This window comes from Vibrio sp. 10N.239.312.C11, assembly GCF_041466065.1.
Taxonomy (GTDB): domain Bacteria; phylum Pseudomonadota; class Gammaproteobacteria; order Enterobacterales; family Vibrionaceae; genus Vibrio; species Vibrio tasmaniensis_A.
Genome location: NZ_JBFSRZ010000035.1, coordinates 1 through 50,067 on the forward strand (window position 1 = coordinate 1; position 50,067 = coordinate 50,067).

At 43.8% G+C, this 50,067-nt stretch carries 62 protein-coding genes, 1 rRNA gene and 1 pseudogene; 41 read left to right on the forward strand and 23 right to left on the reverse strand.

The window, feature by feature from the left end; translation table 11 throughout:
* The 8 genes from AB6D07_RS14980 to dusA form a co-directional block, all read right to left on the reverse strand.
* Positions 1-278: ribosomal RNA gene (locus tag AB6D07_RS14980) — 16S ribosomal RNA — on the reverse strand; the annotation flags it as partial.
* 700 nt (positions 279-978) lie between these two features.
* A complete protein-coding gene (locus AB6D07_RS14985) occupies positions 979-1,755 on the reverse strand; it encodes a phosphoadenylyl-sulfate reductase (protein ID WP_012603122.1) in 777 nt (258 codons plus the stop codon).
* A complete protein-coding gene (gene cysI / locus AB6D07_RS14990) occupies positions 1,748-3,475 on the reverse strand; it encodes an assimilatory sulfite reductase (NADPH) hemoprotein subunit (RefSeq protein WP_017103338.1) in 1,728 nt (575 codons plus the stop codon). The genes AB6D07_RS14985 and cysI overlap by 8 nt, the downstream gene beginning before the upstream one ends.
* Positions 3,475-5,340, reverse strand: coding sequence for an assimilatory sulfite reductase (NADPH) flavoprotein subunit (locus tag AB6D07_RS14995; protein ID WP_032499707.1), 1,866 nt, complete (start codon positions 5,338-5,340; stop codon positions 3,475-3,477). Before AB6D07_RS14995 ends, cysI begins: the two co-directional genes overlap by 1 nt.
* A 123-nt stretch (positions 5,341-5,463) precedes the next feature.
* The gene (locus AB6D07_RS15000) at positions 5,464-5,694 is read right to left on the reverse strand and encodes a hypothetical protein (protein WP_004735813.1); all 231 of its coding nucleotides are present in this window, start codon (positions 5,692-5,694) and stop codon (positions 5,464-5,466) included.
* Positions 5,695-5,916: 222 nt separating this feature from the next.
* Entirely contained in the window at positions 5,917-6,639 is a 723-nt protein-coding gene (locus tag AB6D07_RS15005) for a TIGR04219 family outer membrane beta-barrel protein (protein WP_080518003.1), read from the reverse strand.
* Between the two features lie 135 nt (positions 6,640-6,774).
* On the reverse strand, positions 6,775-6,996 hold the full coding sequence (gene pspG, locus AB6D07_RS15010; RefSeq protein WP_009847904.1) for an envelope stress response protein PspG: 222 nt from the start codon (positions 6,994-6,996) through the stop codon (positions 6,775-6,777).
* 253 nt (positions 6,997-7,249) lie between these two features.
* Entirely contained in the window at positions 7,250-8,260 is a 1,011-nt protein-coding gene (gene dusA / locus AB6D07_RS15015; RefSeq protein WP_372091763.1) for a tRNA dihydrouridine(20/20a) synthase DusA, read from the reverse strand.
* 122 nt (positions 8,261-8,382) lie between these two features.
* Between dusA and AB6D07_RS15020 the strand changes: the two genes are divergently transcribed.
* Positions 8,383-9,465: a tyrosine-type recombinase/integrase gene (locus tag AB6D07_RS15020; protein ID WP_372091761.1), complete on the forward strand. Its 1,083-nt coding sequence runs from the start codon at positions 8,383-8,385 to the stop codon at positions 9,463-9,465.
* 30 nt (positions 9,466-9,495) lie between these two features.
* Here AB6D07_RS15020 and AB6D07_RS15025 read toward each other — a convergent pair whose 3' ends face one another.
* The 6 genes from AB6D07_RS15025 to AB6D07_RS15050 form a co-directional block, all read right to left on the reverse strand.
* Positions 9,496-9,981 (reverse strand): hypothetical protein, encoded by a 486-nt coding sequence (locus AB6D07_RS15025; RefSeq protein ID WP_372091758.1) that lies wholly within the window; start codon positions 9,979-9,981, stop codon positions 9,496-9,498.
* Position 9,982: 1 nt separating this feature from the next.
* Complete coding sequence (locus AB6D07_RS15030; RefSeq protein WP_372091756.1) at positions 9,983-10,330, reverse strand: STAS-like domain-containing protein; 348 nt, start codon at positions 10,328-10,330, stop codon at positions 9,983-9,985.
* A gap of 1 nt (position 10,331) precedes the next feature.
* Entirely contained in the window at positions 10,332-11,426 is a 1,095-nt protein-coding gene (locus tag AB6D07_RS15035) for a hypothetical protein (protein ID WP_372091753.1), read from the reverse strand.
* A 136-nt stretch (positions 11,427-11,562) separates the two neighbouring features.
* Positions 11,563-11,769: a membrane protein insertion efficiency factor YidD gene (gene yidD / locus AB6D07_RS15040; RefSeq protein ID WP_372065458.1), complete on the reverse strand. Its 207-nt coding sequence runs from the start codon at positions 11,767-11,769 to the stop codon at positions 11,563-11,565.
* Entirely contained in the window at positions 11,769-12,011 is a 243-nt protein-coding gene (locus AB6D07_RS15045; RefSeq protein ID WP_372065461.1) for a DUF4177 domain-containing protein, read from the reverse strand. The genes yidD and AB6D07_RS15045 overlap by 1 nt, the downstream gene beginning before the upstream one ends.
* Before the next feature lie 64 nt (positions 12,012-12,075).
* A complete protein-coding gene (locus tag AB6D07_RS15050) occupies positions 12,076-12,768 on the reverse strand; it encodes a S24 family peptidase (RefSeq protein WP_372065464.1) in 693 nt (230 codons plus the stop codon).
* A gap of 166 nt (positions 12,769-12,934) precedes the next feature.
* Here AB6D07_RS15050 and AB6D07_RS15055 point away from each other — a divergent pair, with 166 nt between their 5' ends.
* From AB6D07_RS15055 to AB6D07_RS15185, 27 genes are all read left to right on the forward strand, one after another.
* A complete protein-coding gene (locus AB6D07_RS15055) occupies positions 12,935-13,195 on the forward strand; it encodes a pyocin activator PrtN family protein (RefSeq protein WP_372065466.1) in 261 nt (86 codons plus the stop codon).
* Positions 13,196-13,238: 43 nt separating this feature from the next.
* Positions 13,239-13,775: a phage regulatory CII family protein gene (locus AB6D07_RS15060; RefSeq protein ID WP_372091751.1), complete on the forward strand. Its 537-nt coding sequence runs from the start codon at positions 13,239-13,241 to the stop codon at positions 13,773-13,775.
* Between the two features lie 11 nt (positions 13,776-13,786).
* Complete coding sequence (locus AB6D07_RS15065) at positions 13,787-14,080, forward strand: hypothetical protein (protein WP_102561690.1); 294 nt, start codon at positions 13,787-13,789, stop codon at positions 14,078-14,080.
* A gap of 110 nt (positions 14,081-14,190) precedes the next feature.
* Entirely contained in the window at positions 14,191-14,802 is a 612-nt protein-coding gene (locus AB6D07_RS15070; protein WP_372091749.1) for a 3'-5' exonuclease, read from the forward strand.
* Positions 14,799-15,209, forward strand: a complete 411-nt coding sequence (locus tag AB6D07_RS15075) for a hypothetical protein (RefSeq protein WP_065679540.1) — start codon at positions 14,799-14,801, stop codon at positions 15,207-15,209. The genes AB6D07_RS15070 and AB6D07_RS15075 overlap by 4 nt, the downstream gene beginning before the upstream one ends.
* A 2-nt stretch (positions 15,210-15,211) precedes the next feature.
* On the forward strand, positions 15,212-15,613 hold the full coding sequence (locus AB6D07_RS15080) for a hypothetical protein (RefSeq protein WP_372091746.1): 402 nt from the start codon (positions 15,212-15,214) through the stop codon (positions 15,611-15,613).
* Positions 15,613-15,843 carry a hypothetical protein gene (locus AB6D07_RS15085; protein ID WP_102538727.1) on the forward strand — a complete coding sequence of 77 codons (231 nt, stop codon included), beginning with the start codon at positions 15,613-15,615 and terminating at the stop codon, positions 15,841-15,843. The genes AB6D07_RS15080 and AB6D07_RS15085 overlap by 1 nt, the downstream gene beginning before the upstream one ends.
* A complete protein-coding gene (locus tag AB6D07_RS15090; RefSeq protein ID WP_372065486.1) occupies positions 15,840-16,229 on the forward strand; it encodes a hypothetical protein in 390 nt (129 codons plus the stop codon). The genes AB6D07_RS15085 and AB6D07_RS15090 overlap by 4 nt, the downstream gene beginning before the upstream one ends.
* The gene (locus AB6D07_RS15095; protein WP_102561696.1) at positions 16,226-16,411 is read left to right on the forward strand and encodes a hypothetical protein; all 186 of its coding nucleotides are present in this window, start codon (positions 16,226-16,228) and stop codon (positions 16,409-16,411) included. The genes AB6D07_RS15090 and AB6D07_RS15095 overlap by 4 nt, the downstream gene beginning before the upstream one ends.
* Entirely contained in the window at positions 16,411-19,140 is a 2,730-nt protein-coding gene (locus tag AB6D07_RS15100; protein ID WP_372140727.1) for a replication endonuclease, read from the forward strand. Before AB6D07_RS15095 ends, AB6D07_RS15100 begins: the two co-directional genes overlap by 1 nt.
* 4 nt (positions 19,141-19,144) lie before the next feature.
* Entirely contained in the window at positions 19,145-19,558 is a 414-nt protein-coding gene (locus AB6D07_RS15105) for a hypothetical protein (RefSeq protein WP_372091741.1), read from the forward strand.
* Positions 19,555-19,683 (forward strand): hypothetical protein, encoded by a 129-nt coding sequence (locus AB6D07_RS15110; RefSeq protein WP_372091739.1) that lies wholly within the window; start codon positions 19,555-19,557, stop codon positions 19,681-19,683. The genes AB6D07_RS15105 and AB6D07_RS15110 overlap by 4 nt, the downstream gene beginning before the upstream one ends.
* Positions 19,684-19,806: 123 nt before the next feature.
* Positions 19,807-20,499 carry a DNA adenine methylase gene (locus AB6D07_RS15115; protein WP_372091737.1) on the forward strand — a complete coding sequence of 231 codons (693 nt, stop codon included), beginning with the start codon at positions 19,807-19,809 and terminating at the stop codon, positions 20,497-20,499.
* Position 20,500: 1 nt separating this feature from the next.
* Positions 20,501-20,923, forward strand: coding sequence for a hypothetical protein (locus tag AB6D07_RS15120; RefSeq protein ID WP_372091735.1), 423 nt, complete (start codon positions 20,501-20,503; stop codon positions 20,921-20,923).
* Positions 20,914-21,168, forward strand: a complete 255-nt coding sequence (locus tag AB6D07_RS15125) for an ogr/Delta-like zinc finger family protein (RefSeq protein ID WP_372091733.1) — start codon at positions 20,914-20,916, stop codon at positions 21,166-21,168. Before AB6D07_RS15120 ends, AB6D07_RS15125 begins: the two co-directional genes overlap by 10 nt.
* 34 nt (positions 21,169-21,202) lie before the next feature.
* A complete protein-coding gene (locus tag AB6D07_RS15130; RefSeq protein WP_372091732.1) occupies positions 21,203-21,424 on the forward strand; it encodes a hypothetical protein in 222 nt (73 codons plus the stop codon).
* 277 nt (positions 21,425-21,701) lie between these two features.
* Positions 21,702-22,892, forward strand: coding sequence for a DNA circularization N-terminal domain-containing protein (locus AB6D07_RS15135; RefSeq protein ID WP_372091730.1), 1,191 nt, complete (start codon positions 21,702-21,704; stop codon positions 22,890-22,892).
* The gene (locus AB6D07_RS15140) at positions 22,889-23,827 is read left to right on the forward strand and encodes a phage tail protein (protein WP_372091727.1); all 939 of its coding nucleotides are present in this window, start codon (positions 22,889-22,891) and stop codon (positions 23,825-23,827) included. Before AB6D07_RS15135 ends, AB6D07_RS15140 begins: the two co-directional genes overlap by 4 nt.
* Positions 23,820-24,413 (forward strand): phage baseplate assembly protein V, encoded by a 594-nt coding sequence (locus AB6D07_RS15145; RefSeq protein ID WP_372091725.1) that lies wholly within the window; start codon positions 23,820-23,822, stop codon positions 24,411-24,413. Before AB6D07_RS15140 ends, AB6D07_RS15145 begins: the two co-directional genes overlap by 8 nt.
* Positions 24,414-24,416: 3 nt before the next feature.
* Entirely contained in the window at positions 24,417-24,818 is a 402-nt protein-coding gene (locus AB6D07_RS15150; RefSeq protein ID WP_372091722.1) for a phage GP46 family protein, read from the forward strand.
* A complete protein-coding gene (locus AB6D07_RS15155; protein WP_372091720.1) occupies positions 24,815-25,858 on the forward strand; it encodes a baseplate J/gp47 family protein in 1,044 nt (347 codons plus the stop codon). Before AB6D07_RS15150 ends, AB6D07_RS15155 begins: the two co-directional genes overlap by 4 nt.
* On the forward strand, positions 25,840-26,370 hold the full coding sequence (locus tag AB6D07_RS15160) for a hypothetical protein (protein ID WP_372091718.1): 531 nt from the start codon (positions 25,840-25,842) through the stop codon (positions 26,368-26,370). Before AB6D07_RS15155 ends, AB6D07_RS15160 begins: the two co-directional genes overlap by 19 nt.
* Positions 26,367-27,368, forward strand: a complete 1,002-nt coding sequence (locus AB6D07_RS15165; RefSeq protein WP_372091716.1) for a hypothetical protein — start codon at positions 26,367-26,369, stop codon at positions 27,366-27,368. The genes AB6D07_RS15160 and AB6D07_RS15165 overlap by 4 nt, the downstream gene beginning before the upstream one ends.
* Positions 27,368-27,910: a hypothetical protein gene (locus AB6D07_RS15170; protein WP_372091715.1), complete on the forward strand. Its 543-nt coding sequence runs from the start codon at positions 27,368-27,370 to the stop codon at positions 27,908-27,910. Before AB6D07_RS15165 ends, AB6D07_RS15170 begins: the two co-directional genes overlap by 1 nt.
* 127 nt (positions 27,911-28,037) lie before the next feature.
* Entirely contained in the window at positions 28,038-28,460 is a 423-nt protein-coding gene (locus AB6D07_RS15175) for a glycoside hydrolase family protein (protein WP_372091713.1), read from the forward strand.
* 9 nt (positions 28,461-28,469) lie between these two features.
* Positions 28,470-28,700 carry a hypothetical protein gene (locus AB6D07_RS15180; protein ID WP_372091710.1) on the forward strand — a complete coding sequence of 77 codons (231 nt, stop codon included), beginning with the start codon at positions 28,470-28,472 and terminating at the stop codon, positions 28,698-28,700.
* Positions 28,691-28,942 (forward strand): hypothetical protein, encoded by a 252-nt coding sequence (locus tag AB6D07_RS15185; protein ID WP_016785374.1) that lies wholly within the window; start codon positions 28,691-28,693, stop codon positions 28,940-28,942. The genes AB6D07_RS15180 and AB6D07_RS15185 overlap by 10 nt, the downstream gene beginning before the upstream one ends.
* Before the next feature lie 45 nt (positions 28,943-28,987).
* On the opposite strand, the gene AB6D07_RS15190 is transcribed toward AB6D07_RS15185, so the two are convergent.
* Entirely contained in the window at positions 28,988-29,968 is a 981-nt protein-coding gene (locus AB6D07_RS15190) for a phage portal protein (RefSeq protein ID WP_372091709.1), read from the reverse strand.
* A 21-nt stretch (positions 29,969-29,989) separates the two neighbouring features.
* A complete protein-coding gene (locus AB6D07_RS15195) occupies positions 29,990-31,741 on the reverse strand; it encodes a terminase large subunit domain-containing protein (RefSeq protein WP_372091706.1) in 1,752 nt (583 codons plus the stop codon).
* 134 nt (positions 31,742-31,875) lie between these two features.
* Between AB6D07_RS15195 and AB6D07_RS15200 the strand changes: the two genes are divergently transcribed.
* The 13 genes from AB6D07_RS15200 to AB6D07_RS15260 all read left to right on the forward strand — a co-directional run bounded on the left by AB6D07_RS15200 (position 31,876) and on the right by AB6D07_RS15260 (position 43,156).
* Positions 31,876-32,706, forward strand: a complete 831-nt coding sequence (locus AB6D07_RS15200; protein WP_372091704.1) for a GPO family capsid scaffolding protein — start codon at positions 31,876-31,878, stop codon at positions 32,704-32,706.
* Between the two features lie 39 nt (positions 32,707-32,745).
* The gene (locus AB6D07_RS15205; RefSeq protein ID WP_372091702.1) at positions 32,746-33,780 is read left to right on the forward strand and encodes a phage major capsid protein, P2 family; all 1,035 of its coding nucleotides are present in this window, start codon (positions 32,746-32,748) and stop codon (positions 33,778-33,780) included.
* Between the two features lie 121 nt (positions 33,781-33,901).
* On the forward strand, positions 33,902-34,351 hold the full coding sequence (locus AB6D07_RS15210) for a head completion/stabilization protein (RefSeq protein ID WP_372091701.1): 450 nt from the start codon (positions 33,902-33,904) through the stop codon (positions 34,349-34,351).
* Positions 34,351-34,815, forward strand: coding sequence for a phage tail protein (locus AB6D07_RS15215; protein WP_372091698.1), 465 nt, complete (start codon positions 34,351-34,353; stop codon positions 34,813-34,815). Before AB6D07_RS15210 ends, AB6D07_RS15215 begins: the two co-directional genes overlap by 1 nt.
* A complete protein-coding gene (locus AB6D07_RS15220; RefSeq protein ID WP_372091696.1) occupies positions 34,812-35,375 on the forward strand; it encodes a phage virion morphogenesis protein in 564 nt (187 codons plus the stop codon). Before AB6D07_RS15215 ends, AB6D07_RS15220 begins: the two co-directional genes overlap by 4 nt.
* Positions 35,375-35,578 carry a DUF2635 domain-containing protein gene (locus tag AB6D07_RS15225; RefSeq protein WP_372091694.1) on the forward strand — a complete coding sequence of 68 codons (204 nt, stop codon included), beginning with the start codon at positions 35,375-35,377 and terminating at the stop codon, positions 35,576-35,578. The genes AB6D07_RS15220 and AB6D07_RS15225 overlap by 1 nt, the downstream gene beginning before the upstream one ends.
* A complete protein-coding gene (locus AB6D07_RS15230) occupies positions 35,578-36,714 on the forward strand; it encodes a phage tail sheath subtilisin-like domain-containing protein (protein ID WP_372091691.1) in 1,137 nt (378 codons plus the stop codon). Before AB6D07_RS15225 ends, AB6D07_RS15230 begins: the two co-directional genes overlap by 1 nt.
* A 3-nt stretch (positions 36,715-36,717) precedes the next feature.
* Positions 36,718-37,083: a phage tail tube protein gene (locus AB6D07_RS15235; RefSeq protein ID WP_065679511.1), complete on the forward strand. Its 366-nt coding sequence runs from the start codon at positions 36,718-36,720 to the stop codon at positions 37,081-37,083.
* An 11-nt stretch (positions 37,084-37,094) separates the two neighbouring features.
* Positions 37,095-37,835: a phage terminase small subunit gene (gpM, locus tag AB6D07_RS15240; RefSeq protein WP_372091690.1), complete on the forward strand. Its 741-nt coding sequence runs from the start codon at positions 37,095-37,097 to the stop codon at positions 37,833-37,835.
* Entirely contained in the window at positions 37,819-38,118 is a 300-nt protein-coding gene (locus AB6D07_RS15245) for a phage tail assembly protein (protein ID WP_372091688.1), read from the forward strand. The genes gpM and AB6D07_RS15245 overlap by 17 nt, the downstream gene beginning before the upstream one ends.
* Before the next feature lie 176 nt (positions 38,119-38,294).
* Positions 38,295-40,325, forward strand: a complete 2,031-nt coding sequence (locus tag AB6D07_RS15250; protein ID WP_372091686.1) for a hypothetical protein — start codon at positions 38,295-38,297, stop codon at positions 40,323-40,325.
* 518 nt (positions 40,326-40,843) lie between these two features.
* Positions 40,844-41,911, forward strand: coding sequence for a site-specific integrase (locus AB6D07_RS15255; RefSeq protein ID WP_017103340.1), 1,068 nt, complete (start codon positions 40,844-40,846; stop codon positions 41,909-41,911).
* A 180-nt stretch (positions 41,912-42,091) separates the two neighbouring features.
* Positions 42,092-43,156, forward strand: a complete 1,065-nt coding sequence (locus AB6D07_RS15260) for a tyrosine-type recombinase/integrase (RefSeq protein ID WP_372091685.1) — start codon at positions 42,092-42,094, stop codon at positions 43,154-43,156.
* Positions 43,157-43,257: 101 nt separating this feature from the next.
* Here the strand turns inward: AB6D07_RS15260 and AB6D07_RS15265 are convergent, their stop codons facing one another.
* The 7 genes and pseudogenes from AB6D07_RS15265 to AB6D07_RS15295 form a co-directional block, all read right to left on the reverse strand.
* Positions 43,258-44,823 (reverse strand): DUF3987 domain-containing protein, encoded by a 1,566-nt coding sequence (locus AB6D07_RS15265; protein ID WP_017103342.1) that lies wholly within the window; start codon positions 44,821-44,823, stop codon positions 43,258-43,260.
* Between the two features lie 315 nt (positions 44,824-45,138).
* Positions 45,139-45,351: pseudogene (locus tag AB6D07_RS15270) on the reverse strand (hypothetical protein); the annotation flags it as partial.
* 200 nt (positions 45,352-45,551) lie between these two features.
* Complete coding sequence (locus AB6D07_RS15275) at positions 45,552-46,442, reverse strand: type II toxin-antitoxin system YoeB family toxin (protein WP_017103344.1); 891 nt, start codon at positions 46,440-46,442, stop codon at positions 45,552-45,554.
* Positions 46,435-47,490 carry a DUF3696 domain-containing protein gene (locus AB6D07_RS15280; RefSeq protein WP_017103345.1) on the reverse strand — a complete coding sequence of 352 codons (1,056 nt, stop codon included), beginning with the start codon at positions 47,488-47,490 and terminating at the stop codon, positions 46,435-46,437. Before AB6D07_RS15280 ends, AB6D07_RS15275 begins: the two co-directional genes overlap by 8 nt.
* Complete coding sequence (locus tag AB6D07_RS15285; RefSeq protein WP_017103346.1) at positions 47,483-48,598, reverse strand: DUF262 domain-containing protein; 1,116 nt, start codon at positions 48,596-48,598, stop codon at positions 47,483-47,485. Before AB6D07_RS15285 ends, AB6D07_RS15280 begins: the two co-directional genes overlap by 8 nt.
* A gap of 193 nt (positions 48,599-48,791) precedes the next feature.
* Positions 48,792-49,073, reverse strand: a complete 282-nt coding sequence (locus AB6D07_RS15290) for a hypothetical protein (protein WP_017103347.1) — start codon at positions 49,071-49,073, stop codon at positions 48,792-48,794.
* Positions 49,074-49,095: 22 nt separating this feature from the next.
* The gene (locus AB6D07_RS15295; RefSeq protein ID WP_372140728.1) at positions 49,096-50,034 is read right to left on the reverse strand and encodes a hypothetical protein; all 939 of its coding nucleotides are present in this window, start codon (positions 50,032-50,034) and stop codon (positions 49,096-49,098) included.
* Positions 50,035-50,067: the final 33 nt, after the last annotated feature.

Genomic DNA, 50,067 nt, shown 5'->3' on the forward strand with positions numbered 1-50,067 from the left:
AGCCATTACCTCACCAACTAGCTAATCCCACCTAGGCATATCTTGACGCGAGAGGCCCGAAGGTCCCCCTCTTTGGCCCGTAGGCATTATGCGGTATTAGCCATCGTTTCCAATGGTTATCCCCCACATCAAGGCAATTTCCTAGGCATTACTCACCCGTCCGCCGCTCGACGCCCATTAACGCACCCGAAGGATTGTTAGTGTCGTTTCCGCTCGACTTGCATGTGTTAGGCCTGCCGCCAGCGTTCAATCTGAGCCATGATCAAACTCTTCAATTTAAGATTTTGTGACTCAACGAATACTGACTTCAAAACTAATATTCATGTAAACATGAACATGTAATTCTAAAGCTATTACCATTCCAACAGAATGATAATGAATTGACTGTGCCGCTTGTTGTTTTCACTTTTTAATAAAAAGCAAAACCAAAAAGCATTCGAACTACTTCTAGCTCAGGTCACTCAGTTCATTGAAATCATTTTGATTCCGAAGAATCTGTTTTATCTAACGATAAAACGTTTTGATATTCATCAACGAGTGCCCACACAGATTGATAGGTTTAAATTGTTAAAGAGCTTCTCTTCGTTGTGACTTACATCACTTCGGAAGAGGCGGCCATTCTAGCGTTTTAATTCTCAGTGTCAAACACTTTTGAAAATTAATTTCTACTTTCTAAAAGTAGAAGCGAATTATCGCTTAAAGATAGTTGCCTTACTAACATTCTTCGCTGAAGCCTTGTGGCGTCTACCGTGTCAGTGAGGCGGCATTATAGAGATGTTCCTCACATTGGCAAGTATTTATTACCGAAAATTGCAAAAATAACGGTTAGATGATGGATAAACACCCAAAGCCTTATTTATGCAAGTTTAACTACAAAGTACCTACATAATAACCACAGACTTATCCACAATCGCTTTAATTTTATCCCCTAGAAACTAAAAAAGCTGCCTTGAGGCAGCTTTTTAAATGGCAATGGGTCTAAATCCCAGAACCATATTGCTCTCCATCGTCTTCATGGAGACCACATTCTCGTTTTAGACCATTGAAACGGGTTTCTTCTTCAGTCATACCCGGTTCCCATTTCTTAGTCGTATGAGTATCTCCAACAGAAAGGTACCCCTGCTCGCGAAGTGGATGGTAACTAAGGCCATGCTCTTCCAAGTAATAGTGAACATCTTTATTTGTCCAATCAATTACTGGCAAGAACTTAAACACACCATTTTGGATAGATAAGATCGGCAAGTTTGCGCGCGATTGAGATTGCTCTCTTCGCAACCCTGAAAACCAAGTGCCAGCCTCTAGTTCATCCAGCGCTCTTCTCATCGGTTCAACTTTATTAAGTTTGTTGTACTTCTCTATCCCTTCTATACCTTGATCCCAAAGTTTGCCATATTGCGCTTCTTGCCAATTAGAGCTCTGTTGTGCGCGAAAGACTTGAAGGTTTAGAGTCAACTTCTGACTTAACTCATCTATAAAGCGATACGTTTCTGGGAATAGGTACCCGGTGTCTGTCAGAATAACTGGAATATCGGATTTGGCTTGAGTCACTAAGTGCAGCATCAATGCTGCTTGGATTCCGAAACTAGAAGACACCACATGTGTTCCTTCTAAGTTTTCTAGAGCCCACTTCACTCTTTCTAATGCGGTTAGCTGTTCTAACTCAGCATTAATTTGTCCAAGACGAAGTATCTGCTCCGTCTTAGTCAATGCGAGTAGCTCTGCTAACTTCAATTTTGAAGCGACAGAATTATGCATGCAGATCCCTCTTTGAAATGATCACCTCTTCGATGATGCCAGCTCGGATTGTAAAATCACCGAACCCTTCATTATCCGTTCGTTCCGTAGCCCAACGCCCCACCAGCGAATCAATCTCTTCTAAAATCTGAGCTGACGTGATGTTCTCTTTATACATTTTAGGAATACGAGTTCCGGCTTTGTTGCCACCTAAGTGCATGTTGTAACGCCCTGGAGCCTTGCCGACTAAACCAAGTTCAGCCAACATTGCACGACCACAGCCGTTTGGACAGCCTGTAATGCGAAGGATGATGTTATCTTCTTCTGGTAATCCGTGTTTCTTCAGAATGTCTTCAACATCCGTTACAAACTCAGGAAGAAAACGTTCGGCTTCTGCCATTGCTAACGGACATGTTGGGAATGCCACACACGCCATTGAGTTCTTGCGCTGTTCTGAAACCGCATCATCCATCAGACCGTATTGACGTGCCAGCTTTTCAATTTGTGCCTTTTGGCTCTTAGGTACACCTGTAACAATGAGATTTTGGTTCGCTGTCATGCGGAAGTCACCTTTGTGGATCTTCGCTATTTCAGCAACACCTGTTTTCAGCGCTTTACCCGGAAAATCAAGTAAACGACCATTTTCGATGAATAACGCTAAATGGTGCTTACCATCAATGCCTTCCGCCCAACCGATACGATCGCCACGGCCAGTAAACTCATAAGGACGGCTTTCAGAAAACTCAACGCCTGCACGTTTTTCTACTTCTGCTTTGAATACATCAATACCAACTCGGTCTAGTGTGTATTTGGTTTTGGCATTCTTACGGTTCGAACGGTTACCCCAATCACGCTGAGTCGTTACCACCGCAGCGGCGACATCTAACGTTTTCTCTAATGGAACAAAACCAAAGTCGTCAGCTTTACGTGCATAAGTAGAAGTATCGCCGTGCGTCATTGCAAGACCACCGCCCACTAATACGTTAAAGCCCACCAGCTTTCCGTCTTTAGCAATCGCGATAAAGTTAAGATCGTTAGCATGAACATCTACGTCATTTTGCGGAGGAATTACAACCGTCGTCTTGAACTTACGTGGTAAGTAGTTACTACCTAAGATAGGTTCTTCATCTGTTGTTGCGAGCTTTTCACCATCTAACCAGATCTCAGCATAAGCACGAGTTTTAGGTAATAGGTGTTCACTGATCTTTTTCGCCCACTCATAAGCTTCTTGGTGCAGCTCGGACTCAACCGGGTTTGTGGTACACAAAACATTTCGGTTTACGTCACCCGCAGTAGCGATTGAATCAATACCAATACTGTTTAGTGTTTGGTGCATTAACTTAATGTTCGGCTTCAACACACCATGGAACTGGAAAGTTTGACGAGTTGTAAGACGGATAGAACCATAAGAGGTGCTTTCATCTGCGAATTTATCAATCGCTAACCACTGCTTAGGAGTGATGATGCCGCCTGGCATACGCGCACGAAGCATTACGTTATGTAAAGGTTCTAGCTTTTGCTTGGTACGTTCATTACGAATATCACGGTCGTCTTGTTGGTACATACCGTGGAAACGAATCAACTGAAAGTTATCGGCAGTAAAGCCACCCGTAATTCTATCTTGGAGATCTTGTTCAATCGTACCGCGAAGATTTTTACTTTCACGCTTCAGACGTTCATTGTCAGCCAAAGGTCCCAGTACTTGACCTAGCACTTCTTGCTCTATTACTTGCTTGCTCATTAGTACACATCCCTTTGGTAACGTTTCGCTTTACGTAAATCATTAATATATTGTTCAGCTTGTTCGCGGCTCTGATTGCCATGTTTTTCCGCTATCGTAACCAACGCTTCATGGACATCTTTTGCCATTCGAGTTGCATCGCCACATACATAGAGGTACGCGCCCTCTTGAAGCCATTGCCAAACCTGCTCTGCCTGCTCAATTAATCGGTCTTGAACATAAACCTTTTCTTTTTGATCACGACTAAAAGCAACATCAAGCTTAGTTAATGCACCAGATTTAAGATACCTCTGCCATTCAACTTGATATAAGAAATCTTGAGTAAAGGTACGGTCACCAAAGAACAACCAGCTTTTACCTTCAGCGTCATTGTTTTCACGCTCTTGAACAAAACTACGGAAAGGTGCGATACCTGTACCCGGGCCAACCATGATGATTGGTGTGTTGTCGTCTTGCGGCAGTTTGAAGTTATTGTTGTTCTCTACAAACACCTTCACTTCACCACCTTCTTCAAGGCGTTGAGCTAAGAAACTTGAAGCGCCACCCAGACGAGATTCATCGCCCTTTTGGTATTCAACCAGACCAACCGTCAAGTGAACTTCTTCATCTACTTCTGCTTGGCTTGACGCAATAGAGTAGAGACGTGGAGTTAACTTACGTAGTAGGCCAATCAATTCATCAGCCGATAGCTTGGTTTTCTTCTCAGCTAAAACATCGACAACTTGAGTATTACCCGCGTATTCACGAAGCTTGTCTTTATCTTCCACCAGCTTGATTAACTTCTTGCTGCCCGATAGCTCAGCAAACTTAGTCACAAGCTGAGGGTTTGAAGAGGTAATCTCGAATTTGCTGACGAGTGCGCTATGCACAGACAAGTTGTCACCATCGACATCGACACTCTCGATACCAGACAGCCCAACCTTAGAAAGAATCTGATTTGCGAGTTCTGAACTATTTTCAAACCATACACCTAGCGCATCACCCGGTTGGTAAGTAATACCCGACTCATCAAGATCAATCTCGATATGACGAACATCTTTGCCCGAATCACGACCTGTGATCTTTTGGCTCGTTAATAGTGTCGCGGTGTATGGGTTTTGTTTGGTGTATTGCGAATGACCGGCAGCCGCTTGACCTACTGGTAATTGAACCACATCGGCTTCAGTGCCTGTCGATAGCGTCTCTTTTACTTGCTCTAATGCTTTAGCACGCCATTCCGTTGCTGACTCTTCGTAATCAACATCACAATCAAGACGGTCGACAAACGATTTAGCACCAAGCTTAGCGAGGAAGTTATCGAAGTCTTTAGCCGTTTGGCAGAAGAACTCATAGCTTGAGTCGCCTAAACCGATCACACCGTATTGTAGATTCGATAATTTTGGCGCTTTCTTCGATTGAAGGAATTCATGCAACTCAATGGCGTTATCAGGGGCTTCGCCCTCACCATTGGTTGAAGCTACAAAAATGACGTGTGTCTCTTTGGCTAGGTTCTTACCTTTATAATCACTTGCATCAAAAAGCTCGACAGCAATCCCTAAGGCTTTCGCTTCTGCCTCAAGCGATTCAGCGACACCTTTCGCATTACCGGTTTGAGAAGCGAAGATAATGCTGAGCTTACCCGCAGGTTTTGCGGCTACTGCAGCGGCTGCTTGAGCGATTGGCGCGGCGGCACCCACAGGCTGAGTTTGGCTCACACCCCAAAGGTAACCACTGACCCATGCCAGTTGTTGAGAAGATAATTCAGAAACAGTTTGCTGAAGATGACCCAATTGTTGGTCATTAAGTGGTGCTGCTAGCCCAGGTAACTCAGTAGCCCCAGACTGTGCATTATTATTTTGTGAAGACTCTTTCTTATTTAAAGACATGGTCACGACATCCCTAATCATTGCGTGACGATAGATTAACCACTCCTTTTAATAACAAGAAAGAATAGAAAAGTATGTTTTATAACTTTTTGGAAGTAAAAACCGATTGAAACGTCAATTGAGTTACTGGTTTTCAATACGAACTTGTTGAAAGCCAACCGCCATTGCCGACTTAGATGCTAGGTCTAAATCCGCGTAATGACACTCTTCACCATGAACATCAGTAAGCAAAACAAAGCCACCGCCCATATGGCGAAACTCCACAACCCAAGACCCCTCTTGAATTGAGGGCTCTATGATCGCTTCAACCAACAGATTTTCTCGATATAAATTTCGTAATTCATTGAGTGTCATATTCCATCCCTTGCTTTGACCTCACAACATAGACCTTATAAGAATAGACGCTAATTAGGTCTCTGTATTAAGGATGGTCGAAAGTGATGAATGTGCTAACTAATTCCAGAAAAGTATATACCCAAGTAACTTCAAGATGCTTGGGGATAACCAATAGATATAAAAAAACGCCACTTAATAAAGTGACGTTCTTAAATTTCGTTCTAGATTCGTTTTAATTGCCTAAAAGCGTACTTCTACGCCAGCAAACCAACCATCAACCATAACAAACGATTTAGGTGGCCCTGGCTTTGGGTCATCTAACGGATCAGGTTCTTTGTCTGTCTCAAGAGGTTTGTTCAGCTCTGAAGAGAAGAATTTGTCCGAATCAAGGTCGATCACACGATAGCCACCACGAAGTGCTATTTCAGTATCTGCCACTGGAATACGGTACTGAACCCCCGCCATCAAATCGGTACTCTTAATACCGTTGCTATCACCAAATTCCATCGTACCAATGATATCAAGCTGAGTATTAGGGACATTGATTTCTGCGTTACCGTAGAAGCTCCAGGTAAACTCATCAAAACTTGTCGTTTTCGAACTGTACGGATCTTTGTAATGTGAGTTTGCATACTGAGTAAATGTCACACCCGCATCGAAGTTCATCAACTTGTGATCCAACATTGTGTAGTAGAACGTGTAGTCATACTTATCAAACGCTAACAATGTTGTATCAACAGTAGAGTAGCGGAAACTCGCATTTGGCAGCTTAGGGGCATTATGCTCAAATGCGAAATACAACGAAGGTGAGTTTGAGTCACTCGACCTAGCTTCATTCAGCTTTGTACTTCCCCACCACATATCAGCACCGATCTTAGTCGTGTAAGAAAACTCTTCTTCAGCGGACACTGCCGAGCTTAAAGAAAGCATTCCCACTAAAGCAATTAATGGCATTTTATTCATTTGAGATAGCTCCAATTCCATATCGTTGTGCTAATTGTATGCACATTCATAGATTATTGGGGAAAATTCTACCACACATCTTAAATTCTAAAACGATAAACCGCTGACGAGTAAAGATTTGACGACACGATGACCTTAATAACGTCTTTGGTTAGAGCTGTGTACATAGTTTTTGAAAAACCACACACCCACTGCAATCACGATCAGCCAAGGCAGCAGTTTAAACACAACGCCCATCATACCCAAGACCAGCATGACCGCTAACGCGATTCCGGTTGCCGCTAGTACCGTCATAAACGTAATACCAGTAACGAGTAAAGTTGCGACGAAAATAAGAACAAAGATTAATTCAAACATAATGGTCTCCCTAATGAGTTCATGACCTATCTTTCCTACTTTCTAACATTGCAGCTTCCATACCAAGTTAGCTACAACCACAAACTCCTTATTTATCAGGCAAATAAAAAGCCACACATCTTCATGCGTGGCTTTTCGGAAGCTCACAATGGTAAATTTAGCCTCTAATGGCGAATTTAGCCTTATTATTTAAACCTTAAGCTTCTAACTTTTAATTCTTAGCTTTTGGCTTTTGCTTTAATCTTGAGGGTGTCTATACGTTTAGCTCTTTAGGGATCTTAGCCAATGCCGTCTGAATCACCTCAATGCCCGCGCCTTTCTTATGTGCATTCTCACTGATGTAACGACGCCATTGTCTTGCGCCCGGCATGCTTTGGAACAAACCAAGCATGTGACGAGAGATATGACCAAGGCTCGCTCCATTCGAAAGCTGACGCTCAATGTACGGGTACATCTCTTCAACCACTTGTGAACGCTTCTTGATTGGCGTGTCTAAACCGAAAATCTGCTGATCAACTTCAGCCAAGATAAACGGGCTATGGTATGCCTCACGACCGATCATCACACCATCAAGGTGCTGCAAGTGTTCTTTAGTCTGTTCTAATGTTGTGATACCACCATTTACCGCAATCACAAGATCTGAGAAGTCTTTCTTGATTTGGTACGCACGATCGTAATCTAGCGGTGGGATCTCACGGTTCTCTTTCGGGCTAAGGCCACTCAACCACGCCTTACGCGCATGGATAGTAAATTGCTCACAACCGCCCTTTTCAGAAACAGTAGAAACAAACTTAGTCAGAAACTCGTAAGAGTCTTGGTCGTCGATACCAATACGCGTTTTCACCGTAATTGGAATATCCGTGACTTCTTTCATCGCTGACACACAATCTGCCACCAGCTCAGGCTCAGCCATTAGGCAAGCACCAAAGCGCCCATTCTGAACTCGGTCTGAAGGGCAACCTACGTTTAGGTTTACTTCATCGTAGCCACGCTCACCAGCAAGCTTGGCACAAGCCGCCAAGTCAACCGGGTTTGAACCACCAAGCTGAAGTGCTAATGGGTGTTCTTGCTCGTTATACTCTAGAAAGTCGCCCTTACCATGTAAGATCGCACCAGTTGTGACCATTTCCGTGTACAGAAGCGTCTGCTGAGATAGCAAACGGTGAAAGTAACGACAGTGGCGGTCAGTCCAATCGAGCATCGGAGCAACGCTAAAACGGTTAGCCTTGAATTTATTGGGGTTCGTTGATTTATCTAGGTTCATAAAGGGTTTGCTCAAACTCTGTTTTACTGCGCTTTGCGTTAAATTGCTTAGTTTTGCCGTTCGTGGTACACCTATAGTACACCTTTAATTCACCTAGTCGGTACGCCTTTACGGGGATAACTATGGCTTCTTTTAGCATTCAAACTCGGACGCTCACCAGTGGCGAGAAGCGATATAAAGCGACAATTACTGTCAAAAATAATGGGCGAATTGTACACCGATTTGCCAAAACACATAAGAAAAAAGCGATAGCTACTGCTTGGGCAAAGAATCAAGTTAGTGAGATAGAGGCCAAAGGCTTTAAATCTCAACGTGCTACGACTATTTCGGAGCTGCTTGACTTATTTATCGCTGAGCGTGATTTGTGGGACAACACAGGGCGCACTAAGCAATACGTCATAAAAATGCTTCGTGATTGCAATATCGCAAATGTGCAAACCAACAGCTTAACGACTGCCGATCTCATTAAACACTGTAAAGATAGAAAAGGTGCAGGCGCTAAGCCAGTAACCATTTATCATGATATTGCTTATCTACGTTCAGTGATGAAAAAGGCGAACCCTGTTTTTAACATCGAGGCGAACTACGCTGTCTTTGAAGAGGCGGTGCCAGTGCTTATTGATATGAAGTTAGTCGGCAAATCGGACAGGCGTACCAGAAGGCCAACCGAAGGCGAACTTGAGAAGTTAAAACAAGGGTTGCTTGAGCGTGAGAGCTACCGCAGTAATGGGCCAACCCGTATTCCATTTACCGACATTCTAGACTTTAGCGTTTTAACCTGTATGCGAATTGGTGAAGTTTGCGCTATTCGATGGGAAGACTTAAACGAAGAGAATAAAACCGTCATCGTTCGCAACCGTAAAGACCCACGCAAAAAAGAAGGTAACCACATGATCGTTCCTTTGCTTGGTGAGTCTATGGATATTGTTTTACGCCAAGAACGACGAGGCGAACTGATATTCCCGTATAACCCTAGAAGTGTTTCGGCAGGGTTTCAGCGAGTACGTAATAGTTTAGGAATAGAAGATTTGCGCTACCACGATTTAAGACGTGAAGGAGCAAGCAGGCTTTTTGAATTGGGTTACTCGATAGAAGAAGTCGCTCAAGTAACTGGTCACCGAAACCTAAACATACTTTGGCAAGTATACACACAGCTGTTCCCGCATAAGCTGCATGAAAAATCTGTAGCAATGCCTAGCGAATAAAAATAAAGCCCCGCATTAGCAGGGCTTAAATTAGATGTTGTCGCCAAATAACCAGGACACAAACTTCACGATAAGATACAGGCTTACCAAAGTAGATACAGTACCAGCCAGTTCGTATCTAATCATATGAAAGAACGAGGAGCGGTTCTGCGTTTGGCGATGAAACACCCTATCCACATAGTCAACAGCATCGTAGCATTTGGCTGTTAGAATCTGTTGACTACCATCCTCAATATCAAAGGTAAATAACTCGGTAAAATCATCGTGACTAGTTTCAATCAGATCTTTTTTGCAGATGCCATTAAACTCTTTAACCTTGCTTTCAATTCGAGCAAATTTATGTGAGAACGTTGTTTCTTTAACAAGAGTCTCATCGTCGCTCTTATTAATATCTAATAGTGAGTATATCTCTTCAATGATGGCGTCTTTAGTATTTGTAAGAGCAGTTCGTTTTAGCGTGTTTAAATGTATGAAAACAGCAAGTAGCCAACTGACTACATAAATCATATAGCTCATACTACCTCGTTAAGCGATCTTGTTCTGCCTTCTCAATGCGCTCATCAATAATAGCTATTACAGAAGCTAAATCATCATGTACATAGACAAGCTTTTTATCCAAAACCGACTTGGTGAAACCACATTCTCGAATCAGGCCACCAAACGCCTCATCTAGGAATGAACGCCCATAACGATTATACCCAGTTAAATCAACCGTTACATTGTCGAACTCTTTTAATGCTGGGCTAAGGTGTTCGTCTCGAAATACCTCGCCTGCAGTAAATTCACAGCCAGGAGCATCTGTTTTAAAACGTCCATAAGGCTTGCTATGAAAGTCGTTTATGACTTTTATCTGCTTGTTATTCACCTTAAATACTCCATTGAATTAATGTTCCAGGAATGGTGTGCTCATAGTTTCTGATACTACGATCGGTATCTTCTCTGTCTTTACTATAACAATAAAAACCTAAATTACTGAACATTAACAGATAACTATTTTCATCATTAGTAATGAGCCCTTTAATACTTTTACTACCTTGACCGTGCTTAGCCAAATCGGTGGACGTCACATCAATATGCATGGCCGCTCGAATTAACTGTCCATCGTTCAAGTTACTGCTAAACCAAGTCTTTAAGCGTTCCAGTTTTGTTAAGTCATCTAAAGTCGCTTCCTCCCCAACAGCATCGACATACTTTTCGTTATATAGAGCGTTGATACGAGCAAGGAATACAGCATTATTTTTGGACAGTGAGCTAGGTATGCCTATGCCTCTATCATAAATAACGATATAAAGATTATCGTGAATCCTGTTGCAATCAAACCACCAACGTTTTTGAGTGTGATCTTCTACATCGGGGTATGCATGGCGCCCAACGTTCTCAATCGTCTCTTGAATTGCAGATGATATTTGTTGTTCCTTTTCTGCATCAGCCTCAGGGAAATACTTATCCAAAATGTAGTCGACCAACTTCCCACTTAACTCTATAGCTCTTGAATTATCTCCCATAATCACAGGAAGGTAATCAGAGCTTTCAACTAACTTCTCACGACTAGAAGCTGGCAAAAAGTTTCCACTTATTCTGATAATTGTGTTCACGTCACCACTACGTTTAGACCACATCACGTTAATTTTTGTTGTGACACCTAGCCCCTCTCTAGCATCATCAATGATGGAGTACATTACTAGCATCGGCATAGCTTTAAAAATTGTAGTGTACTCAAACGACAGGTATATACATTTCGGGTTATCAGCCAGCGTTTCACGTAGCATGGTAAAGAACAGTTCTATCTGGCTCCGATCTCCATCTACGAGATCTATCTCTCGAGGAGCTTTAATAATGGGATTACCAAAAAGAAATTCTCCAATACGAGCCTTAACGCCTCTGGAAGCGCCAACCTTTCTGTTCTTTTTTTGTAGCTGCAAGCTTTGCTCACGGGAGTGGATCTGTTCAATTTTTCTCATCTGACACTCTAATACTCGTCCAGGCTCGGAGGTGGTGGTAAAACACCGGATTTTAAGAAAAGGTTAAACTCGTCTTCAGTTAGAATAAGAGTATTCAGCTCAAGCTTAGCAAGCCTCGAATTTGGGGCTGCGATCATCATGGGTAATCAATACCCCCGAACGGCTGTTTACAGCGACCTATTCTTTTAAAGGCCATTCGCCAACCTTTAAGAAAGCCGAATTTTTGTAACGCTAAAATCGCATACTCAGAACATGTAGGCTTATACAAACAAGCCCCTCTTAAGCGATGAGGGGCAATCAATCGATAGAGACCAATTAGCTTTATGGATAAGTAAACTAGCATCAAACCTCTTTGCGGAAAGAAATTACATAGTAACTAGCGTTCTCCATTTTTCTTCCCTTAAGTGCATCCATACAACCAGGCTGAATCTGAACACCAATAGTGTCAACACGATGAAACTCCCAGCCTTCTCTCGCATACTGGTTAACAACATTCTCCAAATACCTTGCTGCGTCATCCCCTTGAGAGTCTTTCATATCAACAGCAATGTTAGGTGGAATCTGAACCATCTTATATTCGTACATACCTTTCTCTTTATATTTTTATCAATACCAAAAAAAAGGCACCCTTTCGGATGCCTTTGCTTTTCTAAATTACCGCCTTCATGACGGTGGTGACTACTTTCCCTATCACTGCGAACTCTTCGAGTTTTTCTCCGTTCACAATAAAGGGTGAATATTCATCTTTGTTGTCTGAAATGACTTCGTAGCCTTCTGCCATGATGTCGTACTTCAAACGCTTTATATAAACATGCTTACCAATACGTACTACATACACACCATGATTTACTGGGTGTTCAAGTTCTCTGATATCGACAAGCACTTCATCACCGTTACTCAATGTGTCTTCCATCGAGTCACCGTGACAAATAACAATTCGTGCGGTGCTTTCTGTTAAGCCATGCTGATTCAAGCGTGAACATGGCAACAGTTCTGTTCTTAATTGGTATTCCGCATCGTTCTGAGCGCCAAAACCGCAAGACGCATAAACGTTATAAACAGGTACAGCGCACAAGTCATCTGCCTGATAAAACGATTTTACGGCCTTCACATTTGAGAGCTCGGTCACATTATCGGGTATTACTTCAGAGCCGAACTTTTCTCGTAGTTCTGCTAGATCTTCCTCGTTAAAACTGGAGATGTGGTATTCAAGCCCACGCGACATTCCCCTTGCTTTACGGGACTTCCAGTCCTCTCTTCTAGCACGACTAGACACGCCAGCTCTGGTGCTTGGCATACCAGGTAAGTCCATTAAATCCGAACTCTGAAACCATTCTTTCATAAAAAGCTCACAAACCCTCATTGACAACCAGTGACAACGAACGCAAAATAAAGTAAATCAACGAAACATAACGACAACCCAAGAAGTTCAGTGTCAATTAACTTGCTTTAGGTTGCAGTAAATTACTTTACCACGCTTTTCGGCGTGTCTCTATATGAGGTGATGTATGAATATCAAATATGCGCTCCATGCAACTTATGGCAAACCAATCATTCCTGTTAGTGAAATCTGTGAAGAGTTCTTTGGCTTACGTATTAAAACAGCTAACGAGCGAATCCGTGCACATACCTTTCCTATCCCTGCCTTTAGTCTTACTGGTAAGAAAAACGGCGACTACTTCATCAATGTTGATGAACTGGCTGCTCATATTGAAAAGCAACAAGCCAAGGCAAAAGAAGAGTGGGATGAAGTGCATTCTACGCACTAATTCCATTCATTCCGTTTCTCTTCCTACAGGGTAAGTATTAGATATGAGTGCGAATAGTTCAATGTGTACATTTTTAGCTAACACACAAGAAGAGTACAACGAGGCCTGCGCCATATTCCGAGCAAGGCACAAAGTCAGTGTTATTGCTCAAGCCTCTGGCCTATGCCCTAAGCTGCTACGCAATAAGCTAAACAAAGAGCAGCCACATGTTCTCTCTGTACCAGAAATGATGGCTATTTCTAAAGCTGCGAATGATTACGTGATTTTAGAAGTGGTACTTCGTCGACTGGGGCTAGCGACAGCCAACATACCAGAAGGGAAGGAAGAGTCGTTTATCAAGCGAGCTTTAGACAATTCAATTGTGGCAGGTGAAATATCTCAACTTGCATTAGACAACGCGAGTAAAAGAGCCCTGCCTCTATCCGAACGCAGTTCAATTATTAAAACAGCCCAAGCAGGTATTAGTAACTTGGTGCTGCTCATTAATGACCTAGAAAACCGCACTACTGGCGCAACCCCGTTCTTGAGTATGGGTGTCGATTTTATTGCCAACGGTGCACCAATCCCCGGCTTAAGTTAGAGGAATTTTGTATGTCAGTTGCAACAGTAGAACATTCACCCGTAGCGATACCACCATTAGAAAACCCATGCCCAGATTTGCCGTGTTGGTCTTTGAACCGCGAGCAAAAGGAACGCGGCCTAACGTTTTTGGAGCGAACAAGGAAAGAGCTTGGCGAACGCCAATTGCAGCCACTTCGTTCACGTAGAGCAAAGTTACAAGCTCAGTACACCAAGAGTGATTGCAACGTAGAACGAAAGCGCCTTTCACGTGAGATTAACCGAATTGATGCCAACGCGCAGGATGTACTTTCGCGCTGGTCATAACCGAGTTACACCCAAGCCAACCTAGCCACTAGGCATTTTGCCTACAACCCTTATCCCTCTTTGATTTAAAGAGGGAGGGTTTTTTATATCCAAAATCTGAGGAATTGATGATGAAAACACACGTAATGCTCGATCTAGAAACAATGGGAAATGGTAGCAATGCTGCGATTGTTTCTATTGGCGCCGTCGTTTTTAACCCTAGCAATGGTCAGCTAGGTGCTGAGTTTGAAGAGGTGATTAACCTTAATAGCGCGGCCTATTACAGTGATATTGATGCACCGACCGTAACTTGGTGGTTATCACAAGGTGATGAAGCTCGTGCAATCTTCCTAAAAGAAACGCCAAAGTCTTCGCTTAAAGATGCCTTACTTGAGTTTAACCAATGGTTAGCTGATTTAGGTGAATCAAAAGATATCTGTTTATGGGGCAATGGCGCAGGCTTTGACAATGTGATCCTAATGAACTCTTTCAAAGCGACTCGCATTCGTCCTAATTTCATTCATTGGAATGACCTTGATGTGCGAACCATTGTGAGAATGGGCCGTGACATTTTAGGTATCAACCCCAAAGAAACGTTAGTTCGTGAAGGTGTTCATCATTCTGCGCTAGATGATGCGAAGTTTCAGGCTAAGTATGTTTCTGAAATTTGGGGCACATTTTATATGGTGGCGAGCTATGCCGTTGATACACAAGCTGCCTTAGAAGCTGAGGTGACAGAATGAGTTATCAAAATGCCCACAACCATATGTTCAACCAATCATGTGAACAAATCGTTGAGCGCTTTAAAAGTGCTAACCAAGAGCAACAAGAAAACATTCTGATTCAACTCGATGCTATCGCAAAGAAGCAAGAACCTATCGCAACCCACCGAGCACAAGAAGATGTTTTGGCCGATATCAAAGAAGCAATGACTGGTGATCGTGCTCGTGTGTTCTTTGGTCATTCATTCCCAAGCTGGTATCGCAACGGTTCAATTGAGCAGGTTTCACAACTTCACCATTGGGCGAACTTAGATATGAGTAACCGCTACCTGTTCCTTGAAATGCTTGGCCTACGTGACTTAGGCCACTTTGATGATGAAGCGTTATATCAATTTGAGCAGTTTTGTTTAGAAGCGGTGGAGAAGTAAGCATGAGCATCATTACCGTATTCCGAAAAGATTTAGAGCACGGCCTTCGTGGTGAAGGCTTTACCTCTCGCAAAATTGAGCAGTTCGTTCGTGTATTCAATAGCGTTGATTCAAGCCAAGGCATAATGCTTCAACTTGATTCTACTCGTGCCATGTTGGTGAACGTGAACGGCACTGAGCAAGGGCTATGCCTTGAAGACTTCATCACTGCTTGGTGGGTTTTCTGGGTTGTGGTTTACAACACAGCCAATGACTTATCTGCCGAGCTTCAAGCTTTAGGCGCAATTCGCGCACTCTTCTTTGTTTCTGCCTGCACCAAAAGCACTAGCCAAAACGCAACTATGCAAATGTGGTGGCGTGACTGTGAGCCTATTCACGGCTACCCAACTGTGGAGGCTGGTTGATGCTGAGTTATGTAGCAGTTGCACTTAATAACGGTGGCGGTGTTGTTCGCCATGATGAAACCAACGAAGTGAAGAACGTGTTACTTGGTGAGTTTGAATCGCTAGAGCCCGCGATTGATACGGCTTGCGAGCTGTTCAAATGCCATCACGTTTTGAAAGGCGTGATTATCAAAGGTAATCACACTGGCGGTCATATGATTATGGATACGCAGGAGCTAGCAGGGTTATGACACACCAATGTGAATACCAAGGCTGTAAAGGCGTGAAAGCCATTGCTGAAATGTTCGGTGTTAACTACTCCACTTTATTGAAGCGTTTACAGCGAGGCTTTGATATTGAACAAGCAGTAACAATGCCTCGTTGCGCTCAGCTTGCTCAAGTCAAATATGAGTACAAAGGGCAAAAGGGGATTCGAGCTATTTCTAAGTCGGTTGGAATTTCGGAGGCTACTTTATACGGTCGCTTGTCTGAAGGGATGACTTTAAAAGAAGCCATTGAAATGCCTAAACAGAAAACAGGCATGAGCGAAGAGCATCGAAAAGCAAATCAAGTCGGTATTAAAAAGCCTGATGCTATGTCTAGTCACTGGGCTTCAGTGTTGGGAGTTCAGCTATGAGTGAAGCTCTGAAAGTTGCGGCTGAAGCACCTGATTATATTGAAACCCTATTAGTAGAAATGCTCGAAGGTGATCACCCGGATAATGAAGTGCTGTTGGGTACTTTGCTCTCTGGTGATGAATCTATTCAAGTTCAATTAAAAATCACACGCAACCCTGCTGATTTTATGGATGACTGTTAGTGACTTACTATCAACCTGTTAAACCATTAAATCGCTTTTGGTTATGCCCTTTCCCTGCCATAGATGAAGGGCTTGCTTGCGTACCTAGCGGATATCAACCACCTCACGTAGAGCCAGAAAATCAAACACTAATAGAGCGCATGCTTTATTCGGTAAATAAAACCCCAGAGGATGCCGAGTGGCTGTCTGAGTATTTTGCCGACCTCCCAAGTTACTTAACTAAGTATTTTGCTAAGCGCTATATCGAGACTCATAAAGAGCAAGGCGCTCAAGCGGCTAATTCATACATTCGCGAAAAGATGCGCCCAGCAAGTGAGCGCGTGAAGCTTGTTATGGATAGCTATAAACACCTACCGGATTCGAAAAAAGTTGCTTCCCTTAGAAAAAGACTCGACGAATTAGACGACGAAGAACAGTTCAATTCTAACGTAAGCATCTTTACATCTAATAAATATCAATTGGGCTTTGATTTTGATTTATCAGAAAAGCAAAAGACTAAGCAAAAAAAGCAGGTCAAAGTTCGAATCCTTGCTGAATTAGAACTCGATGAGCTGCGTGATATGGCTTTCACTATTTCTAATATCATGAATAAACGTGCGCAGTTAATTGGAGTTCAACATGGTAAAGAAACCGAAGAGCAATTAGACGAAGCTCTTCCCTCGATTTATGAAGATGTTGCAACGTTAGTTCGTGAGCTTGGCATTACCCCACCGCGTAAATATAAAGAGCAAACTGCAGAAAGCGCAATCACTGACATATCAAAGATGGTTTGCGAAAAGTGGTGGTTTGGCCGCCTTAAATCTATTCGTAAGATCATGCGTGAACACCTAGCCATTGCCATGGGGCAAGTGTCGGCTAAGGCTTCACCTTATGCGTCATGGGATTGCATTCGAGAACATCAAGAGACACAAAAGAAAAACTGGGAAGCACTTCAACAGCGTTTATTGAAAGATGAAGAAACGGGTGAAGAAGCTGAACTGTCTGACACGGTTTTAAAAAGCGTATCTAACCCTGCTATTCGCCGTCATGAGCTAATGACTCGATGCCGTGGCTGTGAAGATGTCGGCAATATGCTTGAGCTTCAAGGCTTGTTTTTAACCCTTACCACTCCCTCCGTTTTTCATAATCACTACAAGAAAGGCAGTTTTATTCCGCATTGGAACGGGGCTAGCCCTCGTGGTGCTCAAGAGTATTTGAATAATGTTTGGCAACGAATTCGCGCCAAGCTAGGCCGTGATGAAATTCGTTGGTTCGGTATTCGTGTAGCCGAGCCACATCATGATGGTACGCCACACTGGCATTTGTTGATTTGGGTTCAACCTGAACATGTAGCGAAAGTGCGCGACGTGTTTATTAGCTATGCGATTAAGGAAGATAAAGAAGAGCTTTACCCTTTCTTTGATCGCAATGAAAAACGTGCAGCCAAGAAGCGATCTATTCAAGGTCCTTTTAATTATCGCCCTCGTTGTGACTTTGGGCTGATAGACCCAGAGAAAGGTACGGCAACAGGCTATATCGCTAAATACATATCTAAAAATATTGATGGTTTTGCAATGGATGGGGAAGTTTCAGACGAAACGGGTAAGTCTGTTCAAGCTATGGCTAAAAACGTTAACGCTTGGAAGAGCCGTTGGGGTATTCGTCAATTCCAATTCTTTGGTGGTGCCCCCGTTACCACTTATCGCGAATTGCGCCGCTTAGCGAATCAGAACAAAAAAGCGTTCATGGAATACGTTTTTAACCAGCAACGTGAAGACCTCATCAATATCTATTTAATGTCTCATTACCAGTTAGTTGGTCCGTTTAAGCCCGCTCGTAAAATGAAGAATGCGGAGCTGCTTGAGGTTATTTCAAATAATTACGAAGCACGAATGAGCACTGACGATGCGAGTGTATCTGAAACGATGAAGTCAGCCGACCAAGGTGACTGGAAAGGGTACATCATGGGACAAGGTGGCCCATTCGTTAAGCGTGAAGATTTACTTATTACTAACTCTTATGAAGTGTTGCCGTTTGCCTCTCCGCACGGTGAAGACGTCCGTAAAATAGAGGGGGTTATCGCTTCTGGTGATCTGGTTAAAACACGTTTAAGAACCTGGACTATCACAAAGAAAACTAAGAAGAACACCGAAACAGTTTACGAGTTTGATAAGCCAAGCGAAAACCCGATTACATGGAGGTTAAAAGGTAAAAAAGTCACTTCCAAGGAAACGATAGAAGCTGAAGCGGGGGCTCTTGCTCCTGCTCTTGCTCCTGCTCTTGATCTTGCTCTTTCTGGAATCTCTGATTCCTCTCGGAGTTCTGTCAATAACTGTACGCCATCGCAGAAAGTACAGGTCAGCGATCAGCTTAAGCGATTATTAGAACCTTACTCAGTAGGTGGTGGTTTACCGCCAAATATTGATGATTCAGCCCTAATCGCGCTGCAACAAGGCAGTTCAATTCGAATAGATGATGAAACGAGCATAAGAATCCGCCCTGCGGAGCACCTACCCTGCGGCACGGTTCGCCCTGCTCAGCTCGTTGAAGAGTACCAACCCAAGCCAAATTTAAGCTGGTTAGATGATTTCGAGGCTAAACAGCCTGAACCTCTAACCGGAGAAGATGAAAACCACGAATACCAACAGCCAAATCTATCTGACATCACTGTAAGTAAGCGCCCGAGTAAATCGTGGGCTGATTACTTAGAAATCGTTGAGTCTGATGAGTGGCCTATTTTTGAGGAATGATGAAATGAGCGAAAGAAAACTAACGTTAAATATCCAAGTCGAAATCAGTAACAAAGATGGTTGGCTTGGCCTTGAAGATTATCAAGACGCTTACGGAACGAGTGATGCAGCTTCGACAGTTCAAGCCATCATTGATGATGAATTCCAAGGTAACGCAATTCAATACGTGGATGAGGTTATGTCTCGTGGTAATCGTTCACGTTTAGTCAGTGCTAGTGAACTTAGTATTGTTAATCTAGCGATTGAAGAAATAAAAGTTGGTGTCGTTAATTCTGAAATAGGTGTGTTTCAAATGAATGCTGACAGCTATTCATTCGGTGAAAGAGCAATGATTTTAGCGAAACTGGGAAAAGATGGATATTACGCTGTAGGTAGTGAGCATTACATCACTTGTAATAAAAATGGTGGTTCAAAATGATTAAACAGCTAAATCAATATTTAGTGTTCGCCTTCGTTCTTGGCTTTGCATTCGAGTTTGGTGGTCAGCTTGCTTGGATATTAATGGACGGTGTGAAAATGCTTTTTAACTGGCCTTTGGGTTAAACGTATCGAGTGTAGTTATTTATGACTATGTGGTACCAGAAAGCAAGAGCCTTAATTTGCTCGAGCATAGTCATTTATAACTACGTTGGCCACACGATGAGAATTTAAGGTGAAGTGGAGTTTATGGGGTATTTAGGTTCAAAAGGTGGAAGTGGTGTTTATCAAACCATTATTAATTTGATGCCACCGCATGACACTTACATTGAAGCGTTCTTAGGAACCGGAGTTGTCTTAAAGAGAAAAGCGCCAGCAGCTAACCAGATTGGTATTGATATTAACTCAACATGTATCGATGGATTTAATTCCGCTTCAGCAATAGACGAATCTGACTTTACTGCAGCTGATATTTTTCAAGCCGATGCATTCGACTTTCTAAGCTCATTTGATTTTTCTCAAAGTGGAAGAGCCGTTGTTTACTGCGATCCCCCATATGTTCACTCTACCCGAACTAGTTCAGCTCGATATGAAAATGAATTGACCGATGATGATCATAGACGATTACTTGAAATGCTCGATTCACTACCCTGCTTTGTGATGGTTTCTGGTTATAAAAATGAAATATACGATGACCTATTAACAGATTGGTGGAGTGTGGATTTTCAAGCTATGACGCGTGGCGGCGTAAGAACCGAAACAGTGTGGTGTAACTTCACGCCAGGTGATGTTCATTACCACTCTTTTGCAGGTAAAGACTCGACTGATCGCCAACGTATTCAAAGAAAAGCTAAGCGATGGGCGAAGAACTTTGAGGCTTTACCTAGTGGAGAAAAACAAGCCGTGTTTAGTGCAATGCTTATGACGATGGAGAATAACTAAAATGACAAGCAAACAAAAACTTCAGGTCATCGTAGCTAAAATAATCCAAGAGTTAAAACACCAAAATGACAACGCAATCATCATACTTGACCGTGGTCTGATGCATGAAGAACAGTGGCTTAATAATCAACTTAACAAGAACATTGATGGTAAAATATTGAGAGAGGGTTGGGTGTGTAAAAACGAACGGCTAATTGGAGTTCGTCATGAATTGGATAATACATTTGCAGGGTTTAGTGGTCACAGTTTTACCATTTCAAATGGTGTAGTAAGCCAAGAATTAGAACAACTGGCGGAAGGTATATCCATTTTAGAAAAACATAACGTTTGCCACTACTCGCTTGAATGTATGGCAAAAATGAATGCGCCGGAAGTTTCTGCGCTGCAACACCATGACATGAAAGGATTAATACAATGCTCGTAACCTGCCCGAAATGTGAAACTAAAACGCGTATCGCAACCTCTCGCGCTATCAGTTCTGAAACGAGAGAACTTTATTGCCAGTGTTTAAACCTGAATTGCGGAAGTGTGTTTGTTGCTCATACGTCGTTCTCGCACTTCATTGAACCAACAGGTCAGAAGCCAAGTTCAGAGCTACAACCGGAACTCTGCAAAGGCGATTTGAACCAAATCGATATATTCGGGCAGCTGGAACAACCAAGCGCTTAAACCAGAAGCCTAGACTACGGGTATTTAAAGCCAGATGAATATCATCCCTAAGCAGCGCCTTGATGCGCTGCTAGAAATCCTACCTGAACGAGAGATGCCAGAGAAAACCAGAGAAGCTGCAAAGCTAGTGTTTGAATCTGGCTGGTCTTATGAATCAGCATCGCGTAAAACAGGCGTATCAAGTAAACGCATTTCGTTAGCCGCTCGTAAATTAACGGCCATGGATGCGTTATTACTTCAAGCCTATCGACTGTAAAAACCTAACGATCACCTTTTTCTAAAAAACGTACAAAAACGATCTTAGACGATCTCTAAATCCCCCATCTAAAACAGCCCTCGATGTAGATACATCGGGGGCTGTGTTCCAATACAACTACCGAAATGAAATGCGGTTCTAAGATCGCATAATTGCAGTGCGGAATTTTGGTGTGGAGGGGAGGGTGAGTCCGAACAAGGCCTGAGCGCCCTACTCCATCACTAATTTTATTCTCGCTGCCTAATTCTGATTTTCTTCTGTAGTTGGTGGCTTCTTGATGTGGGAACGACAGTACAAGCACGCTAGATGGAATGGGCTTAAGCTCAATATCCTCTCTATCGCCTTTGATGGTGGTAAGCGCTTGCAAGTGAGCGAAATCCCCTACGCAGAGCTACCACACATCAAAGTTATGGGAACGAAAGCCCGTACCTACACGATTGAAGCGGTGTTTGTGGGCTCAAGTTCTCTGGCCGATGCCAATGCCCTCATTGAAAACCTAGAAGCAACACCAACAGGCGAACTAGAGCATCCTTGGTTGGGTGAACTGCCGCTTGTCTTTGAAGACGTATCGCAAAGCATCAGTACCAAAAAAGGCTTGGTCACGCTGAGCCTGAAGTTTGCTCGCGCTGGCTCTTCCCCTTCCATCACTGCACCGACTTCCGCTCGCACAAAAACGCAGGCCAACATGGTCGAGAACTTATCGAAGCGTTCTTTCGTGAAACAAGTTAAAGGCTTGGATGTATCGAACATTCACCGGGTTCAAAATGATGCCATCAACGCACTGAACGTGTTGGTCGACATCACCAACCGCTTAAAGCTTGAAGATGAAAGCCTTCAAGACATTAACCACGCCATCAACAAAGCGTTCTCTGCAGTGAGCAGCCTCAGCACCAATCCAACTGAGTTCGCTGATCTGTTTTCTGCGTCAGTGGATGCGGTGGCCGATGGTGTTCAAGCCGAGCCAAACTCAGGTAATGAAGCGGTAGACAACTCGCGCAGTGCTCAAGCTTTACTGCTAGGTGAAGTGAAACCGGACACGCCAACTCAACACCACAATGTGCAGATGGTGACGGGCGCAGTGAAGATGAACAAAGACATCACACACCTAGAAAAAGGCGACCGCTTTGATATTACTCAGTCGGATAAGCAGCCTGAAACCATCAAGAATGACCTATCTACTTTGATTGTCGGTATCGATGAGCGCATCAAAGACACCACTAAAGTGTCGACGCTTGAAAGCATTGAATTGTTCGATGCAGTCACGACATTGAAAAGCAATGTGAAGGTTCAGCAAGATAAAGTGGTCAGCGGTACCGCGCCCCATAGAACGGTGCAGTCACCACGCTTTCAATCTGCACTTGCGATTGCGCACGATGAGTTCACTCAAGAAAAAGTCATCACCAAAATGAATGCACTGCAGCACCCGCTCTTCATTCGTGGTGACATTGCCGTGAGGGATGTGTCATGAACACGCTAACGATGCACATTGATGGCAAGCCGCGCACCTTCTATCAAGCGAATCTCAACTACTCCATAGAACAGCTGGCCCACACGTTCAGTTGCTCAATTGAGCCTATGAGTATTGAAAGCCCGTTGTCGGTTGAGTTCTTCCTTAACGACAAATCAATTCTGATTGGTCAGATTGATGGTGTGGATTCAAACACCGATTCAAGCGCTCACGCTGTTTCTATTTCTGGCCGCTCAAAGAGTGCCAACATGATTGATTCACGCATCACGATGGACGCGCTTTATAACTTGAACGTGGAAGAGCTACTTCGCCATATTGCCAAGCCATTTGGTTTGAAAGTGAAAAGCCTGGTGAAGAGTATGCCGGTCATCCCCGAGTTTCAGATAAATGCGGAATCCCCCGTAGAGAACGTGGCTCAACTCATTCGAGAGCAAGGTTTTATGTTGGTTGAACGCAGTGGCGTGTTGACCATTGAAAACACCGCGCATGCAACTATCAGCAACATCGGTTTAGAAACGGGCAATAACATCGATAGCCTGAACATCAAGCGTACCTTCAATCAGCAATTTCACACCATTGATGTGCAAGGCCAGTGGGATGATGCAAGCGCACAGGTCATCAATCCAAACGTCGATAGCTCACGCACTATGGTGATCACCTGTGACCAATTACAAAACCGTGAAGCTTGCCTATCTCGTGCTAAATATGAGCGCAACCTCGCCATTGCTCAAAGCCTGACAGCATCAAGCACGATTGCCGACATCTTCCCTGAATTGGCCATTGATGGATTAAACCGTGTGATTCGAGTCGCTGACCAAGAGCAAAGCTTCAGTGAGATGTTGGTGATCAAGTCTCTTGGCCTATCGGTATCTGAAAGCTCTACGGAAACATCGGTTGAGCTATTCAGACCGTTTAAGGAGCAAAGCTATGTCTAGTGCTCTGCAGCAACAACAGCGATTAATGGCCAGAATCAAAAACGTGATTGGCACCGGCACTGTCACAGGTGCAACCACAGGCCGATTACAAATAAAGACCGCGACAGGCCGAACCAACGACATGATAAAACGCGTGCACAACTACGGGTTTATGAGCCGTCCATTACCAGGTGCGAAAACTTACAACCTCTTCATTGGTGGAACCACATCTCGCGGCATCACCGTGAACGTAGAAGACGAACGCCACCAAATAGAGTTACAGCCTGGTGAAGTCGCGATGCTCGATGACAAAGGCAACCTTGTTCATTTCACTGAGCAAGGCATCAAGATAAACGCCTGCGCAAAGTTAGAAGTGATATCGGCACAAGAAACCACCGTGAACGCAACGGCTGTGAACGTTACTGCACCTAAGTCCACGTTTTCTGGTGATGTTGAGATAGGGGGTAATCTGAAAGTTATGAAGAACGCTGATGTGACTGGTTCGGTGGGTGGTTCATCCGGTACGTTTGGCGGCGTTAGCGTTGAGAAACATACTCACGACTACAAAGATGATGGGGCAAATAGAACAACCAAGGGGCCGAATTAAAGTATGAGCCATTTCAATTTAAACGCCCTGACGGCACCGCTCAACTCTAAAGAGGGGCTAACCCATGCAGTTCTGCAGAGTGTTTACAACTATGCCGAATCGACTCAAAACGATCGCGCCCGTATGGCAAGCAATGAGCGCGGTGGCACTTGGAGCAATGAGTTGATAAACGTGGTCGGCTCTCGTGACTGGACGCTCAAGCGAGCAAAGCTCACAGACGAAACATTAAGCCTCGCTAAACGGTTTTGTGAAGAGTCGCTCGCTTGGCTCATTACCGATGGCCACGCCAAAGCAGTTGAAGTTTCAGTATGGCGAGAGAAGCCAAACCAAATGGGTCGCAATGTGATGATCACCTTAGTCGATGGCTCTCAGTTCGATGTTCCACTTTCAAAGGTTAACCAATGAGTACACAACGAAGCTTAGATGAGTTAATAGCTCGTGCAGAAGCCAATCTGGTATCTGAAACTGGGCAAAACAACCCTGCGACCAAAGGGATAGCCGCTGCCATTGCTGGTGTCAGCTATGGGCAATATGGTTATCAAGATTTGCTGTTCAGGCAGCTGCACCCAGAGACTTGCTCTGAAGAGTGGTTATACCTACACGCCAATCGCCATAAAGCCCCTCGACTACTGCCAACATTCGCAACAGGTCGAGTCCAGTTCACTGAGCTTGGCGGAACGGTGGTGATCAAAAAAGGCACCCGCTTAACGCATGCCAATAACGAGTATGAAACCACCAAAGAACAATACAGCAATGCTCCGGTAGAAGTCATCGCACTTAAATCGGGTATCGATAGCAACTTACCTGCAGGCGCAATACTGACGCTAAGCAAAGGGCTCAGCGGAATTGACCCAAACCGTGTGGTTTCACAAGGGGTGACAGGTGGCGCGAACATTGAAGAACTCAAGCACTGGCGTTCAAGAGTGATCGTAGCGTTTGAAAAGAATGAGCTAATCGGTAAATCAGAAGATTACCAAGCCTGGGCCGTGTCTGCTCACTCCGATGTGGACTTTGCTTGGGCGCTCGATAACACCCCACATCGTGGCATGGTGGAAGTGTATATCGGTGCGCGAGAAAACAACCCGACCTTAAGCGCAGGAGTGGTCAAGTTAGTGCAAGACACCTTTGAGCGAAATCGACTGGCAGGTTGTCACCCAATCGCTCATCTACCGAACCAAGTGCCACTCAACATCGAGATACAAGGCATTCAAGACCAAGCCATACGTAATGATGTAGTCACCGCACTGGAGAATCTCGTGAAAGGGAAAATGGGCAAAATCGACCCGATAACCCAAAAGCCGGAATCCATCACCAACACTGAAATTGTATTAACCACTTCAACCGTGACCAACAACTTCATTGTTCGATCCCCTATTGGTGAAGTCGCCATTGATAAAAACCAAATACATGTACTAGGAGGCGTAACGTGGACACCGCCGACTTAATTATTAACTACAGTGCCGGTGATTTTGAAAACGCCTACCGTGGGCTATTACCCAAAGGCGAGTACTGGCAAGACACCGAGAACGTCGAGCTGGCCAACACCATCAAAGGCATGGCCAAAGACTTCAAGCAAACCCATGACGATATTGAACTGTCGCTATTAACCGAGTTTGAAGAGCAGCAGTTTGGTTGGAAGATTTCCGACTATCAACGGCTCTTGATGACAATGGGCTCTAAAGGTGTGGTATTTGATGAAGTCGCTAATCCAAACCTCATCAAGATCAACCTGTTCAGCTACAACAATGACGCGGCCTTTAAAGCGCTAGAAGAAAAACGACTGCCACACACCGAGTTTCATTGGATTTATCCATTTGATGCAAAGACACAATTTGAACTGGCTACGGCCTTAACCATGAAGCCAGAGTTTAGCTCTCAGCTTGAATTAGAAGCTGAAGCCCCTTTTCTGTGCTGCACTGCCATCACATGGCAACTTGAAATAGGAGACACCGTATGAGCACGCTGCAAGGTATCCCAACTCAGCACGGGATCAGCATTCTCAAAAGTAACCTGAAACAGACCGCGAAAAAGTTTCAGCTGATTGGAGCATTAACCCACAACGCGCCAACTGCGAGCTTGTCCGTTTTCCATACTGGCACAATCGAAGCCAGTTATTACGATGACAATGGTGTACTGACATTTGTGTTCAACCTACCGATTGAAACGCACTTCAATGAGTACCTCTATCAAATCAAGATTGTAGATACCTCTGACCAATCCATCGTGGATTGCCAAACCCCAGTGATTGCCCTGGCAAAAGGTATTGGCGGCATGGTCACCCTAAAAGCTGCGGTGTCGGGGCAAGCTGGGCAGGTCATTTTTAAGCACAATCAGTACGTGACAGAAACGGAGTTGTTAGGGCTTCATTTTTCCAAGCTCAAAAAGGAGCTACTAGCACTGCGTTGCGGTGAGACTTTATTATTTGACGACCCAAACCCGCGCGCAGGATGGGTGGATTTAGATGGAGCGCCATTATCAAGAACGACCGATGCGCTGCTTTGGGCTCATGCTCAGAAAACAGGCCTGTTGATAAACCAAACTTTGAAAGATTCGAATAAGAAAAAGTATGCAGCCTATTGGGGAACCGGTGATGGTTCAACCACGTTCACAAGACCTAATGCACACTTAGTTGGCGCGTACTTTCGTGCAACGCCTGCAGGTGTGGCTCATGGTGAGTATCAAAGCGATGCGATGAGAAACATTACAGCATTTGTTCAAGGTCGCACACAGCATAATGTTTCTTCAATATTTGGCGCGGGGCAAGGCGCGTTTCATAATACCCCCAGTATTCATGATGCTAGCTCACAAATGCTAACATCGGCGGTAGGCGCCGGTGCGCTTTCGGACCGGTATGCGAATCTGAATTTTGACGCATCACGCCAAGTCCCAACCGCCAACGAAAACCGCCCACACTCAATAAACTACGCAGCCAAAATTCACAGAGGATGGATGTAATGAAAACAGCCTATTTCTACGATTGCGATACATTTGAATACATCGGTCAGCGTCCAGTTCATAAAATTGATGGTTATGACGATTATCTATTGCCGCAGCTAGCCACGTTCATTGAAGTCCCAGAGTTCGATTCAGAAACCGAACAAGCAAAATTTGATGAGAAAAGCCAAAAGTGGACGGTAGAACCTAAATTTGTTGAGGTTACGGCTTATCATAAACAAACTCACGAACCCAAAGACTTTGATGATGCGTCTTTAATCACTGACGACTACACAAAAGACGAGCCAACCACACAATGGGACGAATGGATTAACAACACTTGGGTAACCAACCAAAGCAATAAGTACGTTGCCGAATACAACCAAACTGACGAGATAAGACGACAGCTTTATTCTCGTATGTGTGATCCGTTAATTGCAGAAGCTCAAATCAAACGTTTGAGTGGCAACAAAGCAGAGGCCGACATTAGCGAAGCCCAAGCCTTAGCGGCGAGAGTAAAAATCCAAACAGAGCACCCGTGGCCAACACCGCCTACCAACTAATCCCAACCCTATTCAAACCCAGCTATCATGCTGGGTTTTCTACATTTTCCATCTAGAATTCGCCCCAATATCCGCCACTTAACCACCACGGTAAACTAAGCCTAGTTCATTACATTAGGTCGCCAGTATGGAAACGTTAGCCACAACACTGATTAAGAAACATGAAGGTCTTCGGCTCAAGCCGTATCGATGCAGCATGGGAAAACTCACCATCGGTTATGGCCGCAACCTTAGTGACAACGGCATTACCCTAGAAGAAGCCGAACAGCTACTTCAACACAATATTGACGAAGTGATTGAACAGGCTCAAACCTTACCTTTCTTCAGCGCTCTGAATGAAGTTCGCCAGGCTGTAATTGTCGACATGATCTTCAATATGGGCTTGCCACGTTTTCAGAAATTCAAAAAGACCATTGCTCTCATTGAACAGCAAGCTTGGCAGGCGGCCGCTAATGAAATGTTAAACAGTCGCTGGGCAAGACAGGTGGGTAACCGCTCTGAAACACTCAGCGACATGATGCGTTATGGAACTGAACCAACACAAAAGTAAGGAATGGTTATGAACTTTATTACCGGAATTTTAGGTAAAACCCTATGGGAAGTGCTGAAAGGCTTAATCTTAAAAGTCGCATGGAAAGTGATTCTTGAGCGCTTCGCCTCTCGTCTTGTAATTTGGGGCCTAGAAAAGCTAAAAACCCTCACAACGAACGATGTCACACAAGAAACAGTGAATGACATTATCCATTCACTGAAAGGTAAAAAACTCAAAGAGGTCGAACAATGGGAATGACAATAGATCCGAACTGGCTTAACGCAGTGATAGCGTTTTGTACCTTTGTCACCCTTATCCTTAGCTTGCTGATTGGTTACCTGTTTCGGCTATCGAAAGAGCTTGGTGAGCACAAGACTCACGTAGCGGAAACCTACGCCACCAAAGATGATGTCAAAGAGCTAGGCGACAGAATAGAACGCAGCATGGTGAAAGAGTTCGACCGCCTACACACCTTACTTCAAGGCAAGGAAGCCGCATAAAAAATACCGCCTCACTATGGGCGGTATTTTTGTTTGTACTACGCGTTATTCTTGCGGTTGTGCCGCATCCAACTTTTTATACTCATTCGGCATAATCACCTCGCTCCCCACAAAATCATTCAGCTCTTGCATCATATCAATCAACGGCAGCAACTCGTTCTTGTGGAACAGCCAATCCACCTTATTCAAATCCAGTGAAGTAATACTCTCGCGACGAATGCTCATCAACTCGATTGGCACGCGGTGAACCGAAAGCACCTCGTTCATGGTCTGGTTCTTCACTTCTTTGTATGAGTCTTTGGCTTCCACCTGACCAATTGGCTTGAGCTCAGGTGCTTTGGTGTCTTTACCTTTGGCGTTCACAAACAAGTTTTTAAACGCCATACCTTCTTGAGCTTGCAGCTGCTTCTTGATCGCCTTCTCTTGCTTCTCAGTCATCGAAGGTTCGTTCATATACAGCAAGTAACCTGCATGGTTACCGTTACGGTAGTACTGACGACGAAACAAGGTAGCATCATCGTTCAGCCAAATAGAGGTCAAAGAACTAATGTGACTCGGCAAACCATACAGTTCTTGAGCAACGTCATAATCACCCAAATAGAACACTTGGTTATGTTTGTAGTCGATACGGCCATCATCATCGTAAGCTCTTGGCTTATACGTCCATCCCAAGTCTTCACGCCTACGCATGTAAAGTGTCGGTAAGTGCTTGAGCTTAACGACTTCGCCTAAACCTCTATAATCCCGAATCACCTGAAGGTGAGCCCCACCAAAAGTGAGGTAGTCTTGAATGAAGCGCTTTGCATCTTGGCGTGAAAGCAGCCCACTCAACGCAATGGCGTGCATTAACGTATTGCGCTTAAACTCAATCGCACTCGAATGCATCGGGTTGGTGCGCAGTGCTTTGGCTAGCGTATCTAAGGCGATCGGTGGTTCGTATAACCCATCAACCAACGCCACTTCTAAATAACTGAGAATGTCACTGTTCATCACGCTCACGGGTTTAGAAAATTCAATCTCTATCACTTGGTCTCTCCAAAAATTAGGCTAGAAGAACTCGACAGTGGTGTCGGTGTCGTTATTAATATCAATCGGCTCCCAACGCAGAACGTGCATAGACGCCCAGGCTAAATCCGCATGAGAGCCAATTTTGCTGCGGTTGGAAGTAAAGGTAATTTGGTTACTTACTTTGGTGGTCTGCTGGCGAATCATTAAGAATGAGTGAACGAGATCATCCCACTCCGCTTCAAACTGTAAGCGGCCACTGTTAATGATTTCTCGTGATTTGTACGCCATCAAACGTTTTACTTCGGGTGAGTAATCCAACTCAACCAAAGCGGGGTAAAACTTGCGAACAAGCTCTGCAACCGCAGAGCCTACGCCACTGGTATCCATCGCCATGTACACCACATTGTATTTTTCGGTAATGCTGCGAATGGTGTCAGCCTGTTGCTCATAGCTAGAGCCTTTAAGGCGCACTCGCTCAATCAGTCGGAACACGCCGCCTTTGCGTTTAGGTTTCAACGCCACCACAAGGCCTGCATCATCGGCACTTTCACCCGTTCCGCCACCTCTTGGGTCATAACCGACCAAAACCTCAGCGTTACCCACTGGTTTTGCTTTCTCATGGTCGACATCTTTCCACAGTGACGTATCGGCTTTACAGGCCAGTAATGCTTTCAATGAGAAGAACGAAGCGCTGTCGTCCAAAAACTTACAACGCAACAGGTTGTCGAAAATCTCCTTAACCGGATACTTACGCTTAAGCTTATCCATGTTAAAGAAGGTCGCGCCCTTCTTAATCGCATCATCAACCGTGATCATTTGACGGAAGATAAAATCAACACCTAAAGCGCCGGCTTTAAGTGCCTTGTGGCTGATATCAATGCCGTGCTCTTTCTTGCCTTGCCATTTCGGGTAGGCTTCATGGGCCATGGTGGAAGGGGTTGAAATGTAAGTGGTGCGGAACTGCGCCTGAATCGACATACCGCCTGCATAATCATCCAACTCAGCAAAGCGAGGGATCCAAAACACTTCATCCCAATACATGTGGCCGTTAAAACCTTGAGAGGTCGCCACGTTGGTCGACATAAAGCCAAGTTTTGCGCCGTTGCTTAACTCGATGTCGTCCTTACCTTTAAGGTCAACTTCGCCAATCTCTAGCGCAAATTTACGAATGTAGTTTTTAAAGATATACGACTGCTTTTTCGACGCAGAGATAAACACCTGGTTGTCGCCAGTCAGCACCGCATCTTCAAACGCCTCAAAGGCAAAATAGAACGTAAGACCAATCTGACGCGACTTAAGATAAAAGCGCACTTCATTGATCTCATCGTTTTGTTTATGGCCGTGAATTTCTTTTTGGTATTCGAAAAAGGTTTTCTCGCGATACTCGTCCAACATCTCTTTGGTGATGTGGGAAACATCGTTCTTCACCTTATTCGACTTACGCCCACGCTTTTGCTCACCATCACTTCGGCCAGCTGGTCGGTTGCGCCTTTGCTCTGCTTCATCACGCTTGAATTGCTGTTCGAGCAGCATCTTGAGCTCACGCTCTTGGCTCTCAAGCTTTTGGTCAACCCACATCAAGTAAGCAATGCGCTGTCTCATCATTAATTCGACGGGCGCGTCATCCCTCAGCGTCTTCCAATCAAACTGAGTTATCCATTTTTGAACCGTGCGTGTGGCTACGCTAACCGCTTCTGCAATTTCTGCAGGCTTACGTTGGCGTAAAAACAGTCCCAAAGCTTTGGTTTGGTCGGCGGTATATAGCGGTTCGCTAACAACATTATTTTCCATGTTTGCATAGTGCTACAGCGCTTGTGATTACTCAGCTTGAACGATTTCTATATCAAGCGTTTAGAACTAGGACAAATACAAAAAGGCGGAGGCATTGGGTAAATTGGAATCATCGAATTTAGGAGAGTTTAGGCATGTTCCAATCAGAGCTAATTTGTATTTTACAGGCAGGAGCAACCATTGATGGTCGAGTCATTGAGCAAAAAATCATTGATGAGATCGCAGAAACTTACAACCCAGAAGTCTATACAGCTCGAATCAATGCAGACCATTACCCGTGGAGCAACAAGTATGGCTCAGTCCTATCTGTAGAAAAGAAAGAAGACAAGCTATTCGCAGTACTGAAACCAAACTCAATGCTTTTACGTATGGCTGAGCAAGGCCAGCTTTTACATACCTCATGTGAGTTCTATGAAAAGTTTGCAGACACAGGGAAAGCCTACCTGACCGGATTGGCCCTGACTGATGAGCCTGCATCGTTAGGTACGACACAGATTCAATTGTCGGCTAACAGCAAAGATAAAGCGTGTGTCCCAACGAGCTTTCAAATCACCTTGGAACAACTCTCTAAAAGCACCGAGGAAGAAGAAGCCTCGATGTTCAATAAATTTAAACGCTGGCTTAAGGGCGAAAGTGAACTTGAGCAGCTCTCACAACAACAGGAAGAAGATGACATGAGTAAAGAACTTGAAGAGCTACTCAAGCAAAGCATTGAGCAAGGCAAAGAGAATCAGCAGCAACTAAGCCAGTTAAGTGAGCAAGTTGAAAAGCTCAACACCAATGGTCAGCCGCAAGAACCTGAAGTCGAAGAAGGTGCTGAAGTGACTGATCTGAAAGGTCAAGTCGAGACTCTTTCGTCACAGGTAGAAAGCCTAACAGGTCAAATCGAAAAGCTCAGCAAGCTAACCGATGAAGATCAGCGCCAGTTAGCAGGCGAAGGTGATGACGCAGAAAACTACCTTTAACTTAAACCTTGTTATCAACGAATTAAAACAGGTAAGAACATGCAAAAGAATACCCAAGTAAAGCTTAATGCTTATGTGAAAGCGGTAGCTGCACAAAATGATGTGGACGATGCCACTCAAAAGTTCAACGTGAGCCCTAATGGCACTCAGCGCATTATTGCGGCTATCCGTGAAAGCAACTGGTTCCTAGGAAAAATCAACATCATTTCAGTGAAGAACCAAAAAGGTGAATCCATTGGCCTTGGTGTAACAGGCATGATTGCCAGCCGTACCGATACTTCAGGTGCAGGCAAGCGCACACCTAAAGATCACTCAAGCATGGGGGCAATGCCTTACATGTGTGAGCAAGTGAACTTTGATACTGCGCTACGTTACGCAAAAGTAGATGCATGGGCACATCATAAAAACTTCAACACCTTGCTAAGTAAAGCGACTCGCGAACAGATTGACGCCAACAAAATCACTATCGGTTGGTATGGCGAAAGCGTTGCTGTTAATACCGATGCAAGCGCGAACCCGAACGGTGAAGACGTAAACAAAGGTTGGTTCCAAGCCATGCGTGACCACAACGCAGCGCGACTTATCAAACAAGGTAAGAACGTAGGTGAAGTGCGTATTGGCCAAGGTGGTGACTTCATCAACCTAGACCTAGCGGTACTTGAAACGAAAAATCTATTGCATGACGCATGTGAAAACGATTCAAACCTTGTAGCCATCATCGGCTCTGATCTGCTTGCTTACGACAAAGCCAAGTTCTACGAAGCACACGGCAACACGCCAAGCGAGAAAGGCAAAATCCAAGAGCTGCAAGTCATCGGTACTTATGGCGGTTTGCCTGCTGTGAAAGTACCAGGTTTCCCTTCTACGGGCATCATGGTCACCAGTTACGACAACCTGTCCATTTACATTCAAGAAGGGTCTATTCGCCGCTCTACAGGTAAGAAGAACGATGAAAAAGACCAAATTGAAAACTTTGAGTCGATGAACATGGCTTACGTGATTGAAGAGCTAGGTAAAGCTGCAGCGATCGAATTCAAAAACGTGAAGCTTTGGATTAACGATGCCTGGCATTAAGCCAAGCGCTAAAAACTAACACCCCCTCAATGCAGGCTCTATTGCTGTTTCAGATGCGCTTTGGTGCTAACTGTTATTCGCGATTGTCGGCCTGCATTCCCTAACCCAACAAGGATAAATCATGGAATTTGTCGGCAACAAAAACAAACCGTATCAATCTCAGTTGCCAGAAACGGGCAAATACCCAGTACTGAACATTTCAGAGTTTCAGTCTCTGTACCATTTCCAAAGCAATGAGACAGAGGCAGGCATTCTGCATCACGCGAAGGTGTCACGCATCAAAGTGCATTCTGAGCTTAAAGACACCTTAGTGCCTTTTGCTAGTTTGACAGCATTATCCCAAAAGCGCTTCGATGATGATGACTCTGCCGAAACACTTTACAAGCAGGCCGTGTTCGCACTAACCGCCGCGCAACTGATTAGCGTGCAAATGAGTGGTGACGCCACCGCCGAAGCCGCTGACAGACAAGAAGCGCTCACCAGTAAGAAAGAAGAGTGCGAAGTGCAGTACCGCCAAGCGGTAGACATATTAATTCACGCAGAAGAAACCTACTGCTTCGAGAGAGTGTAATGAAAGCACTGCAAAGCTTAACGGACTTATTCAAAAGCCATGTGACAGACGCGGCCAAAATGGACGTGTGGGCGGAGGATGGTGCTTTATTTTGTGGACAAGGTGCTTTTGTCGATGGATTTGAAATTGAATACACCGCCATCGTTTTCTTGCAAAGCGCCAAGCTAGAGCCGCAAGTTTTGTTTATGCATTTAGTCAGCTGGCTTAATAAGTTCGACCCAGAGCGAGCAGAAAAAGGCTTACCCATGCCGACGTTCGCGCTAGAGCCTCTCGATAAAGGTGTGTTTGATCTCAAGCTGAAAATTGATATTCGTGAAGAGTTCGACCTTCAAGAAAGCGAACAAGGAAATTGGAAGCAAGGTGATACCCGTTATGACTGTGTCAGTGGTTTTGAAGCGCGAGCCGATGAAGACCAACTCGGTGAATTGGTCCACTTTGTCGGCCACTTAAGTGATTTGCCATGAGTGAATTAACACTCGCGACGCCTGAGCAATTGACTCAAGTTGTGGAAAGTTTAGTGCTTACGGCCAGTGATAAGTTTGAGCTGAATAAACGAATGGCCAACCGCGCACGGCAGTTCTTTCGTCAGCAAATTCGCGCTCAGCGAGATATAGACAATAATCCGTATCAATCACGAAGAAAAAGAAAGAAAACAAGAATATATAAAGATATCGACGGCAAGGTTTATAGCACCGCTTTAAATACCACCAACAATAAAAACATGTTGATGGGTTTTAGTCGCTCGCTACGAACTTACGTCAGTGACGATAGCTTTGAAGTCGGCATCAAAGGTATAGCAGGGAAAGTTGCTGCTGAGCACAATGAAGGTCAAAGCGTTTCTTTTACTACTCGAGCAAATGGTTTTTACAACAGTAAAACAAGCCGATGGGAAGGAGGGACACTCACTAAGAACAATTACAGGATGACGAAACGCACCCTTATTGGTTGGGCTCCAGAACTAGAGCAAGAGCTTATAGCGATGGCAGCCGAATATTTTGTACTACAGCTACAGGACGCTGCCTAATGAATCAATCTAAAGTACCCACTTTCAAAATTAAGCCTGCAACTAAAGGCTTAATCGTGAAAGACCCAATTACCCGAAAGCCATTGAAAGCAGCAGGTGAAGAAAAGCCTCGCAACGCTTACTGGCTACGTCGACTCGCTGAAGAAAGTGTCGTGGATATCGACAAAACAGCCAAGCCCACAGCCAAGAAGGAAACTAAATAATGACTATTGGTTTTGCTGAAGTACCAAGCACCGCTCGCGTTCCCGGTGTCTACATTGAAATTGATAATAGCCTGGCAAACAGCGCAGAAGACTTGCAAGTTGTTTTGGCGATCGGTAATGCGGTCAGTGGTGCAAAGGTCGCTCACAATAAAGTCACGCTTTGTATGGATGAGACAAAAGCGGCAGACTCGTTTGGTGCAAGTAGCGACATTGTGGAAATGATCACCTACTTCCGTAAGCAAGATAAAACCATGCCAATTTACGCGATCAGCGTGGGTAGCGGTGATATCGCAAGTGCATTGGCCGCGCTGGGTGACACGCAATACCACCACATCATGTGCTCATTGAACGACGACACTACCATTCGCGAATTGGGTACCTTTCTTGAAAACCGTTATACAGCATTAGAACAAGTGCCAGGTATTGCGTATCTACCGAAGAAAGGCACCCACGCCGAGCTAGTTACCTTTTCAGCAAAGAGCAACTGCCCGTTAATCAACTTCCTGCCAATCAACAACTTTGGTGACTCTAAAGACCAAGCGTTGTCAGATGCAAAAGCCATTGGTGCATGGGTAGGTCAAATCGCCCCGTCATTGGCTATCGACCCTTGCAGGCCGCTACAAACACTCAAGTTAAACGGTGTTTATTCACTGGCAACGCAAGAGTGGGATTGGGCTGAACGCAACCTCTTTTTGTATGAAGGCTTGAGTACCTACACAGTGAACTCAGCGAATGAAGTATTAATTGAACGTGCTGTAACGGCTTACACCGAAAACGCAGCTGGCGTAACAGACAACAGTTACCTCGATGTAATGACACCTGCAACCGCCATGTACTTCCGTCAGAAACAGCGCTCGTTGATCTTAAGTGTCTACCCTCGCCATAAGGTTGCGAAAGACGGTGCCAAGTTCGCTAAAGGTCAGCCGATTGTTACGCCGACCATGTTCAAGGCCAAGTTGTTGACCTTGTATCGAGATCTCGAATACCAAGGCATCGTGCAAGATTTCGATGGCTACAAAAAGTCGCTCATTGTCGAGCTTGATAAAACCAACAAGCAGCGCGTCAACTACCAAGATTCACCGCAGTTCGTGAACGGTTTGATTATCGTTGCAGGCAAAATTCAATTTAGGAAGTAAGTCATGGGAACAAAAATTACTAGCCGTGCCGTCCTTAACGCAGGCTCATTGGGGCGCCTTCCCCTTAAAGAAGGCGCTGAATTTGGGATGGGCAACATGAAGCGAGAAACCGTCATGGGTGACGATGGCCCTTTGGGTTTCTCTGAGCAATTCTCAGATGCGCCTTTCATCAAGTGCACCATCATTCACGCTCAAGACACCGATGAGAAAGCCATTGCTGATTTTGTGGGTGAAGACATCACCCTAGAAACGAACACAAGCCGCGCATACACCTTGAAAGGCGCATGGACAGTCGACCCACTTACCGTCGCGGTAAAAGATGGTCAGCTTGAAGTGGTCTTCAACGGTGACGAACTCATCCCGCAGTAAGGAGAAACACCATGATATCCATACTGATGAAACGAGAGGCTCTGAAGGATAAACCATTAACGGTTGAAACCTTTGAAGCTACCGACAGTGTCGACCTTCTCAACGATGTTGGCGTAATTAGCGAATCAGCATTGAGTCAATCCGTTCGCACTGCTTTTGCTGATAAGCCTTGGGAAGAAACACAGAACGTGTTTAAGCAAGACCAAAGCCGCTTGCGTACTTTGTCTGGCTCGAAAGAGAAAGACCCGTACAAACAAGAGCTCATTAACAAGTACCGCCCACTGGTTGAAAAGCTGCTTGAAACCCACAAAGGCGACTACGGCAACCTCGATGTGATGTGGTGCTTTTATATGTGGCACTTCGACCTTGGCAAGTTTGAAGAGATCCACGATGACTTTCGAGCGGCCATTGATGGCGGGTTAGAAACGCCGGCTAATTTCAAAGTGAACGGTCAAACGGGCTTCTGTGATTATGTGTTTAAGTACACGCACAAAGCGCACACTGAAAAGAAAGAGTACAAGCGCGAATACCTGCTTAAAGCCGTAAATGATTTACTGGCGGGTGAGATTGCTACCAACGCCCCACTCAAAGTGAAGATGTTCCGCCTAGTCGGTAATTGGTACTTCGACGCTGGCGATAAAGAAAAGGCGCACAACCTATTTGAGCTAGTGATGAAACTAGACCCACAAGGCGGCGTGAAGAAGAAACTAGAAGCATTACAAAAGGAGCTTGGTTATGACCAACCCCATTAAAGACAAAGGCGAAATGAAAGTGATCCCCTTACCTGTTCCGATTGTGAAAACAATCAAGAATGTCGAGGTGACTATTAAAGAGGTCGAACTTTCAAAACCTCATGCCGGTCATTTACGTGGCGTGAATATCTTCGATGTGGCTCAAGGTGATTTCGAAGCTGGCACCCAAGTCATTCCACGCATTTCAGAGCTAGACGAACGAGATATGCAAAATCTCGATCCGGCAAACTGGATGCCGTTGCTTGTGGGCCTCGCCAGTTTTTTCGGCAATACGGGGAGCTAATCGAACACTGCCCGTACATTGAGCCGTTCTACACCGACTTGGCAATAGGCTTTCGTTGGCAACCAAGTGAAATAGACAAACTGACCCTTGATGAAGTGCTCTATTTTTGCGGTGAATTACATAAACGACATCCAGAAGGGAGCAATTAGCTCCCTTTTTTATTAAGGAGCAAACCTATGGCCAAGAAGATGCTTTTATCTATTGGACTCAACATTCTTGACGGTGTGAGTGCACCGCTGAAAGGGATGAGAGAGGAAACCAATAAATACAGTAAGCAGATAAAAGAAGTAGAGAAAGCCCAAGCGAACGACTCGGCAGCGATGGGAATGATCGACACGTATAAGCAATTAAAAGTCGCTAAGAAAAATAACAACCTGGCACTAAAAGCCGAAGTCGAGCAGCTCGAAGCGCTTAAACAGAAAAACAAAGAACTGCAAAAGCCCAGTGCAGCCTTAACCGCCAAGATAGAAAAGCAGCAAGCCAAAGTCGATAAGCTGAACGACTCACAACAAGGCTTCATGCATAACATGTCTAAGATTCGTAAATCACTCACCCAAACGGGCGTGAAGGTTTACAAGCTAGACGATGAATACTCACGGCTAAATCAAAGTTACAAAGGCCACGGCAAAGAAATTAACAAGCTAAAAAAGAAATACATCGGCTTGCAAAAGGCCATGAAAATTCCCCGCGGCTTAAACAAAGCCCTAAAAATGCCAACTGTCGAAGGCGCTAAAAACGGGCTGATTGCGGGTGCCGGTATAATCGGCTCAATGACAGGCTTTGGCCTAATCATTAGCGATACAGCCACCAAGCTCGACGACATGGCAAGTGCAGCTGAAGATGTAAAAATGCCAGTAAGCGAACTTCAAGCACTGCGCATGCAAGCAAGGTTAGCGGGTGCCGACTCTGAAGACATGGATGCTGCCGTAAAAGAAATGATGTTGCGTTGGGGAGAAATGAAAACCTTCCAGAAAGGCGCAATGAACGACTACTTTGAAGACACTGGCAACGAGAAAGCGTACAACGACTTAATGCAAGCGAAGAACGCAACAGAAGCTTACCAGGTATTGCTGCGTGAAATTGCCAAAGAAACCGACGAGTCAAAACAGAATTTCATGGCCGATGAGTTCTTTGGTGGCGACAGTGAAAAAATGCTCGCGGTACTGCGATCTGGAACAGACGGCCTAGCCAAAGCGAAACAGGTTTTAAGAGATAGCGGCGGCGCAGTTAGCGACGAGTCAGTTAAGAACGCTGGCATGTTTACCGCATCACTAAAAAAAATGGGCGCGATTGTCGACTCACTGAAAATTAGTGCGCTTACACCCATCATGGCCGAGCTGTCTTTCATGATGGAAGATTTGGCGCTCAACATGAAAAACATGGACTGGCGAGAAGGCGCAATCGCCCAGCTGCGAGATATAGTAACCAGAACCTTCCAAGCCTTTAAAGTATTAGGCAGCGGCTTTTTATGGATAAGTGAAAATATGAGCACCGTGGTCGGTGCGTTGGCAGGCTTGAAAGTTATGCTCATTGGTCTTAACGCTGTAGCACTTGCTAATCCATTAGGGCCAGTGATCATCGGGGTTGGGGCTTTAATTGCAGGAGTGGGTTATCTAATTGATAAGTTTGGCGGCCTCACCAACATTATGGATACCGTCAAATCAGTCTGGGACAGTTTTTGGAACGATGGCGAAGATAGCAAAGAAGTAAAGGTTCAAGCTAAAGAGACAAAGCAAATACAGAACAACCAACCAAACTCAGCGCAGCCTGTGCCGTATATCCCAGAAGTAAAACAGCAAGCCAAAGAGATAAAGCGAGTACAACACAACCAACCAAACTCAATATTGGGTAGTGATTTAACCCCAGTAAAGATCCCCCAATACGCACCAGAGGTACAACAGCAGGCCAAAGAGGCAAAGCGAAACCAACAGAATTGGCCAAGCTCAGTTCAAGATGGTAGTTCGATGTCACAACCGACAAATGAATACACTCACATCAATTACAACAGCTACCAAAACCAAGCGAGCCCACAGACCAGTAATGCGTATGGCTCATCTTATAAGCCAGTAACAAATCAGACGATGAAAAGTAAGTCTGAAGTGTCACTCACCATAAAGTCTCAAGCGCCAGTCGCGATAGATAAAGCTAAGAGTGATAAGGGTATAGATTTGAACTTAGACGTGGGGAATATGGCGACAAGCTTTTAAGAACAATGAACTAAAACCAAAGCACCCAGTAAGGGTGCTTTTTTATAGCTGCAGCATAGTCATGGATAACTACACTCGATAACTTTTGAAATACCGTTGCTTTGTCACCAAAAACACAAAACCGCCAAACAAGGCGGTTTTTCGTGTTCTGAGTTAAGGCGTACTCAACAATAAAAAGGTGTACCGAAAGTTAGAAGATCGCCTATGGTACGCCTAAAACAACCCAACCCCTTTATTTACCTGAAAAGTAGATCCCATCGAGCATCGGTGCAACAGAAAGTCGGTTTGATTGATACATTGAAATTATTCCTTATAAAGCAACAACTTAATCAATAACCCTTTGATCGACTGTTGCAAGGTTGAAACACTCAAATACCCCTTATTGTCCCCCAAGGGACATTTTAGGGGACAATTTGAGGGACATTAAAAACGAAATGCGGTGGATTATACACACACTGGCATTTCGTGACAAAACTCACACTAGAAACAGCCTCTTTCAATCCAAAAAGAGGTTTACAATGGCTACATCTACAATAGAAACAATCAAGAGAAAAACGGGAACAAAATATAAAGCTCGTATCCGACTCACCCGCAAAGGGAAAAAGCTGTATGAAGAGTCAAAGACGTTTGATAAACGCACTGACGCAAAAAAGTGGGCAGCAGAGACACTTGAGAACCTAAAGACGAACGGAATCCCTAATGGTAGTTCTAAGTCTAAAACCATTACGATAGGTGATCTAATAACGCTTTATATGAATGACCCCGTTATAGCACCAACCATTGGTCGTTCAAAACATGCAGTATTAAGTCGACTGCGAACATACCCGTTAGCACTGCTGTACTCTCATGAGATACAAGCTTATGACCTCATCAAACACTGCAAAATGAGACAAGCTGAAGACTCGTGTCCTCAGCCTCAAACCATTTATCATGATATTACCTATCTAAAAAGCGTTCTTGATGTAGCTAATGCCATGTTTGGATATAAAGCGAATACGCAGGCTCACCATGAAGCTATACCATCGCTGATTCATTACGGGCTAATTGGTAGATCAAACCAAAGGGATCGACGTCCAACCCCTGAAGAGCTAAGAATTATGGAGGAGGGTTTACTTCAAAGGCAGCAACATCACGCTTCACACATACCTTTGGTTGATATCTTTCATGTATCTATTAATACATGTATGAGGGTCAGTGAAATTACAAAGTTACGCTGGGATGACTTCAATAGCTCCTCAGCAACTCTTACTGTACGAAATAGAAAGAACCCTCGTAACAAGATAGGGAACAACACCACAATCCCTTTAGACGAGAAAACTAAAGAAATAATCTTGCGCCAACCACGAGTCAATGACCTAATTTTTCCTGTTGAAGCGAGATCAATTACCGCTGCGTGGCAAAGAGTCGCTAAGGCTAAAGGTATTAAAGATCTTAGGTATCATGACTTGCGATCTGAAGGGGCTTGTAGGCTCTTTGAGAGAGGGTTAGATGTAGTTCAAATAAGTAAGATCACAGGACATCGAGACATAAACGTTCTTAATAATATCTATCTTAGATTAGGGGTCGAAGCTATGCACAAACGTTAGCTCAGAGAAAAGAAGCGAGGGTAAGCATGCACCTCGCTTTTCCCTCCATTAATTGATACACCTCGTATCAAGTTTGTTACACAAAACAGTCTAAGACTCTCTAATTCTGTCAATTATTTGCTCTGGCAGCCTCAATGCTCTTAGATTGAGCCTCAAATTAAATCACATTAATAAGTCAGTATGGCAACAACAACGGTTGAAGTAGTAAAAAGAAAAGACGAGTTAAAGTTCAAAGCTCGTATTAGGAAGCACCTCTTCGGGAAAAAATTAATTGAAGTTTGCAGAACATTTGACTCAAGACATCAAGCTATACAATGGTTAGAAAAGGCGAAGCAAATTGAAAAAAAAGAAGGCTACAAGGGATTAGTTTATCTAAAGCGCAACAAAGAAGTTACCGTAGGATGCGCTTTAGATAAGCTAATATCTGATGAGGCATTTTTGAAAACAACAAGCCAAAAGGTCATTTCAAATTTAAAGATGCTCAAGAAGTTCTCTATTGCAAAAATTGAGCTAGCTTACCTCATGCCGAGTCACCTACTTGAATTTGCTGAAGAAAGAAAGGCAAAAAACCCTAAGATCTCACCCGCTACTTTAAGTGTAGATATTTCTAATTTGAAGTCAGCTCTCAAGCAAGCAAAAACCATATTTACTTTAAAATTCGATGCTGAGGTTTTCAAAGATGCATGTGACGTTCTTCGTCAACGCAAAGTCATAGCACAAAGCATACCAAGGGAACGTCTTTTAAAAGGCGAAGAGATGAAACGACTAATGAAATTCGTGAAAGCGGAAAATACAGCACTTCCTTTGGATGACATTGTCGAGCTCTCCAGTGAAATAGGTTCAAGACAAGGAGAGATAACAAAAGTATCTTGGGATGACTACAACAGAGATAAACAGACCCTAACCATACGAAACAGAAAAAGCCCAACGTGCCGAAAGCCAACTTCAGTATTACAGCTAACTGAATCACAGGTTCATCTCATTGAAAGGCAAATACAAAGAAAGGCGCCAGATGATCAACGTATATTCCCTTACGTTGGCAGTAGCATCAGCACAGAATTCCGTAAAGCTGTGCGAAAAGCAGGAATCGAAGACTACCAATTCAGAGACTTAAAAGCCCATGCAGTCACAACCATGTACAAGGCAGGAAAAACTCTTGAAGAAATTGGGAAAATAACAGGGAATCAGAGTACAAAAATTCTGTATGGGCACTACTTACGGTTGATCGAACTGTCTACTAGGTAGAGCTCAAGTTAAGCCTAATACCCTCAAGTGCCACCACTCAGTTCAAGTTCAGCGAATGGTGGCTACTTTTTAAATGGTTAATTGAGCACTGCTAGCTAGCATCAATCAATATAACAAGGGTGTACACGATAACCTTTGACGAGTCGACCGTCATTTTTTGAGGGGATCTGGTCTTCAACGATATAACCCAGTTTTTCTAGCATTTGAATCGCATCAGCACGTTCATATTTGTCTTTCAGATCTTTCCATTTTGCCCACGCAATGTCTTGCGCTGTGAAGTATGGGTATAAGTGTCTTAGTTTGGACTCCAGCTTCTTCGCAGAGTCGTAACTGATGATTTTAGAGTTTGATAACGCAATAATACGTTGTGCATGCAGCTCTAGATAACTGCTCCAACTGATAGCCTGCAATAGGGCACGCTTGGATATGCGCAGGTTCGGCTTAAATGACGTCTCATGTAACTGCTCTGTAGCTTGATCGACAAGGTGGAATACTAGCGCTAACTTGGCACAGTGGGCAGGTCTTTTTCCATAGAACGATTGAAGCGATTCTGTCGCTGATAGCTGCCTTTCTACTGCTTGTTTATTCCAAGTATCCCAACGTTTTTGAGCTTCAGGACTAAAGGTGAATGTCACTGGTTCAAGCGGTGTATCGAATTGGCTAAATAACTCAAAAAATTTCATCACAGCTTTGGCGAGGTCGCCATCAATTTTTGTATCTGTAGCTTTAATGTTGTGGATATCAGGCATGACACCCATCTGCAAAAATCGTTCGAGTAACCCGTCGTCTTTGACACCTTTGAGCTTCTCAATAACCTCTCTTCGGAGCATTTTGGGTTGGATACCGCCAACGACAGACATACATAATCGTTTCAGTACGATATTTTTTCTCGTCACCCGATTCTGTTTATATTCACTATTCGAGGCATCATGCGCAGTAAGGTAAAACGCTCTCTCTTCCTCTCGCCCATTTTTCCTTAATGAGTCGAACCACCCGCTCAATTCATCCCTCACACAGAGCACACCACTGGGGTTTGTCTCTAATAACTGACAAGCCGCCTCCATTGTAGTGTCATTACAAACCAATTCGCGTGCTATTGGTGGTTCAGGTTCAATCAAGGTCGACAAACGCTCTGCTAACTCCATGACTAGAGAGTCATCCTCTCGCTCAGTTGCTTCATCTAGCTCAGATATCAGGCGCTTATACTCTTTATCATGGCGTCTTTTATGCGCAGCATAGATTATATTCTTGAGCTTATTATCTTCTTCAAGTGCGTTTTTCTGGAGCTCTTGCAAAAATCTGACGCCAGCATAGAGCGCTGGGCTTTTCATGTCTGAGGCATAGCCGACAATCATCGAGAAAAATATTGGATTGAGCGACCAACTATCATTTTGTTTCGGCTGCACCTCCACGTTGCCGCCGAGGACAATACTCAAACTTGCAATTAAAGTGACAGCTAAAAAGTCAGGCGCGGTATTGTTAAGTGAATACGCTGCACTATAGCAATATGCTCTCAGCGCTTTGGGCAACATTTGCGGGTGAAGAGGCTTTACACTATTTAAGTCAAATCGCTCTTCATCTTCAGGGATTGGTTGAGGAGTTCCCCAAGACAACTCAACTTTGTTTTGCACTTCTGGTGGGGTTAAAACATTATTCTTTTCTTTCATAAGAATCATTTTTCTTAAACATGAATCTTATTGAACGGCGATGCAAATTTTTTTCGCTGATTTTCAAAAAAGCCGCACTGGTATTGTGCGGTCTATAAATGAACTAAATCAAAGCTAACAGTAGGTCTATCCACATCACCCACATTTTCCACATTGATGGTATTAAGTGCAATTCTGCATTCGCAGAGCCTCGCTTCTTGATCTGCAAACTGCGTTTGCAGCATCAAAAAACGAGGTTGAGTTCTGCTGCTTTGCCCCACCACACACCAACATATCAAACACCAAGCTCGCAACCCCCTTAGAAACCAACTATTCAGACAACGCCTTCATCGCTTTTGCTTCACCGCCTAACAAATGCTTAATCTTACTGTTGAAGTGCTCGATGATGGTTTCTACTTTCTGGGCGATATTGTGTGGGTGCAGACGAACCCACTTCGCCATCTTGGTAGCGGCTTTCTTGCTATCGACTTCTTGGTCTGACGCAGGGTTATCATGTGCTAGTTGATAGGCAACTCGATAACTGGTGTAGCAGTTGGATTGCGGTCAGTTTCTGGGTAGTGCTTGACTAGTTTATCCCTCTACTCAGTTTGTGACTGCTTAGCAAAGGCGATGACATATTCAGTATAAAGTACCAACTCTTTGTTGTACTTATTTGACTCTCCCATTAGCCAACCTTAGACTGCACTTGGTCAAGGATGTCGTTTTGAAACACTTGTTCTTGTGTGATGCTAATTGTCATCATAATGCCCTTGTAGCTGTCTAATACTGAGACTGCTTGCTTGGCTGTTTACCTTATATACTAAACGATCTTTCTGATTGATTCTCATAGATAAGAATTCTGATAGATCTCCTGTTAAGCTTTCAATTTGCCCTACGTTAGCGTGTGGGTTGACCCTTATGATCGTGAGTTTATCTCTTAAGCTATTTATTAAAGAGGTATCGTTACGTTGATAAATATCTATTAGATCTGCTTTGGCTCTATCACTAAGCTCTAAGGTAAAACGAAAACGGTCATAGTTCTCACTGCACCAATGCTCAACATTCTCAATGGAGTCGAAGGTTTGATCAATATCCCCCCAAAACTCAGTGTGGCAGCGTGGGTGGTCACCATTACTAATATGCCTAATATTTATTGACTCGGTATGAACTTCACAGGTATCAGTAATAGATTGTTTGTCCATTGATAATTGATGATGATTCCATCTTACATTGGTATTGAAACTGATCGCTAAAGTATCAAAAATGTAGGCGCAGGCTAACCCTGTATTATTAAGAACACCCTCAAAATAAAACTCACTATTTTGAGTGATCTCTTGCTGTTGTTTTATTTCACCTGAAGCGATAAGTGGGGTTTGGTAAACATTGGTGTTATTTGCAAGTTCACTTTTTACTCTACGAGAAAAGTCTCTGCTCTCTTTCGATAATTTACCTAAGAAGGTACTAAAGTTATCTTGCCCTACGAAAGCGTCCATCGCTTTAAATTCTTGATTAACTCTTACTTTCTCAATCCCATTTTGCTTTAACTCTTTGACTACCTGAAAGTAAGTCGTCAACTGTTGCTGGAAATCATGCTCGCACAGAGGCAAAGATGACTCATTTAATGTCACAAAATTAGTCATATTCAATCCCGAGAAGCCTGTCTAACTGGATATCCCATTCATCAAAAAAACCTTCAGGCCATTTGTCTACACTACCGTCATCGTTAATTTTAATTGGAGTAGCTTGTGCTGAAGATTCTCCTTCAGAACGTTCAAAAAAGTATACGCTAGAGTCATCACTTGATAATTCGCCCTCTTTAATCGCAACACGAACTGCATTTAAGATATGATCACTATGAGTCTCGACAACTAATTGAACTTCACTGTTTGCTACAAATGATAGAAAAGCTCCTAGCTGTGCTTGCGCTTTCGGGTGTAGTTGCACTTCTGGGTTTTCAATAAGTACAAGATCACCTTTCTTACTCATTAAGCATATTATGATAACCTTAGCGATATAACTCATCCCTGCGCCAAGGTTAAATGGGGACACATTGCTATCAATATCTTTTACGTTAAAATAAACCCTAACTTGGTCACCAGATTTTTCTGTGATTAATTCCGTCTCAGAACCAGTAATAAAGCTCAACCACTTACCTACTTGATAGGACATTGTTTGAGAGCCATCAAACTTGAGCAAAGATTCAGATAAGATATTCCCTTTCACTTTTTCGAAGGTTGAGAATAGGTATTCACCTAAATTTCCTACTTTACGCTCAGACACTTGCACTAAATCTTGAGCACCTATTCGGTTGGCATTTAAGTACAGAAGTTCTTTATCTGTTTCATTTGCTTCTAATTCGTACAGGTAAGGTAGCTGTGAAGACTTTTCAACCCCGTCTGATGTTAACTTTATAGAGTGGTGAGTGTTATCGCTGTCGACTGCAGCGAGTTCAATTGACTTAGCGTTATTTTTTTTATTACGTATTGTTGTAAAGTCACTTAAATATCGAACGAGGTCTTCCATGCTATAGCGATTACTCACTTGGCTATTTTTAATGAGCAGCATTAAAGCTTGAATTACCGTTGACTTACCGGAAGAGTTAGCCCCGGTAAGCAATGTTAAAGGGGCGAGTTCTAGAGTAACGGTGTCAATACCTTTTAAATTTTTAATCTCTAGATGTCTAAGCATTGTTTATTCCTTGTGCGATTTCGTAAGCAGTTTCAAATCTCAATTTAATATAGTCAACGGTGTCCATTGAACCTGATAAGTAATCTTCACTATCAATATCCGCTTTATATTGTTCGACAATTTCTTGAGCAGAATCGTATTCAATAAGATTGGTATCAACATAACAAAACGAAAAAGTCAGCATCTCAAATAACCCCATATTCACTGGACGCCGATTGCCGCCAGCATATTTTGGAGCAAAACGGTAAGCATCAGTACCCAAGACTTCATAGACTCTTGCCATTCCTGTAATACACCAAGATTCAACTTCTTCGATTAAGCTATCAGAAGCGGTTGTATTGATAAAAGTCATTACCGAGGCAAGAAAAGTATCAATGTCAGAGCGATATATAATATTCTTGGGTAATTTACCCAGAGTTAGAAGATAGAATGCTATAAACCTCAATACCAAGTACCTATCTCGCATTCGCTCTGAGTTAACCCCATGACCAGTAGCGTTTGCAAACTCGGTTGACTCCGCAATACGCTCCATCAGCTTTGTGGCTTTTCCTTGGTATAGTGCATGGCGCATCTCTTGTTTATTAAGATTCATTCCTCCACGGTTAACACGCTCAAAAATATTAAACTTAACGTATTCCGGTGTCGGAGGTTGAATGATATAAACGTTTAATTGATAGTCTTCTAGCTTTGATTGTAATAAAGGTGGAATGTCATCAAAATGATGATTATTAAGACTTGGTAGCATTTGTAGGTGCTTTAGCGCAAATTCATTATTGATAAAATGTTTTAACGCTGTAGTACGCTGCTTACCGTCAATGATCTGGCGGATACCTAGCTCGTTTTCAAATAGGTAGATCACGGGGATGGGGATACCCATTAGAATCGATTCAACTAACTCAGATTGGCGCTGCACATTCCATACACTATTGCGCTGAAAATCAGGAGATAGAACTAGCGAGCCTCGCTCGGCACGGCGTAAAAACTCAAACACGCTGTAACTATCTTTAGCGATTCGAACCTCTGTATCTGTTCCCATTGGGTGTGGGTGACGATTTAACTCCAGTTCTTCTTGATTTTCTATCTCAATAATGTCGTTGGGATTAGTCATGTCTTTGCCTAACTACTTATATTTTTTAATCCATTCATCGCTTAAGGCAAGCATAGCATTATGCTTCCCAATCACGAACATCAATCTTGCCTGTTACTGATTGTTGTTAGCCGTATCTTAAGACATAGGAAATCAGCACTTATGAGAATAAAATTGTGCTGATTATATCTGAAAAATCAAATATTGATGTGATCTAATCGGGGGAGAGGTAACGAACGTTATTCTCCCTCATATCAATCCAAAGTATTTCAGTAACTAAGGCAGCGACCCTATTAGCACTGCCATCGCTATAGCCAGAGTTTAAGTCCCCTTCGACTTTGATACCTAAACCTTCTAACAGAGGGGTGACCATCATGATAAATGACGCATATTCAAATAATAAGTCGTTTTCTTTGTATCGCTGTCGTAGATTCTTTTCAGCTCTTTCAACAATTGCTTGGCGGTAGCAATAAGGAAAATGTATGAGTTTTGTCATCATTTTTCTTAACTGTAGAAATTTAAAAAAGACGACGCAAACTTTTTTTCAGCTCGCTTTCGCCGTTGCCACTTCTCTTGTTATCGACTTGATCTAACAGTTTTTTCAACATTATCGACAACTCTTTATCTTCCCCTGAGGCATCTAGGGTGTCGACCACGTTAAGTTCTTTTTTCATACGGTTGTATTGTCGATTCATTTGCCTAAAGTCTTCTGACTTGAATGCTTCTAACCACTTAGTTGCCTGACTCATCAGCTTAATTAATCGCTGTGTTGTTTCGTTCTCTTTGTTATCAATTTCTTGATTACGACGAGCGGCTTTAACCACCCATTGAGGTGCACGCCTTTTGGCTTGACCGCGATAATTTTTTTGTGGTTTGTAACTTTGATGATCAATGTTCATCACCTCAAGTATCGCAGTATTGAAAGCTTTCTTTACGAGCCTCGTTGTAGATTTTCTTTGCAGGTCTCGTAAGTAAACTAGGTCATTAGTGAACTTTCCCATCAGGAGATGTAGATGATCGCCAGAGCCTCTAACGTCTTCAGATTGCTCCTGTTGATGTACTACAGCCCTCGTAATCTGAGCTAAACCTTGACCAGTGACATCAAGAGAGCTGGTAAGGTTACGCATAATAATATTGAGTATTCTGCGCCATTCACGGCTGCTAGGACGAATGCCTTTAGGAAGAGCAAAAACCATTTCGATTGCAGGAGTAGGTGGGCGACCACCTCTTCGTCTGCTTGCTTGGTAGAGAGTATATTTGTTGCAATTCTTCATCATATTCAGCGATGTCTCTTCACTGCCAAAAATATTCAAAATTGCTTCTGTGTTGCGGTGGTTCTTGTGCTTTGCATCGCTGAGATATTTCTCTCTAGCAAGCACACTCTTTATTGACTCTGTTATGACTGTCCAGTTTTTTAGCATCTCTTTATTGTAATGAGGCTTTGTTGCGTAATTCAATGGAACTAAATCAAGAACCTACGATCTGATCAG

Coding starts and splice junctions, on each gene's coding strand:
- AB6D07_RS15220 (WP_372091696.1), top strand. CDS start 34,812: ATGAGTGAATTAACACTCGCGACGCCTGAGCAATTGACTCAAGTTGTG.
- AB6D07_RS15120 (WP_372091735.1), top strand. CDS start 20,501: ATGACAAGCAAACAAAAACTTCAGGTCATCGTAGCTAAAATAATCCAA.
- pspG (WP_009847904.1), bottom strand. CDS start 6,996: ATGTTTGAATTAATCTTTGTTCTTATTTTCGTCGCAACTTTACTCGTT.
- AB6D07_RS15035 (WP_372091753.1), bottom strand. CDS start 11,426: ATGAGAAAAATTGAACAGATCCACTCCCGTGAGCAAAGCTTGCAGCTA.
- AB6D07_RS15055 (WP_372065466.1), top strand. CDS start 12,935: ATGAATATCAAATATGCGCTCCATGCAACTTATGGCAAACCAATCATT.
- AB6D07_RS15090 (WP_372065486.1), top strand. CDS start 15,840: ATGACACACCAATGTGAATACCAAGGCTGTAAAGGCGTGAAAGCCATT.
- AB6D07_RS15275 (WP_017103344.1), bottom strand. CDS start 46,442: ATGACTAATTTTGTGACATTAAATGAGTCATCTTTGCCTCTGTGCGAG.
- AB6D07_RS15000 (WP_004735813.1), bottom strand. CDS start 5,694: ATGACACTCAATGAATTACGAAATTTATATCGAGAAAATCTGTTGGTT.
- AB6D07_RS15215 (WP_372091698.1), top strand. CDS start 34,351: ATGAAAGCACTGCAAAGCTTAACGGACTTATTCAAAAGCCATGTGACA.
- AB6D07_RS15235 (WP_065679511.1), top strand. CDS start 36,718: ATGGGAACAAAAATTACTAGCCGTGCCGTCCTTAACGCAGGCTCATTG.
- AB6D07_RS15145 (WP_372091725.1), top strand. CDS start 23,820: ATGTCTAGTGCTCTGCAGCAACAACAGCGATTAATGGCCAGAATCAAA.
- AB6D07_RS15060 (WP_372091751.1), top strand. CDS start 13,239: ATGAGTGCGAATAGTTCAATGTGTACATTTTTAGCTAACACACAAGAA.
- AB6D07_RS15290 (WP_017103347.1), bottom strand. CDS start 49,073: ATGACAAAACTCATACATTTTCCTTATTGCTACCGCCAAGCAATTGTT.
- AB6D07_RS15130 (WP_372091732.1), top strand. CDS start 21,203: ATGAATATCATCCCTAAGCAGCGCCTTGATGCGCTGCTAGAAATCCTA.
- AB6D07_RS15085 (WP_102538727.1), top strand. CDS start 15,613: ATGCTGAGTTATGTAGCAGTTGCACTTAATAACGGTGGCGGTGTTGTT.
- AB6D07_RS15170 (WP_372091715.1), top strand. CDS start 27,368: ATGAAAACAGCCTATTTCTACGATTGCGATACATTTGAATACATCGGT.
- cysI (WP_017103338.1), bottom strand. CDS start 3,475: ATGAGCAAGCAAGTAATAGAGCAAGAAGTGCTAGGTCAAGTACTGGGA.
- AB6D07_RS15070 (WP_372091749.1), top strand. CDS start 14,191: ATGAAAACACACGTAATGCTCGATCTAGAAACAATGGGAAATGGTAGC.
- AB6D07_RS15245 (WP_372091688.1), top strand. CDS start 37,819: ATGACCAACCCCATTAAAGACAAAGGCGAAATGAAAGTGATCCCCTTA.
- AB6D07_RS15200 (WP_372091704.1), top strand. CDS start 31,876: ATGTTCCAATCAGAGCTAATTTGTATTTTACAGGCAGGAGCAACCATT.
- AB6D07_RS15165 (WP_372091716.1), top strand. CDS start 26,367: ATGAGCACGCTGCAAGGTATCCCAACTCAGCACGGGATCAGCATTCTC.
- AB6D07_RS15080 (WP_372091746.1), top strand. CDS start 15,212: ATGAGCATCATTACCGTATTCCGAAAAGATTTAGAGCACGGCCTTCGT.
- AB6D07_RS15155 (WP_372091720.1), top strand. CDS start 24,815: ATGAGTACACAACGAAGCTTAGATGAGTTAATAGCTCGTGCAGAAGCC.
- AB6D07_RS15195 (WP_372091706.1), bottom strand. CDS start 31,741: ATGGAAAATAATGTTGTTAGCGAACCGCTATATACCGCCGACCAAACC.
- AB6D07_RS15210 (WP_372091701.1), top strand. CDS start 33,902: ATGGAATTTGTCGGCAACAAAAACAAACCGTATCAATCTCAGTTGCCA.
- AB6D07_RS15205 (WP_372091702.1), top strand. CDS start 32,746: ATGCAAAAGAATACCCAAGTAAAGCTTAATGCTTATGTGAAAGCGGTA.
- AB6D07_RS15150 (WP_372091722.1), top strand. CDS start 24,417: ATGAGCCATTTCAATTTAAACGCCCTGACGGCACCGCTCAACTCTAAA.
- AB6D07_RS15250 (WP_372091686.1), top strand. CDS start 38,295: ATGGCCAAGAAGATGCTTTTATCTATTGGACTCAACATTCTTGACGGT.
- AB6D07_RS15255 (WP_017103340.1), top strand. CDS start 40,844: ATGGCTACATCTACAATAGAAACAATCAAGAGAAAAACGGGAACAAAA.
- AB6D07_RS15025 (WP_372091758.1), bottom strand. CDS start 9,981: ATGAGCTATATGATTTATGTAGTCAGTTGGCTACTTGCTGTTTTCATA.
- AB6D07_RS15115 (WP_372091737.1), top strand. CDS start 19,807: ATGGGGTATTTAGGTTCAAAAGGTGGAAGTGGTGTTTATCAAACCATT.
- AB6D07_RS15050 (WP_372065464.1), bottom strand. CDS start 12,768: ATGAAAGAATGGTTTCAGAGTTCGGATTTAATGGACTTACCTGGTATG.
- AB6D07_RS15265 (WP_017103342.1), bottom strand. CDS start 44,823: ATGAAAGAAAAGAATAATGTTTTAACCCCACCAGAAGTGCAAAACAAA.
- AB6D07_RS15260 (WP_372091685.1), top strand. CDS start 42,092: ATGGCAACAACAACGGTTGAAGTAGTAAAAAGAAAAGACGAGTTAAAG.
- AB6D07_RS15125 (WP_372091733.1), top strand. CDS start 20,914: ATGCTCGTAACCTGCCCGAAATGTGAAACTAAAACGCGTATCGCAACC.
- yidD (WP_372065458.1), bottom strand. CDS start 11,769: ATGCTAGTTTACTTATCCATAAAGCTAATTGGTCTCTATCGATTGATT.
- AB6D07_RS15095 (WP_102561696.1), top strand. CDS start 16,226: ATGAGTGAAGCTCTGAAAGTTGCGGCTGAAGCACCTGATTATATTGAA.
- AB6D07_RS15180 (WP_372091710.1), top strand. CDS start 28,470: ATGAACTTTATTACCGGAATTTTAGGTAAAACCCTATGGGAAGTGCTG.
- AB6D07_RS15140 (WP_372091727.1), top strand. CDS start 22,889: ATGAACACGCTAACGATGCACATTGATGGCAAGCCGCGCACCTTCTAT.
- AB6D07_RS15185 (WP_016785374.1), top strand. CDS start 28,691: ATGGGAATGACAATAGATCCGAACTGGCTTAACGCAGTGATAGCGTTT.
- AB6D07_RS15225 (WP_372091694.1), top strand. CDS start 35,375: ATGAATCAATCTAAAGTACCCACTTTCAAAATTAAGCCTGCAACTAAA.
- AB6D07_RS15135 (WP_372091730.1), top strand. CDS start 21,702: ATGTGGGAACGACAGTACAAGCACGCTAGATGGAATGGGCTTAAGCTC.
- gpM (WP_372091690.1), top strand. CDS start 37,095: ATGATATCCATACTGATGAAACGAGAGGCTCTGAAGGATAAACCATTA.
- AB6D07_RS14985 (WP_012603122.1), bottom strand. CDS start 1,755: ATGCATAATTCTGTCGCTTCAAAATTGAAGTTAGCAGAGCTACTCGCA.
- AB6D07_RS15110 (WP_372091739.1), top strand. CDS start 19,555: ATGATTAAACAGCTAAATCAATATTTAGTGTTCGCCTTCGTTCTTGGC.
- AB6D07_RS14995 (WP_032499707.1), bottom strand. CDS start 5,340: ATGTCTTTAAATAAGAAAGAGTCTTCACAAAATAATAATGCACAGTCT.
- AB6D07_RS15005 (WP_080518003.1), bottom strand. CDS start 6,639: ATGAATAAAATGCCATTAATTGCTTTAGTGGGAATGCTTTCTTTAAGC.
- AB6D07_RS15285 (WP_017103346.1), bottom strand. CDS start 48,598: ATGACTAATCCCAACGACATTATTGAGATAGAAAATCAAGAAGAACTG.
- AB6D07_RS15105 (WP_372091741.1), top strand. CDS start 19,145: ATGAGCGAAAGAAAACTAACGTTAAATATCCAAGTCGAAATCAGTAAC.
- AB6D07_RS15075 (WP_065679540.1), top strand. CDS start 14,799: ATGAGTTATCAAAATGCCCACAACCATATGTTCAACCAATCATGTGAA.
- AB6D07_RS15280 (WP_017103345.1), bottom strand. CDS start 47,490: ATGCTTAGACATCTAGAGATTAAAAATTTAAAAGGTATTGACACCGTT.
- AB6D07_RS15020 (WP_372091761.1), top strand. CDS start 8,383: ATGGCTTCTTTTAGCATTCAAACTCGGACGCTCACCAGTGGCGAGAAG.
- dusA (WP_372091763.1), bottom strand. CDS start 8,260: ATGAACCTAGATAAATCAACGAACCCCAATAAATTCAAGGCTAACCGT.
- AB6D07_RS15065 (WP_102561690.1), top strand. CDS start 13,787: ATGTCAGTTGCAACAGTAGAACATTCACCCGTAGCGATACCACCATTA.
- AB6D07_RS15175 (WP_372091713.1), top strand. CDS start 28,038: ATGGAAACGTTAGCCACAACACTGATTAAGAAACATGAAGGTCTTCGG.
- AB6D07_RS15045 (WP_372065461.1), bottom strand. CDS start 12,011: ATGTACGAATATAAGATGGTTCAGATTCCACCTAACATTGCTGTTGAT.
- AB6D07_RS15230 (WP_372091691.1), top strand. CDS start 35,578: ATGACTATTGGTTTTGCTGAAGTACCAAGCACCGCTCGCGTTCCCGGT.